General features: G+C 71.9%; 56 protein-coding genes (1 of these 56 only partly in view). 21 read left to right on the top strand and 35 right to left on the bottom strand.

Features of this window, described 5'->3' with window-relative positions:
- Positions 1-106 carry the end of a hypothetical protein gene (locus tag AB0I42_RS29420; RefSeq protein ID WP_357542275.1) on the top strand. The gene continues 146 nt to the left of window position 1, outside the view, so 106 of the gene's 252 nt are visible here — the last part of the coding sequence; its start codon lies off the left edge, out of view; its stop codon occupies positions 104-106.
- A gap of 99 nt (positions 107-205) precedes the next feature.
- Here the strand turns inward: AB0I42_RS29420 and AB0I42_RS29415 are convergent, their stop codons facing one another.
- Positions 206-1561: a PrsW family intramembrane metalloprotease gene (locus AB0I42_RS29415; protein ID WP_357542273.1), complete on the bottom strand. Its 1356-nt coding sequence runs from the start codon at positions 1559-1561 to the stop codon at positions 206-208.
- Positions 1558-2118, bottom strand: a complete 561-nt coding sequence (locus tag AB0I42_RS29410; RefSeq protein ID WP_357542271.1) for a hypothetical protein — start codon at positions 2116-2118, stop codon at positions 1558-1560. The genes AB0I42_RS29415 and AB0I42_RS29410 overlap by 4 nt, the downstream gene beginning before the upstream one ends.
- Before the next feature lie 140 nt (positions 2119-2258).
- On the opposite strand from AB0I42_RS29410, the gene AB0I42_RS29405 reads away from it, so the two are divergent.
- On the top strand, positions 2259-2903 hold the full coding sequence (locus AB0I42_RS29405) for a TetR family transcriptional regulator (RefSeq protein WP_357542269.1): 645 nt from the start codon (positions 2259-2261) through the stop codon (positions 2901-2903).
- A gap of 51 nt (positions 2904-2954) precedes the next feature.
- On the opposite strand, the gene AB0I42_RS29400 is transcribed toward AB0I42_RS29405, so the two are convergent.
- Positions 2955-3734 carry a class I SAM-dependent methyltransferase gene (locus AB0I42_RS29400; RefSeq protein WP_357542267.1) on the bottom strand — a complete coding sequence of 260 codons (780 nt, stop codon included), beginning with the start codon at positions 3732-3734 and terminating at the stop codon, positions 2955-2957.
- Between the two features lie 53 nt (positions 3735-3787).
- Between AB0I42_RS29400 and AB0I42_RS29395 the strand changes: the two genes are divergently transcribed.
- On the top strand, positions 3788-4168 hold the full coding sequence (locus AB0I42_RS29395; RefSeq protein ID WP_357542265.1) for a PPOX class F420-dependent oxidoreductase: 381 nt from the start codon (positions 3788-3790) through the stop codon (positions 4166-4168).
- Between the two features lie 108 nt (positions 4169-4276).
- On the opposite strand, the gene AB0I42_RS29390 is transcribed toward AB0I42_RS29395, so the two are convergent.
- Entirely contained in the window at positions 4277-4486 is a 210-nt protein-coding gene (locus AB0I42_RS29390) for a BldC family transcriptional regulator (RefSeq protein WP_007073996.1), read from the bottom strand.
- A gap of 268 nt (positions 4487-4754) precedes the next feature.
- Positions 4755-5594, bottom strand: coding sequence for a hypothetical protein (locus AB0I42_RS29385; RefSeq protein WP_357542263.1), 840 nt, complete (start codon positions 5592-5594; stop codon positions 4755-4757).
- Positions 5595-5777: 183 nt separating this feature from the next.
- Here AB0I42_RS29385 and AB0I42_RS29380 point away from each other — a divergent pair, with 183 nt between their 5' ends.
- Both AB0I42_RS29380 and AB0I42_RS29375 read left to right on the top strand, forming a co-directional pair.
- A complete protein-coding gene (locus AB0I42_RS29380) occupies positions 5778-6860 on the top strand; it encodes a Glu/Leu/Phe/Val dehydrogenase dimerization domain-containing protein (protein ID WP_357542261.1) in 1083 nt (360 codons plus the stop codon).
- A gap of 234 nt (positions 6861-7094) precedes the next feature.
- Positions 7095-7307 (top strand): DUF3073 domain-containing protein, encoded by a 213-nt coding sequence (locus AB0I42_RS29375; RefSeq protein ID WP_357542259.1) that lies wholly within the window; start codon positions 7095-7097, stop codon positions 7305-7307.
- Between the two features lie 175 nt (positions 7308-7482).
- On the opposite strand, the gene amcA is transcribed toward AB0I42_RS29375, so the two are convergent.
- The 5 genes from amcA to AB0I42_RS29350 all read right to left on the bottom strand — a co-directional run bounded on the left by amcA (position 7483) and on the right by AB0I42_RS29350 (position 12272).
- On the bottom strand, positions 7483-7728 hold the full coding sequence (gene amcA / locus AB0I42_RS29370; RefSeq protein ID WP_357542257.1) for a multiple cyclophane-containing RiPP AmcA: 246 nt from the start codon (positions 7726-7728) through the stop codon (positions 7483-7485).
- The gene (amcB, locus tag AB0I42_RS29365; protein ID WP_357542340.1) at positions 7697-8800 is read right to left on the bottom strand and encodes a cyclophane-forming radical SAM peptide maturase AmcB; all 1104 of its coding nucleotides are present in this window, start codon (positions 8798-8800) and stop codon (positions 7697-7699) included. The genes amcA and amcB overlap by 32 nt, the downstream gene beginning before the upstream one ends.
- A gap of 131 nt (positions 8801-8931) precedes the next feature.
- Positions 8932-10092 carry a phosphoribosylformylglycinamidine cyclo-ligase gene (gene purM, locus AB0I42_RS29360; protein WP_357542255.1) on the bottom strand — a complete coding sequence of 387 codons (1161 nt, stop codon included), beginning with the start codon at positions 10090-10092 and terminating at the stop codon, positions 8932-8934.
- Between the two features lie 110 nt (positions 10093-10202).
- Positions 10203-11783, bottom strand: coding sequence for an amidophosphoribosyltransferase (gene purF, locus AB0I42_RS29355; protein WP_357542253.1), 1581 nt, complete (start codon positions 11781-11783; stop codon positions 10203-10205).
- A gap of 135 nt (positions 11784-11918) precedes the next feature.
- On the bottom strand, positions 11919-12272 hold the full coding sequence (locus AB0I42_RS29350) for a sterol carrier family protein (RefSeq protein WP_357542252.1): 354 nt from the start codon (positions 12270-12272) through the stop codon (positions 11919-11921).
- 127 nt (positions 12273-12399) lie between these two features.
- Between AB0I42_RS29350 and AB0I42_RS29345 the strand changes: the two genes are divergently transcribed.
- Positions 12400-14577, top strand: a complete 2178-nt coding sequence (locus tag AB0I42_RS29345) for a carboxypeptidase regulatory-like domain-containing protein (protein WP_357542250.1) — start codon at positions 12400-12402, stop codon at positions 14575-14577.
- A 13-nt stretch (positions 14578-14590) separates the two neighbouring features.
- On the opposite strand, the gene AB0I42_RS29340 is transcribed toward AB0I42_RS29345, so the two are convergent.
- The 5 genes from AB0I42_RS29340 to AB0I42_RS29320 form a co-directional block, all read right to left on the bottom strand.
- Positions 14591-15340 carry a 2-phosphosulfolactate phosphatase gene (locus AB0I42_RS29340; protein ID WP_357542338.1) on the bottom strand — a complete coding sequence of 250 codons (750 nt, stop codon included), beginning with the start codon at positions 15338-15340 and terminating at the stop codon, positions 14591-14593.
- Position 15341: 1 nt separating this feature from the next.
- Positions 15342-17948: a phosphoribosylformylglycinamidine synthase subunit PurL gene (gene purL / locus AB0I42_RS29335; protein ID WP_357542247.1), complete on the bottom strand. Its 2607-nt coding sequence runs from the start codon at positions 17946-17948 to the stop codon at positions 15342-15344.
- A complete protein-coding gene (gene purQ / locus AB0I42_RS29330; RefSeq protein ID WP_357542245.1) occupies positions 17945-18628 on the bottom strand; it encodes a phosphoribosylformylglycinamidine synthase subunit PurQ in 684 nt (227 codons plus the stop codon). The genes purL and purQ overlap by 4 nt, the downstream gene beginning before the upstream one ends.
- A complete protein-coding gene (gene purS, locus AB0I42_RS29325) occupies positions 18625-18879 on the bottom strand; it encodes a phosphoribosylformylglycinamidine synthase subunit PurS (RefSeq protein ID WP_357542243.1) in 255 nt (84 codons plus the stop codon). The genes purQ and purS overlap by 4 nt, the downstream gene beginning before the upstream one ends.
- 236 nt (positions 18880-19115) lie before the next feature.
- A complete protein-coding gene (locus tag AB0I42_RS29320; protein WP_357542241.1) occupies positions 19116-19730 on the bottom strand; it encodes a TMEM165/GDT1 family protein in 615 nt (204 codons plus the stop codon).
- Between the two features lie 404 nt (positions 19731-20134).
- Here AB0I42_RS29320 and AB0I42_RS29315 point away from each other — a divergent pair, with 404 nt between their 5' ends.
- On the top strand, positions 20135-20818 hold the full coding sequence (locus AB0I42_RS29315; RefSeq protein WP_357542239.1) for a DUF1986 domain-containing protein: 684 nt from the start codon (positions 20135-20137) through the stop codon (positions 20816-20818).
- 128 nt (positions 20819-20946) lie between these two features.
- A complete protein-coding gene (locus AB0I42_RS29310) occupies positions 20947-21372 on the top strand; it encodes a heavy metal-binding domain-containing protein (protein ID WP_357542237.1) in 426 nt (141 codons plus the stop codon).
- 43 nt (positions 21373-21415) lie between these two features.
- On the opposite strand, the gene purB is transcribed toward AB0I42_RS29310, so the two are convergent.
- The 4 genes from purB to AB0I42_RS29290 all read right to left on the bottom strand — a co-directional run bounded on the left by purB (position 21416) and on the right by AB0I42_RS29290 (position 27404).
- On the bottom strand, positions 21416-22846 hold the full coding sequence (gene purB, locus AB0I42_RS29305; RefSeq protein ID WP_357542235.1) for an adenylosuccinate lyase: 1431 nt from the start codon (positions 22844-22846) through the stop codon (positions 21416-21418).
- Positions 22847-22972: 126 nt separating this feature from the next.
- Positions 22973-24679 (bottom strand): sugar ABC transporter permease, encoded by a 1707-nt coding sequence (locus AB0I42_RS29300; protein WP_357542233.1) that lies wholly within the window; start codon positions 24677-24679, stop codon positions 22973-22975.
- Positions 24680-24742: 63 nt separating this feature from the next.
- Positions 24743-26053 (bottom strand): MFS transporter, encoded by a 1311-nt coding sequence (locus AB0I42_RS29295; RefSeq protein WP_357542231.1) that lies wholly within the window; start codon positions 26051-26053, stop codon positions 24743-24745.
- Between the two features lie 58 nt (positions 26054-26111).
- Positions 26112-27404 (bottom strand): acetyl-CoA C-acetyltransferase, encoded by a 1293-nt coding sequence (locus AB0I42_RS29290; protein WP_357542229.1) that lies wholly within the window; start codon positions 27402-27404, stop codon positions 26112-26114.
- A 62-nt stretch (positions 27405-27466) separates the two neighbouring features.
- On the opposite strand from AB0I42_RS29290, the gene AB0I42_RS29285 reads away from it, so the two are divergent.
- From AB0I42_RS29285 to AB0I42_RS29275, 3 genes are all read left to right on the top strand, one after another.
- The gene (locus AB0I42_RS29285; RefSeq protein ID WP_357542227.1) at positions 27467-28819 is read left to right on the top strand and encodes a 3-oxoacyl-ACP reductase; all 1353 of its coding nucleotides are present in this window, start codon (positions 27467-27469) and stop codon (positions 28817-28819) included.
- Positions 28819-29745, top strand: coding sequence for a MaoC/PaaZ C-terminal domain-containing protein (locus tag AB0I42_RS29280; RefSeq protein ID WP_357542225.1), 927 nt, complete (start codon positions 28819-28821; stop codon positions 29743-29745). Before AB0I42_RS29285 ends, AB0I42_RS29280 begins: the two co-directional genes overlap by 1 nt.
- A 95-nt stretch (positions 29746-29840) precedes the next feature.
- The gene (locus tag AB0I42_RS29275; RefSeq protein WP_357542223.1) at positions 29841-30293 is read left to right on the top strand and encodes an SCP2 sterol-binding domain-containing protein; all 453 of its coding nucleotides are present in this window, start codon (positions 29841-29843) and stop codon (positions 30291-30293) included.
- Positions 30294-30342: 49 nt separating this feature from the next.
- On the opposite strand, the gene AB0I42_RS29270 is transcribed toward AB0I42_RS29275, so the two are convergent.
- The 3 genes from AB0I42_RS29270 to AB0I42_RS29260 all read right to left on the bottom strand — a co-directional run bounded on the left by AB0I42_RS29270 (position 30343) and on the right by AB0I42_RS29260 (position 33661).
- The gene (locus AB0I42_RS29270; protein WP_357542221.1) at positions 30343-30966 is read right to left on the bottom strand and encodes a hypothetical protein; all 624 of its coding nucleotides are present in this window, start codon (positions 30964-30966) and stop codon (positions 30343-30345) included.
- Between the two features lie 101 nt (positions 30967-31067).
- Positions 31068-32315, bottom strand: a complete 1248-nt coding sequence (gene purD, locus AB0I42_RS29265; protein ID WP_357542219.1) for a phosphoribosylamine--glycine ligase — start codon at positions 32313-32315, stop codon at positions 31068-31070.
- A 56-nt stretch (positions 32316-32371) separates the two neighbouring features.
- Positions 32372-33661 carry an adenylosuccinate synthase gene (locus AB0I42_RS29260; RefSeq protein WP_357542217.1) on the bottom strand — a complete coding sequence of 430 codons (1290 nt, stop codon included), beginning with the start codon at positions 33659-33661 and terminating at the stop codon, positions 32372-32374.
- Between the two features lie 127 nt (positions 33662-33788).
- Between AB0I42_RS29260 and AB0I42_RS29255 the strand changes: the two genes are divergently transcribed.
- Complete coding sequence (locus AB0I42_RS29255) at positions 33789-34775, top strand: hypothetical protein (RefSeq protein WP_357542215.1); 987 nt, start codon at positions 33789-33791, stop codon at positions 34773-34775.
- Between the two features lie 62 nt (positions 34776-34837).
- Positions 34838-37102 (top strand): chromosome partitioning protein, encoded by a 2265-nt coding sequence (locus tag AB0I42_RS29250; protein ID WP_357542213.1) that lies wholly within the window; start codon positions 34838-34840, stop codon positions 37100-37102.
- A 15-nt stretch (positions 37103-37117) separates the two neighbouring features.
- Here AB0I42_RS29250 and AB0I42_RS29245 read toward each other — a convergent pair whose 3' ends face one another.
- Positions 37118-37546 (bottom strand): DUF3151 domain-containing protein, encoded by a 429-nt coding sequence (locus tag AB0I42_RS29245; protein ID WP_357542211.1) that lies wholly within the window; start codon positions 37544-37546, stop codon positions 37118-37120.
- An 83-nt stretch (positions 37547-37629) separates the two neighbouring features.
- Here AB0I42_RS29245 and AB0I42_RS29240 point away from each other — a divergent pair, with 83 nt between their 5' ends.
- Entirely contained in the window at positions 37630-38820 is a 1191-nt protein-coding gene (locus AB0I42_RS29240) for a hypothetical protein (RefSeq protein WP_357542209.1), read from the top strand.
- Positions 38821-38852: 32 nt separating this feature from the next.
- On the opposite strand, the gene AB0I42_RS29235 is transcribed toward AB0I42_RS29240, so the two are convergent.
- The 3 genes from AB0I42_RS29235 to AB0I42_RS29225 form a co-directional block, all read right to left on the bottom strand.
- Positions 38853-39371 carry a hypothetical protein gene (locus AB0I42_RS29235; RefSeq protein WP_357542207.1) on the bottom strand — a complete coding sequence of 173 codons (519 nt, stop codon included), beginning with the start codon at positions 39369-39371 and terminating at the stop codon, positions 38853-38855.
- Between the two features lie 145 nt (positions 39372-39516).
- On the bottom strand, positions 39517-40542 hold the full coding sequence (gene fbaA, locus AB0I42_RS29230; protein ID WP_357542205.1) for a class II fructose-bisphosphate aldolase: 1026 nt from the start codon (positions 40540-40542) through the stop codon (positions 39517-39519).
- A gap of 130 nt (positions 40543-40672) precedes the next feature.
- Positions 40673-41062, bottom strand: coding sequence for a phage holin family protein (locus tag AB0I42_RS29225; protein WP_357542203.1), 390 nt, complete (start codon positions 41060-41062; stop codon positions 40673-40675).
- 129 nt (positions 41063-41191) lie between these two features.
- On the opposite strand from AB0I42_RS29225, the gene AB0I42_RS29220 reads away from it, so the two are divergent.
- The 7 genes from AB0I42_RS29220 (at position 41192) to AB0I42_RS29190 (ending at position 49305) form a co-directional block, all read left to right on the top strand.
- Entirely contained in the window at positions 41192-41401 is a 210-nt protein-coding gene (locus tag AB0I42_RS29220) for a hypothetical protein (protein WP_357542201.1), read from the top strand.
- A 205-nt stretch (positions 41402-41606) separates the two neighbouring features.
- Positions 41607-42455 carry a type IV toxin-antitoxin system AbiEi family antitoxin domain-containing protein gene (locus AB0I42_RS29215; RefSeq protein WP_357542199.1) on the top strand — a complete coding sequence of 283 codons (849 nt, stop codon included), beginning with the start codon at positions 41607-41609 and terminating at the stop codon, positions 42453-42455.
- 433 nt (positions 42456-42888) lie between these two features.
- Positions 42889-43689 carry an intradiol ring-cleavage dioxygenase gene (locus AB0I42_RS29210; protein ID WP_357542197.1) on the top strand — a complete coding sequence of 267 codons (801 nt, stop codon included), beginning with the start codon at positions 42889-42891 and terminating at the stop codon, positions 43687-43689.
- Positions 43690-43752: 63 nt separating this feature from the next.
- Entirely contained in the window at positions 43753-44331 is a 579-nt protein-coding gene (locus AB0I42_RS29205; protein ID WP_357542195.1) for a YdeI/OmpD-associated family protein, read from the top strand.
- Between the two features lie 58 nt (positions 44332-44389).
- Positions 44390-45844 (top strand): 3' terminal RNA ribose 2'-O-methyltransferase Hen1, encoded by a 1455-nt coding sequence (locus tag AB0I42_RS29200; RefSeq protein WP_357542193.1) that lies wholly within the window; start codon positions 44390-44392, stop codon positions 45842-45844.
- Positions 45845-45914: 70 nt separating this feature from the next.
- Positions 45915-48464 carry a polynucleotide kinase-phosphatase gene (locus AB0I42_RS29195; RefSeq protein ID WP_357542191.1) on the top strand — a complete coding sequence of 850 codons (2550 nt, stop codon included), beginning with the start codon at positions 45915-45917 and terminating at the stop codon, positions 48462-48464.
- Between the two features lie 73 nt (positions 48465-48537).
- Positions 48538-49305 (top strand): VTT domain-containing protein, encoded by a 768-nt coding sequence (locus AB0I42_RS29190; protein WP_357542336.1) that lies wholly within the window; start codon positions 48538-48540, stop codon positions 49303-49305.
- Between the two features lie 261 nt (positions 49306-49566).
- Here the strand turns inward: AB0I42_RS29190 and AB0I42_RS29185 are convergent, their stop codons facing one another.
- From AB0I42_RS29185 to AB0I42_RS29145, 9 genes are all read right to left on the bottom strand, one after another.
- Positions 49567-49944 (bottom strand): metalloregulator ArsR/SmtB family transcription factor, encoded by a 378-nt coding sequence (locus AB0I42_RS29185; RefSeq protein ID WP_212824755.1) that lies wholly within the window; start codon positions 49942-49944, stop codon positions 49567-49569.
- Between the two features lie 57 nt (positions 49945-50001).
- Entirely contained in the window at positions 50002-50541 is a 540-nt protein-coding gene (gene pyrE, locus AB0I42_RS29180; protein WP_357542188.1) for an orotate phosphoribosyltransferase, read from the bottom strand.
- A 127-nt stretch (positions 50542-50668) separates the two neighbouring features.
- The gene (locus AB0I42_RS29175) at positions 50669-51478 is read right to left on the bottom strand and encodes an SDR family oxidoreductase (RefSeq protein ID WP_357542186.1); all 810 of its coding nucleotides are present in this window, start codon (positions 51476-51478) and stop codon (positions 50669-50671) included.
- Positions 51479-51583: 105 nt separating this feature from the next.
- Entirely contained in the window at positions 51584-52291 is a 708-nt protein-coding gene (locus AB0I42_RS29170) for a hypothetical protein (RefSeq protein WP_357542184.1), read from the bottom strand.
- 142 nt (positions 52292-52433) lie between these two features.
- Positions 52434-53981: a polyamine aminopropyltransferase gene (locus AB0I42_RS29165; protein ID WP_357542334.1), complete on the bottom strand. Its 1548-nt coding sequence runs from the start codon at positions 53979-53981 to the stop codon at positions 52434-52436.
- 148 nt (positions 53982-54129) lie between these two features.
- Positions 54130-54555 carry a DUF350 domain-containing protein gene (locus tag AB0I42_RS29160; RefSeq protein WP_357542182.1) on the bottom strand — a complete coding sequence of 142 codons (426 nt, stop codon included), beginning with the start codon at positions 54553-54555 and terminating at the stop codon, positions 54130-54132.
- Positions 54556-54593: 38 nt separating this feature from the next.
- Positions 54594-55019, bottom strand: a complete 426-nt coding sequence (locus AB0I42_RS29155; RefSeq protein ID WP_357542180.1) for a DUF4247 domain-containing protein — start codon at positions 55017-55019, stop codon at positions 54594-54596.
- Positions 55016-55507 (bottom strand): DUF2617 family protein, encoded by a 492-nt coding sequence (locus tag AB0I42_RS29150; protein WP_357542178.1) that lies wholly within the window; start codon positions 55505-55507, stop codon positions 55016-55018. The genes AB0I42_RS29155 and AB0I42_RS29150 overlap by 4 nt, the downstream gene beginning before the upstream one ends.
- Before the next feature lie 3 nt (positions 55508-55510).
- Positions 55511-56164: a DUF4178 domain-containing protein gene (locus tag AB0I42_RS29145; RefSeq protein WP_357542332.1), complete on the bottom strand. Its 654-nt coding sequence runs from the start codon at positions 56162-56164 to the stop codon at positions 55511-55513.
- Positions 56165-56343 lie beyond the last annotated feature (179 nt).

The following is a 56343-nucleotide window of genomic DNA, read 5'->3' as shown; positions in this document are numbered from 1 at the left end:
CGACGGTGACGGCAAGGTCGACATCACCATGGTCGACATCGACGAGGACGGCACGCCCGAGGAGGTGGTCGACGGCGACGGCGGTCATCCCCCGGTGACGGTCTGACGACCGCGACAGGCGTCGCCCGCCGGGCCGGGCGCCAGGCGGGGCCGAACAGGCGGCACCGGCGGGGCCGGGCAGGCGTCAGGCGGGGCCGGGCAGGCGTCAGGCGGCGCCGAGCCAACTGAGGGCCGCCCATGCCACGGCCAGGACGAGCACCGCCAGCCCGACCGCCGCCCCGATCCGCCGGCCGGGCCCCTGGGCCGGTCCGGGTGCCACCGCCTCCGGGTGGCCCAGCTCCCGGAGCTGATCCCGCTGGGTCAGCACCTCTGCGCGCCACCGGTCGACAGCGGCCGGCAGCCCGGCCGGCTCCGGCGCCGGTACGTCGGGCGTCCGGGCCACGGCCGCGCCGGCCCGGCTGAGTTCGACCGCCAGCCGGGCCTGGGCGTGCTGTAGCCGCCGTACGGCCGTGCGGGCCGGATGGCCGGCCCGTTGCTGCGCGTGCCGCCGGGCGTCGGCGCGCAGGTGTCCCAGCGCCAGCGCGCGCAGCTCGCCGGGCGTGGCGATCCGTGGATCGTCGAGCGCGGCGAGCTGCGCCGTGTAGTAGTCGGCCTCGCGGTGCCGGGCCACCCGGACCAGCAGCAGGATCAGGACCAGCGACGGCACGCCCTTGGCGAGCAGCACCAGCAGCAGCCCGAAGCCGCCGGTGCCCGGCCCGTCGGCGAGCAGCGGCGAGTTCCACAGGAAGTGGCAGGCCCACGCGCCGGCCAGGGCGAGTCCGGCCATCGCACAGCGGGCCGGGCGGGAGCGGTCCCGCCGGACGACGGCGTAGCCGATGCCGGCGCCGGCCAGGGCACCGAACAGTGTGTGGCTCCACAGTCCGGCGAGGAAGCCGCGGACGAAGAAGGTGGCCACCACCGGGGTCACCTCGTCGCCGCGGCCGGCGATGACGACCGCGTTCACGGCGTAGATGACGTCTTCGACGACCTGGAAACCGAGCCCGACCAGGGCGCCGTAGACGACCCCGTCGAGAACGCTGTTGACCTGGGTACGGGCCACCAGCACGATCGCGACGACGCCGAGGGTCTTGACCAGTTCCTCGACGGTCGGGCCGGCCACCGCCGCTCCCCAGGCGGCGGTGAACTCGGTGGAGTGCAGCTTGGCCAGCAGGTTGTGCAGGGCGGCGCTGCCGGGGATGGCCGCGCTGGTCGCCACCAGGCCGCCCCACGCGAACGCCGCGACGAGCAGCACCGGCGGTTCGCGTTCGAAGTAGTCCAAGGCTCGTACGCAGATCCAGAACGGTACGGCGTAGAGGGCGAACAGCCCGACGGCGACCGAGGTCGCGACGGGATGTTCGGTGAACGCCGCCCACAGCAGGGTGCCGATCCGGACCAGGCCGGCCAGCAGCAGGACGACCAACAGCCAGAAGGCGGGCAGTGGTACGGCCTGGCGGAGGTCGAAACCGGACGGTGCGGGGTGGACGGACTGGACGGCGCGGGGCGGTGGCGGTCCGAGGGTCACGCAGCCTCCACGACGGTGATCGACCGGGTGCTGGCCTCGACGGCGGCGGCCAGGCCGCCGAACTCGGGATGGCTGCCGGCGACCGTCACCTCGATGGAGAGTCCGCCGGTGAGGAAGACGGCGTAGCGACCGCCCCGGCCGGGCGCCATGTAGCCGCCCTGGATGCCGTGCAGCCCGGCGGCGGTGGAGACACCGAGCTGGGTGCCGGTGATCTGGTAGCCGCGTACTTCGGTGATCTTCCGTTCGAGCCGGGCGGCCGCTGCGGCGAGATCGCCGTCGAAGGGGGTGACGACGATCGCGTAGCGGACCGGGCCGATGAGGAACAGGACGGTGCCGCGTTCCCCGGAGGGCCGGGTCTGCGTGACGTCGACCATGGCACCGGGCGGCGGTACGACGGTGACACCGGCGCCGACCGGATAGGGCACCCCGGCGGCGACCGGACGTATGGCGGGAATGGCGCGGTCGATCGCGGGCAGCCCCACGGTGACGATGCCGAGCGCGCCCAGGATTCCCAGGCTGCCGGCGAGGTTACGCAGTAGCCGCCGCGCCACCTTCATACATTGACGCTAGCGCCTGTCAGCCGCGATCCGGAGGAAAGTGTCCGCCAGGATACGAAGGAAAAGTATCGGCCGGGACACGGACGGCGGCGGCCGGTCCGGATTCAGTTGATCATGATCGGCCGTGCCACCATGTGGATATGACGACGTCTCCCGGCTCCGACCTGCCGCCGAGCCGTCGCGAGCGGCGTAAACAGGAGACCCGTACGGCGTTGGAGGAGGCGGCCCTCGCCCTGTTCGCGGCGAAGGGCTACGAGCAGACCACGGTCGAGGAGATCGCCGAGGCGGCCGGGGTCGCCGTACGCACCTTCTTCCGTTACTTCTCGTCCAAGCAGCACGTGCTCTTCGGCGACGTCGCCCACCAGCGGCTGGCCCGGCTGCGTACCGAACTGGCCGCGACCGCGGTCGACCAGCCGCCGCTGGAGGCCGTCGCGGTGGTGCTCGACGCCCTCGACCTGGACGCCGCCGAGCAACGCCAGATCACCCGGCGGATCCGGCTGATGGACGAGCAGCCGTCGCTGATCGGCATGTACCTCACCCTGATGAACGACCTGCGGCAGGTGGTCGTCGACTTCGTCGCCGAACGCACCGGCCTGCCACCGCACCATCCGTACCCACTGCTGGTGGCGGGGGCGGCCGTCACCTCGTGGGACGTCGCGCTGTGCGCCGGGCTCGCCGAGCCGGAGCCGGCCGACGCCGGACCGGTCGGGCCGGCGTCCAGAATCCGCCGGGCCGCGTTCGCGGCCCTGACCGCCGGCATCCCGGCCACCCCGCCGCCACGCTGACCGCCTGTTGGCCCTCTCGGCCCTGTCAGCACCTGCCGGCCGGCCGCCGGTTCAGTTCCCCAACCGCAGCGTGGCCAGGTAGTACGGGGCGTCGGTGGTGTCGACGTCGACCAGCCGCCACGTGGTGCCGTGCACGATCCCGGCCAACTCGTCGGGGGTGCAGACCAGGTAGTCGAACCAGGGCGTGCTCAACTCCCGGTAGCGCACCCGCAGCCGCAACTGCCCGCCCAGCCGGCCCCGGGCCCGGTTGGCCTCGTGGTAGGAGGTGTGCACCGGGTCGCTGGTGCCGTACGGATTCGTGCCGTGGGCGATCACCTGCGCGCCGGGCCGGGCCATCGCCGCCAGCGCGGCAAGGAACTCCGGTGCCCGTTCGCGCCCTTCCAGCAGGCCCAGGTTGTTGCCGAGCAGCAGGAACGTGTCGTAGCGGCGGCCATCCGAGGCGTGCCGGTCGACGGTGCCGTGCACCAGGCTGCGTACGCCCCGCTTCCGGCACACGGCCAGCGCCCCCGCGGATACGTCGAGGCCGGTGACCGCGACGCCGCGGTCCTGTAACCGCAGGGCGATCCGGCCGGCGCCGACCCCGATGTCGAGCGTCTCGCCGTGGACCCGGTCGACCGCCCGGTGGTCGTACGGCTGCCACTCGTCCGGTCCGGCCAGGTAGTGGGCGGCCGGCGCGCCGTTGATCAGGCCGTCGTCGCGCTCGATGATCTCGATGACGGGGCGGGGCAGCCGCCCGCCGACCAGTGGGCGCGGCCCGATGCCGGTGGCCACCGCCAGCGCGTCCCGGACGACTTCGCCGAACGCGTCGCCGATCGTCGGCTCACCCTTCACCAGCTTGACACTACCGACGGTACGGGCGATCGATGGGACGTACCCTTGCTGTCGTGACCGACCTCGAAAGCCTCGGCGACGAGAAGTACGTCCTGCTGACCACGTTCCGCAAGGACGGCCGGGCGGTGGCGACTCCGGTGTGGGCAGTGCGGGACGGCGACAGCCTCGCCGTCTGGACGGTCGCCGACTCGGGCAAGGTGAAGCGGATCCGGCGCAGCGGCGAGGTCACCGTCGCGGCCTGCGACGCCCGGGGAAAGCCACACGGCCCGCAGGTGCCCGCGCGGGCGAGTCTGATCGACCCGGCCAGCACCGAGCGGGTGCGTGGACTGCTGAAGAAGAAGTACGGGGTCTTCGGCCGGCTGGTCATGCTCGGCAGCCGGATCCGGCGGGGCGCGCACGGCACGGTCGGCATCCGGATCGTGCTGGCCCCCTGAGGGCTGGCGACGCGGGGCCGATCGGTGATCCGACACGGAGAAGGGACGGCACCCGCATCTTCCCCGTGCGGGTTCCGTCCCTTACCGACGATCGATCGACCGAGTTTTTCAGTCGCCCTGGCGTTGCTGGGGGATCTGGCCTTGCAGCAGGGCGCGAACCTCCGACTCGCGGTAGCGACGGTGGCCGCCCAACGTGCGGATTGCGCTGAGCTTGCCCGCCTTCGCCCACCGGGTCACGGTCTTCGGGTCGACACGGAACATCGACGCGACCTCGGCCGGTGTGAGTAGCGGCTCTGGTTCATGCGTACGCGACGCCATCGGTCACTCCTCCACAGGTACCTAAGAACATCGGCCGGGGTCCCGCCGGCCGACGCGTATCCCATGGTCCGGCTAGTCCCCGATGTCCGACATGGGCCGAACGGCCGAAGGTCCCTGGATAGACGGACGAACAATGACCGATTTATCCAAATTTTATATACCAGAAACCGCCTTATTGGGACAGTTGCTCACCGTTGGTAGCGTACCCACTACGAGCGATCCTCGCCTTGGGAGCGCTCTCATCGTGGATCATTGGGGCATTTTCGGACTAGTTGCGGCGCTCCCTGAGCTGGACGTCCCGCCACCGCGCGACCAGGGTCTCGTAAGCCTTCGTGGCCGCCTCGCTGTTGCCCCGGGACAGCCCGGCGAGCCCGGCCGCCACCAGTTGGGGCGAGTCGTCGCCCTCCAGCGCCTCATCGTCGAGCAGGTCGACCAGGCCGCCGTAGTCGAGTTCGACGACCGAACGCGGGTGGAACTCCTCCAGCCACCGGGCACCCTCCTCCACCGCCTGGGTGATCGGCGCGTCGCCCACCGACTTGCGCAACACCGACAGGCCCCGGGACGCCCGCCGCCGGGCCTTCGAGATCTCGGTGCGGTAGCGCAGCGCCCGGCCGCCCGGCCGCAACGTCAGCTCCCGCTCCTCGGCGTCGACGAAGACGAACCACCGCAACGGCACACCCCAGGTGGAGATCTGCTCGTGCACCCGGGGCACCCCGTGCTCCAGCACCCGGGCACCACTGCGCCAGTCGTCGATCACCGCCTTGGCCTGGCCGGCCAGGATCGGCGGGACGAACGCGTCGGCCAACACCGACGGGACGCCGTCCCGGGCACTGAGCGCCGCCTCGGCCACCCGTACCCGCAGGTTCCACGGGCAGACCAGGAGGGTGTCGTCGGTCTCCAGCACGTAAGCCTCTTCGGGCAGGTCGGGCAGCCTGCTCCAGCCGGCACCGAGCGCCTCGATCACCGCCGTACGCTGTCGCACCGGGCCGTCCAGCGGCGCCACCGCCCGCCCCTGTCTGACGTACCGGCGCCAGAAGACCTGGCGCTCCCGATCGAAGGCGGTCAGCGGCTCGTAGACCCGGAGATACGAAGCGAAGAGCGACGGCACGGCGCGATCCTCCCACGAAACGGAACTTCGCTGCTTACAGCACCACCGATCGGTTCGAATGGCCCAGGGCGCCTGGCGGGCCCTCCCGACCGGGCCTAGGCTCGGCGGCACCGGCAACACCCCGCCGGGCACCACCCCGAGGTCCGTGCCCCACAAGGGCACACACCGTCACCAGGAGCAAGCATGGGCGTATTCACCAGCACCGGCGGCCAGGATCCGGCCGGGCACGAGCAGGTCGTCTTCTGCCAGGATCGGCACACCGGTCTCAAGGCGATCATCGGCATCTACTCCACCGCGCTCGGCCCCGCGCTGGGCGGCACACGTTTCTACCCCTATACGAACGAAGACGCGGCACTGAACGACGTGCTCGACCTGTCGCGCGGGATGGCGTACAAGAACGCCCTCGCCGGCCTCGACCTCGGCGGCGGCAAGGCCGTCATCTGGGGCGACCCCGAGCTGGACAAGTCCGAGGCGCTGCTGCGCGCGTACGGCCGGTTCGTTCAGTCCCTCGGCGGCCGCTACTACACCGCCTGCGACGTCGGCACCTATGTCGCCGACATGGACGTGATCGCCCGCGAGACCCGGTTCGTGACCGGCCGCAGTGTCGAACACGGCGGCGCCGGCGACTCGTCGGTCCTCACCGCCTGGGGTGTCTTCCAGGGGATGCGGGCCGCCGCGGAGCACGTGTGGGGCAGCCCGACGCTGGCCGGTCGCCGGGTCGGCGTGGCCGGGCTGGGCAAGGTCGGCAAGCACCTGACCGCCCACCTCCTGGACGACGGCGCGTCGGTCGTGGCGACCGACGTCAGCGAATCCGCCCTGCGCTGGGCGCGCGAGACGTACCCGCAGGTCGACCTGGTCGCGGACACCGCGGCGCTGGTCGCCGCCGACATCGACGTGTACGCCCCCTGCGCGCTCGGCGGTGCGCTCGATGACGACACCGTGGCGACCCTGCGGGCCAGGGTGGTCACCGGTGGCGCGAACAATCAGCTCGCCCACCCGGGGATCGACAAGCTGCTCGCCGACCGGGGCATCCTCTACACCCCGGACTATGTGGTGAACGCGGGCGGAGTGATCCAGGTCGCCGACGAGATCGAGGGGTTCAACTTCGAACGGGCGAAACTGCGGGCGACCCGGATCTTCGACACCACCCGGGAGATCCTCCGGCTGGCCGACGCCGAGGGGGTGCCGCCGGCGGCGGCCGCCGACCGGCTCGCGGAGCGCCGGATGGCCGAGGTGGGCAGGCTGCGTACGATCCACCTGTCCTGACCGTCGTGGGAGCGGCCGGAAGCCCGTCCGGTCATGACTGACTTCCCATGCCGCTCCTTACAGGTCGAAATCAGGCGCACCGTGACCATCTGCGAGGACGCGCGGAGACTCCGGTAGGTAACCCGAGGTGCCGAACCTGGCCATCCCCATGTACCGTAAGAGCCACGAGAGATGCCTGACGTCATCGGGGCCCGCCTTCGGGCTGCCCCGAATTCTGTGCGAGGGGGTCGAGCCATGGGGCGCGGCCGTGCTAAGGCCAAGCAGACGAAGGTGGCCCGGGAGTTGAAGTACCACTCCCCGAACACCGACCTCACTGCACTGCAGCGTGAACTGGCGGGCAGTGGGAAGTCTGACCGCGACTTCGACGACGACTACAAAGAGTATGTCGACGACGATGACGAGGACGACAAGGACGACGACCGTAACTGGTCGCCGCCGGCCCGCTGATCTCCGGTCGCATCTGAGCACGCGGTAACGCCCGCGTGCTCACGTATGTCCGTGGGCACAGCAGGTTTCGTCCAGCCCGGTTTCCGACGTGATCGAGGGCTTGCCACGGTGGGCGTCCCGCCCAGACCGTGACAAGCCCTCGTTCGACTGCACCGGAAGTGTCTGACAAACCAGCTCAGCGCGGCCGGTTGTTCCAGTTGTAGAACGTCGGGATGTTCTCGAAGTGGTTCCACGCACAGACCGCGCTGGACCCCTCGGCAGCACCCGGTGCTGTCACCTCGGCACGGCGGACGCGTGCCTCCTCCGCCTCGCGCAGCAGCGCGGTGAGTCCCGCCCGGGTTCCGTGCACCCGTTCGGTGACCGGGTCGATAACCTCGTCCTCGACGTGATCAGGCTGCCGAACGCTCGTGGTCTCGGGCATGGTCCAACACTCCCTCCAGTAGACGGATCTTGCTGTTGCGGCAGTGGTTGGTCTGCGTACCGTCGAAACGCCCGTGCTCGAAGAAACGGTTGGCAGCGTGGGCGCCTCCGCAGAACCCGAAATAGGGACAACTGGACCGGCAGGCTTCCACCCCGTCGAGAAACTCCCGGATCCAGCCGAGCCGATGCGCCGCGGCCAGGATCTCCGGTAGCGGCGTCGCCAAAACGTTTCCGCTGGTGAAGTCACCGTAGCGAGGGTCGGAGAACCCGGCCAGCTCGGGCGAGAGCAGCACCACCGAGCCGTCGTACCCGACGGTGGGGATCGGGTCCAACTGGCGCGGCAGGACGGCGTCGGCGGTGCCGTCGAGCACCGCGGCCGCGTACCGCAACGACCACTCGACCTCGCGCAGGTGGATCCGCGGATCGCGGCGCCACGCGGCGACCAGCTCGGCCCAGAAGGCACGGACCGCCGCCGCGGGATGATCGTTCGTACGGAGATTCACCCCCTCGGTCTCCTCGATGTTGATGCCGAGCACCTCACAGCCGAGGTCGAGGAAGTAGTCGTACAGTTCGGTCGCCAGCCCCGGCGCGGGCCGGTTGACCACACACAGCGCGGAGAACGGGATGCCGTGCCGGCGCAGCGCCTCGATGCCGCGCCGGATCCGGTCGTACGACGGCCGGCCGCCCCGCGTCACCCGGTCGGCGTTGCGGGCCCGTGGCCCGTCGATACTCACACTGACCCGGATGTCGTTGGCCGCGAAGAACTCGCACCAGGCGTCGTCGATCAGGGTCGCGTTGGTCTGGAGATGGTGTTCGACGTCCGGGGCGAACGGCCGCAGCAGTTCCGTGAAGTGCTCACGGCCGGCCGCGAGCGGCTCCCCGCCGTGCCAGACGACGGAGAACCGGGAATCGCGGGACCAGTCGTTGACCGGGCCGGCGACCGCGGCGGCGACCGCCGGCGACATCTTCCGGTCGTCGGCGCGGAACGGCAGGTAGCAGTAGGCGCAGTCGAGGTTGCACAGGGTGGTCGGCTGCATCACCACGTAGGTCGGAACCGTGGCGATGCCGCGCATCCCCGTGAACACCTGCCGTTGGCCGGTCAAGATCCCTCCTCCCGCCTGAGGCGCACCTCAGGCTAGGTGGAGATGGCCGGCCAGGTGAAGCCCTGGGCAGCTATCCAGCCGGCCATTGATCGATGATCGCCTCAGCCTCGGGTGTGGTGACCGATCATCTGCACGGTCCCGGTGCCCTCGATGATCTCCCCGGCCTGCCATGCGTCGAGTCCACGACCGGCCAGCAGCGCCAGCGCCCGGTCGGCGTCCTCGGCCGACACGATGGCGAACATGCCGATCCCCATGTTGAAGGTCGACTCCATCTCCGGGTCCTCGATGCGCCCCTTGGCCTGCACCAGGTCGAAGATCGGCTGCGGCCGCCAGGTCGACCGGTTGACCACGGCGTCGACGTGCTCGGGCAGGATGCGTACGAGGTTGCCGGGAATGCCGCCACCGGTCACGTGGGCCAGGGCGCGCACCTCGCACTCCTCGATCAGCTTGAGGCAGTCCTGCGCGTAGATCTTGGTCGGGGTGAGAAGCTCCTCGCCCAGCGTGCGCTGCGGGCCGAAGTCGTCGATCACCGTGTCGAGCCGCATCCGCCCGGCCCCGAGCAGCACGTGACGCACCAGCGAGAAGCCGTTGGAGTGCAGGCCGGACGACCGCATGGCGATGACCACGTCGCCGACCTCGACCCGGTCCCGGCCGAGGATCTCGCTCTCCTCCACCACGCCGACCCCGGTCGCCGACACGTCGTACTCGTCGGGACGCAGCACCCCGGGGTGCTCGGCGGTCTCGCCACCGAGCAGGGCGCAGCCCGCGTAACGGCAGCCGTCGGCGATGCCCGCGCCGATCTCGGCCACCTTGTCCGGCACGACCTCGCCGCAGGCGATGTAGTCGAGCAGGAACAGCGGCTCGGCCCCGCAGGCCACCAGGTCGTCGACGACCATCGCGACCAGGTCGATGCCGACGGTGTCGTGGATGTCGAGCTGCTGGGCGATGACCAGCTTGGTGCCGACGCCGTCGGTCGACGACGCCAGGATCGGGTTCTGGTATTTCTGCGTGTTGAGCCGGAAGAGCCCGGCGAACCCGCCGAGATCGCCCATGACCTCGGGGCGCATCGTGCGCTTGACCTTCGACTTCAGCAGCTCGACGGCGCGGTCCCCGGCGTGGATCGAGACCCCCGCGTCCGCGTACGTCACGGTGCGCTTGCGGCCGGTGCGGCCGGTTCCCGCGGTCCAGACCTGCTTGTCGCCGCCGTCGGCGCCACCGTTCGGTCCGCTTTCTACGCCGCCGCGCTCAGTCACGTGCGTCACGGTTCTTCCCCTCAGTGCTTCTCGCGGCGAACCGCGTCGGGTGCCTGTCGAGGATCACTCGACTGTGTGTCTCACCGGCCCGGACGGCAGTTGGCCGGACCGGCTACGTCCTACGGACGCTGCGGTGCCTCAGCGCCGCCGGGCACGGCGACGAGTGGCAGCGTGCCGGGACGATCCGTCCCGGTGTCTTCGGGTTGCGCTCCGGTGCCCGGCCGCGGGCCGGCGTCGCCGGACACCCGCCGGCCCACACCCTCGAGCACGTGCTTGCCGATCAGGTTGCCCGCCGGCAGCTCGATCGGATACTCACCGTCGAAGCAGGCCCGGCACAGCCTGGTCTTCGGCTGCTCGGTCGCCGCGATCAGCCCGGACAGCGAGACGTAGCCGAGCGTGTCGGCCCCGATCGAACGCCGGATGCCGTCGTTGTCGAGTCCGTTGGCCAGCAGCTCGGCGCGCGTGGCGAAGTCGATGCCGTAGAAGCACGGCCAGTTGACCGGCGGCGACGAGATGCGTACGTGCACCTCCAGCGCCCCTGCCTCGCGCAGCATCCGGACGATGGCCCGCTGGGTGTTGCCCCGCACGATCGAGTCGTCGACCACGACCACCCGCTTGCCACGGACGTTCTCGCGGAGCGGGTTGAGCTTCAGCCGGATGCCGAGCTGGCGCAGTGTCTGGGACGGTTGGATGAAGGTGCGCCCGACGTACGGGTTCTTCATCAGACCGGCGCCGTAGGTGATGCCGGAACCCTCGGCGTAGCCGATCGCCGCGGGCGTGCCCGACTCGGGCACCGGAATGACCAGGTCGGCCTCGACCGGGTGCTCCTTGGCCAGCTGACGGCCGATCGCGACCCGGGCGGAGTAGACGTTGCGACCGGCGATCGTGGTGTCCGGCCGGGCGATGTAGACATATTCGAACAGGCAGCCCTTGGGCTCCGGGGCGGCGAACCGGGCCGACCGCAGGCCGTGCTCGTCGATCGCGATCAGCTCACCGGGTTCGACCTCGCGGACCACGCTCGCGCCCACGATGTCGAGCGCCGCGGTCTCGCTGGCGACCACCCAGCCGCGCTCCATCCGGCCGAGCACGAGCGGCCGGACCCCGTACGGGTCACGGGCGGCGTAGAGGGTGTTGTCGTCCATGAAGACGAGGCTGAAAGCCCCGCGCAGGGTCGGCAGCACCTCCAGCGCGGCCGCCTCGACCGACAGGTCGGGCCGGCTGGCCAGCAGCATCGTCATCAGCGCGGTGTCGGTGGTCGAGCCGTCGGAGTCCAGGCCCCGTTGGGCGGCCTCGACGGCGAGCCGGGCGGTGTTGACCAGGTTGCCGTTGTGGGCCAGCGCGATCGTGGTGCCGGCGGCGTTGGACCGGATCGTCGGCTGGGCGTTCTCCCAGGTGGATCCGCCGGTCGTGGAGTAGCGGGTGTGCCCGATCGCAAGGTGCCCGCGCAGGCTCGCCAGCGTGGGCTCGTCGAACACCTGGGCCACCAGGCCGAGATCCTTGTAGACCACGATCCCGGAGCCGTCGCTGACGGCCATGCCGGCCGCCTCCTGGCCGCGGTGCTGCAGCGCATAAAGGCCGAAATAGGTGAGTTTGGCGATCTCCTCACCCGGCGCCCAGACCCCGAATACTCCGCACTCGTCCTGCGGGCCGGGCTTTTGGGGGTCGAGGTCCTGAGTCAACCGGCCGTCGCCTCGGGGCACCTGCCGCTCCCTCTCGAAATTCTGGTGAGCTGTGTCCGGGATACCGTCGCCAGACAGTGTACGCGAGCCAGCAGTGATGACAGACGGCTACGAACCAGCTCCGCTCTGCTACGATGCCTCGCGTCGCCTCGCCGATCAGACCGGGAGGTATCCGGAGATATCAGCTCGATTACCACTGAGCTGCACGCTCCCGTCCGCCGTCGCATCGGACCACGCCAATCGACCGGTGGCCAGCCGGACCCACGTGATCGGGTCGGTCTCGACCACGTTCGGTGGAGTTCCCCGCGTGTGGCGGGGGCCCGCACCGCACTGAACTGCGCCGTAAGGTGGGACCCGCACCTCCACCGATCGGCCCGGTGCGGATCTTGAAAGCTCGGACAGCAGCGCACGGACGGCATCACGGAGCACCGCTTTCTCCAGCGGTCGCCCGGCTTCGATGGCCGCCAGAGCCGCCGCCACCACGGCAGACTTAAAGTGCGCAGAGGACACGACGGGACGATACGACCTTTCGCCGGAGCACATCATGCTGCCCCTGGGTCGCGCTGATCCCGCCAGACAAGGCATAGTGGCCGACGGTGTATTCGTGCGGGGCGAGCCGGACCGGAAGGCGGTGGACGTGACAACACACCGACGAGCCTGGATGCTGCGGGCGGGTGTGGTCGTGGCGCTGGCCACCAGCGCCCTCATCGCCGTACCGGCCTCACCGGCCATGGCCGACCCGCCCGAAGTCGGCGTTTCCCCCGGTTCCGTGAACCTGCAGGCCGGCAGCGACGCCTCCGTCACGGTCCAGATCACGACCCAACTGCCCGAGGACACCACGGTCAGCGTAAGCCTGACCGGTCTACCGAGCGGCGTGAACTGCGCGTCCGGCTGTGGCGAGGTTTCGGTCACCCCGGAGACCCGCAAGAACCACCCCCTGACGCTCAAGGCCGCCGCCAACGCGGCTGCCGCCAACGGCAACGTCACCGTCACCGTTCAGACGTCCTCGAACTCGAACAGCGCGTCGTTCTCGCTGCGGGTCACCGCGGCCGCGCCGCCGCCGCGACCGACGGTCCGGGAGGTCTCGGGCACGGTCACCGACCAGACCACCGGCAACCCGGTCGCCGGCGCGACGGTCGCTATCGCCGACTCGCAGAACAACCGCTACGACACCGTCACCGGCGAGAACGGCCGCTTCCGCTTCGCCGGCACGGCCCAGGACCCGATCGCTCCGGGCAGCATCGAACTCGGTGCCAGCAAGGACAGCGCGATCAAGACCATCACGATCAGCGGCGCGGCCAACCAGTCGGTGACCAACCAACGGCTCGCCCTCGCGCTTCAGCCGTCGGCGTCGCCCAGCGCCAGCCCGTCCGACGAGGCGAGTGCCGAACCGACCCCGAGCGAGGGCGCGGTTAGCGGCGAGCCCACGCCGGGGGCAGCGACCCAGCCGGCCGCCGACGACAGTTCCGGCGGCTTCGGCTCGTGGGCCCTGATCCTCGGTGGTGGCCTGCTCGTCGCACTGGGCGTCGGCGCGATCGTGCTGCTTCTCGTACGACGCAAAGAGGCCGACGACGACGCCGAGGACGGTGCGGCCGGGCGGGGGGGCCGGGCGGCCCGTCCCGCCGCAGCCGCTGCCGCCGGCGGATACGGCGGGATGGACGACGCGACCCGGATCACGCCTCGGGCCGGCGCCGGACCCGACCCGACCATGGTCAGCCGCCCCGCGCTGGGCGACCAGCCGACCATGCTGCAGGCCCGGCCGGTCGTCGACGAGTTCCCCGACCCCTACGGCGCACCGCTGCCGACCGCCCAGGACAAGCAGAGCTGGGGCAACGACTACGACGGCGGCCAGCCCACCCAGGCAGGCTACGGCGGCGCCTACGGCAACGCCCCGGCCTCCGGCGCCGGATACGGCAACGCCCCCGCCTCGGGCGCGGGTTACGGAACCGCCCCGGCCTCCGGAGCGGGCTACGGCAACGCACCGGCCTCCGGCGCCGGGTACGGAACCGCCCCCGCATCGGGTGCCGGATACGGCAACGCCCCCTCTTCCGGCAGCGGCTACGGCTACGGCGACTCCCCCGGCTCGGGTGCCGGTTACGGTGCGGGCGGTGGTCGGGGCGACGGCTACGGCGGGCGCGACTACGGCAGCCCGGCGGACCGGCCCGCGCCGGGCGGCGGCTACGGCGACCGTTACGACGAGCCCACCGGCCGCTACGAGCCCGGTGGCAACACCGGCAACGCGGTCGCGGGCGGCTACGCCCCCGCCGTCGACCCGTACGACTCGGATTCCTCCTCGCACGGGCAGGGCCGTGGCTACGGTGGCCAGGACCAGGGCTACCGGCAACCGTCCGGGCAGCAGTACGGCGGCCGGGGTGGCGGCGACTACGAGCAGCCGACCGGTGGCTACGAGCCCTCGACCGGCGGCTACGAGCGGGGGAACCGCTACGACGCGCCCGCTACCGGCGGCGGCTACGGCCAGCAGGACCACCGTTCCGGCGCGGCTGGCGGATACGAGCAGACCGGTGGATACGACCGCGAAGGCTACGACCAGCGCGGCCAGGATCCCCGGGGCGGCTACGACCAGCGCGGCGGTTATGACCGGGGCGGCTACGACCAGCAGCCCGGTGGCTACGACCAGCGCGGTGGCGGATACGACCGGACGCCGGAACAGCGGGGTGGCTACGACCGGGGCGGCTACGACCAGCCCGGCGACTACCCGTCCGACCGGGGTGGTCAGGGCGACCAGTCCCGGCGGGGCGGCCCGCAGCAGCCCGGCCGGCCGGATCGTGGCTCGCTGGACTGGCTGGACGGCTGAGCCCGGCGCCCCGTCAGGCGGCGGTGAAGACCCCGTTGCGCAGCACCGGCACCACCGACGAGACACCCGTTTCGACGGCGATCTCGACGTCGGCGCCATAGCCGCGGCTCCGCAGTTCGCGCCCTGACACGGAGCCGCGTACGGCCGCCGGCACATCGGGCACGCTGGCCAACGCGGCCAGCGCCACCGCCGCCTCGACCGAGAGCCCGCCCGGCACCGTCGCCAGCGCGTCGAGGACCGCGGCCGCACCGAGCTGGTCCTCGACGCCGGGGCGCAGCGTCAGGTCGGGCCACCGTTCGCCGGCAGCGATCACCCCGACCGGGGCGTCGGTCGAGCCGTACCCGTGCTCGGTGAGCCAGCGCCCGACGGCGGGTGCGTTGCGCAGGCAGCCGGCGACGACCGGGACACCGGTGGTCGCGGCGGCGGCGCAGATGGCCGAGCCGTTCGGTGACGGCAGGACCAGGTCGGGTACGGCAGGAGCACGCCGCAGCGCCGCCGGCGACAGCGACCACGGGTTGACGTCGTCGACCGAGTCCCGCCCGACGGCGACGACCGCGCCGATCCGGGTGGCGTATTCGGCGGCCTGGTCGTTCCAGGGGAACGGGTGCACCCGCATCCCCCGGGAGACCGCTACCTCGACCGACGTCGTGAACGAAAGGACATCGACGACGACCAGGGCCGCGCAGACCCGCCCGAGTTCGGCGGCGCCGGCGAGACCCCAGTCGAAGCGTGCCCCGCTGCCCGGCTGGGCGAATACCACCAGGTCAGGGCGTGTCGGTAGGCCCGGCCGGGGCTGCGGTGCCGGGATCGCCGGTTTCGGCGACTTCGGCGGGTGCGGTGGTGTCGACGGTTCCGGCGACCACGGCCGCGGCGGGCGGCGCCCCGGACACGGCCGGCTCGGCGGGACCGCCGGCCACCGGCGCGGCGGGCGCGGGCGGCTCGGCGGCGACGGGCTCGCCGGTGGCAGGTTCGCCAGCGGCGGGCTCGCCGTCCGTGGTGGCGGGCTCCGGCGTGGCAGCCTCGGTCATGCCGCCGAAGAGCCGGGGCAGGGTCGAGGTGAACGCCGCGCGCAGCTCGTCGAAGCCGATCGAGAACTGGTCCCGGATGTCGATGCCGTCCTGGTTGGGGTCGGTCACGCCGAGCGCCGTCGCCGGTACGCCGTATTCGACGCACAGGCCGGCGAACGCCTTCTCCTGCCCCCGGGGCACCGCGACGAGGGCGCGGCCGGCCGACTCGCTGAAGAGATACACGAACGGCATCGAGCCGGTGCCGAACTCCTCGGGCAGTGCGATCCGGGCGCCGACCCCGTGCCGCAGCGACGACTCGACCAGGGCCTGCGCGAGGCCCCCGTCGGAGAGGTCGTGCGCGGAGCTGAGGTGCCCGACCCGGGCGGCTTCGGCGACGAGGTCGGCGAGCAGCTTCTCCTGGGCCAGGTCGACCCGGGGCGGTACGCCGCCCAGGTGCTCGTGGGCCACCCAGGCCCACTCGGAGCCGGACAGCTCCAGGCGGGTCTCACCCAGCAGGAAGATCACGTCGCCGTCGGTGTGGGCGGGCCGGGAGAAGCCCATCGGCACCCGCTGGGTCACGTCGTCGAGCACCCCGAGCACCCCGACGACCGGGGTGGGGTGGATGGCGACCGATCCGGTCTGGTTGTAGAAGCTGACGTTGCCGCCGGTGACCGGGATGCCGAGCTCGGCGCAGCCGTCGGCCAGTCCGCGTACGGCCTCGGCGAACTGCCACATCACACCCGGGTCCTCGGGCGAGCCGAAGTTGAGGCAGTTGGTGACGGCGATCGGGCGGGCACCGGTGACGGCCACGTTGCGGTAGGACTCGGCGAGTGCGAGCCGGGCGCCCTGGTAGGGGTCGAGGCGGGCGTAGCGGCCGTTGCCGTCGACCGAGAGCGCCACCCCGAGCCCGGACTGCTCGTCGATCCGGATGACGCCGGAGTCTTCGGGCTGGGCGAGCACGGTGTTGCCGAGGACGTAGCGGTCGTACTGCTCGGTCACCCAGGTCTTGTCGCACAGGTTGGGCGACGCGATCATGCGCAGGACGGTCTCCCGCAGCGCGTCGGGGTTGGCCGGGCGCGGCAGCGTCTCGGCGCGGTCGGCCTGGATCAGGATCAGGTCGGACGGCTCGCGCATCGGCCGGGCGTAGACCGGGCCGTCGTCGGCGAGCGAACCCGGCGGTACGTCGACGACGGTGTGCCCGTTCCAGGTGATGACCAGCCGGCCGGGCTGCCCGTCCGGTGCCGCCGGGGTGACCTCGCCGATCGCGGTGGCGAGGACGCCCCACTTGTCGGCGGTCTTGAGCACGGCTTCGAGCTTCTCCGGAGCGACGATGAGCAGCATCCGCTCCTGGGACTCGCTGGCCAGGATCTCCTGCGGCTCCATCGACTGCTCACGCAGCGGAACCCTCTCCAGCCAGACCCGCATGCCGGTGCCGGCGGCGGCGGCGGTCTCGGTGAGCGCGCAGGTCAGGCCGGCGCCGCCGAGGTCCTGGATGCCGACGACGAGTTGGGCGTCGTAGAGCTCCAGGCAGGCTTCGATGAGCAGCTTCTCGGTGAACGGGTCGCCGACCTGCACCGACGGGCGGCGCTTGGCGCTGCCGGCGTCGAAGGTGGCGCTGGCCAGCACGGACACGCCGCCGATGCCGTCCCGGCCGGTCTTGGCGCCCATGAGGACGACGACGTTGCCGGCGCCGGCCGCCGCCTTGTTCTGGAGACGGTCGGCCGGGAGCACGCCCAGGCAGAGCGCGTTGACCAGCGGGTTGCCCTGGTAGCAGGGGTCGAAGACGACCTCGCCGCCGATGTTGGGCAGGCCGAGGCTGTTGCCGTAGCCGCCGACCCCGGCGACGACGCCGGGCAGCACCCGGGCGGTGTCCTCGTGGTCGGCCGCGCCGAACCGCAGCGGGTCCATGACCGCGACCGGGCGGGCGCCCATGGCCAGGATGTCGCGGACGATGCCGCCGACCCCGGTGGCCGCGCCCTGGTAGGGCTCGACGAAGCTCGGGTGGTTGTGCGACTCGACCTTGAAGGTCACGGCGAGGTTGTCGGAGATCCGGATGACGCCGGCGTTCTCCCCGATGCCGGCGAGCAGCCGGTCGCTCGGCGGCGCCTTCTCGCTGAACTGGCGCAGGTGGACCTTGCTCGACTTGTAGGAGCAGTGCTCGCTCCACATGATCGAGTACATGGCCAGCTCGGACTGGGTCGGCCGGCGGCCCAGGATCTGCCGGATCCGGTCGTATTCGTCGTCGCGCAGGCCGAGTTCGCCGTACGGCTGGGGCACCTCGGGGGTGGCCACGGCCACATCGACGGTGTCCGGGTCCTCGGCGGACGGTGCCGCGCCTGGCCGGACGTCTGACTGGGTGGTCATGCAGGTGCTCCCGCGAGGTGCTTGAGGATCGAGGTGAAGAAGCCCAGCCCGTCGAGGGACGGACCGGTCAGCGCCTCGACCGCGTGCTCCGGGTGGGGCATGAGGCCGACCACGTTGCCGGCCGCGTTGCTGATGCCGGCGATGTCACGCAGTGAGCCGTTGGGGTTGCCGCCCACGTAGCGGGCGACGATCCGGCCGGTCGCCTCGAGTTCGTCGAGGGTGCGCTCGTCGGCGACGTAGCAGCCCTCACCGTTCTTGACCGGGATCAGGATCTCCTGCCCCGCGGCGAAGGTGTTGGTCCAGGCGGTGGCCGGCGACTCGATCCGCAGGACCTGGTCGCGGTTGCGGAAGTGCAGGTGCTGGTTGCGGGTCAGGGCGCCGGGCAGCAGGTGGGCCTCGCAGAGGATCTGGAAGCCGTTGCAGATACCGAGCACCGGCAGGCCGCCGGCCGCGGCGGCGACGATGCTCTCCATCACCGGCGCGAAGCGGGCGATGGCGCCGCACCGCAGGTAGTCGCCGTACGAGAAGCCGCCGGGCAGCACCACCGCGTCGACGCCGTGCAGGTCGGGGTCGGCGTGCCAGAGGCGTACGGCCTCGCCACCGGCGAGACGGACGGCACGGGCCGCGTCACCGTCGTCGAGGGAGCCCGGGAAGGTGACGACGCCTACGCGCGCTGTCACGGTCGGACTTCCTCGGTCTCGGCCAGCCGGACCTCGAAGTCCTCGATCACCGGGTTGGCGAGCAGCTTGTCGGCGATCTCACGGGCCCGGTCGAGGTCCGCCTCACCGGCGAACTCGATCTCTATGCGCCGGCCGATGCGCACGGAGGAGACGTCGTCGACCCCGAGGCGAGGTAGGGCGTTTACGACCGCCTGACCCTGGGGATCGAGAATCTCCGGCTTGAGCATGACGTCGACGACGACGCGAGCCACTGGGCACTCCTGACTGTGTACGCAGTTGGGTGCCGACCCCAATGGGGCGAGCGGAGCCAGCCTACCTGGTAGATGGACCGGTCGGCGCACCGCCCGGCGGCGTGCACGGGCCGGCGGAGGTCGCCTGTGGCCTGCGGCGGGGCAGGCACGACGGGACATTGTTCGCACCGGGGCGGACCGGCACCCGGCCGGCCCCGGCGGATCACCGTCCGCCGGGGGCAGCAGCAGGGATTTCGTCAGATCAGCGAGTTGATGGCGGTGATGGCGGTCACCACGGCGAGGATGGCGCACACCCCGGAGGCGACGTAGCTCACCAGCGACAGCCGGATCTTCTTGAGCAGCCAGCGGCCGAGCAGGACGGCGAGTCCGGACACGGTGGCCAGCGCCGCCCAGGAGCCGAAGAAGACCGGGATGGCGGGCTGCCCGCTGGCCACCAGGCCGGCGACGAGCAATTGCGACAGGTCGCCCCATTCGGCGGTGAACAGGACGAGGAAGCTGGCGCCGAAGGCCCGCCAGCCCTGCTTCCCCTCGCCGACCTTGCTCGCGAAGGCCTGCTCCTGTTCGGCGCCCTCGGCGTCGGCCCGCCGTGCCCCGCGCAGTAGCAGCAGTGCGCCGACCGCGAAGAGTCCGGCCGAGACCAGCGCCACCGGCGCCTGCGGCAACTGGGCGAGCAGGCTGCCGGCCGCCACCGCGACCAGGCACTGCACGCCGAAGGCGGCCACCACGCCGAGCCACACCGGCAGCGGCGGATAGCGGGTGGTGAGCACCAGGGTGGCGACGAACGTCTTGTCCGGCAGTTCGACCGGCGCGATGAGCACGAAAGCGGTCAGCGCGACGAGAACGTATTCCAACGGAGGATTCCTTCCCGGCCGGACCGGGAGCGGGATGCCCTCGACCCGGCCATACGGCCTGGGTCGAAGGTCTCGCCCACCGCACCGGATCCGGTGCGGTCCACGTGGCCGGGCGCCGGGCGCCAGTGTGTCGACCGCGTGATTGGGGGCTACTCCCCTTCGCTGCGAGCGAGCCTAGCCCACCGCCGCGCCCCTGCCCACCAGGGCCATAACATCGTGGTATGTCGATTCGACCATTGTGAATCAATGGCGGACGTCCTAGCGTGTCCGTCGGAAGGATCAGACCCCCGAGTTCATTGATCCATTTCGAAACAGCCGTGCGGCGGACGACCGGTCCACCGACGGTGGCTCACCCCGACCCGGCCAACCCCCGCCGGGCAAACCCCCTCGGAAGGAGCCCATCCATGCGCGCTCGTCTCGCCCTGGCCACGCTGGCCACCGCCCTCGTCGGCGTGGTGGCCGCCCCGTCGGTCGCCACGGCCGCCCCCGTCGGCCCGGACCCGATCATCGGCGGCGGCACCGTCTCGTCCGCCCCGTGGGCCGCGGCCGTCTTCAGCAACGGCTCGTTCACCTGCTCCGGCTCGGTCATCGCGGCCAACTGGGTGCTCACCGCCCGGCACTGTGTCAGCGGCACCATGTCGGTGCGGATCGGCAGCGTCAACCGCACCTCGGGCGGCGTGACCCGCAACGTCACCGCCTCCTACGGCCAGTACGACCTCGCGCTGCTGCGCCTGAACAGCCCGGTCACCAGCGGGGCCGTCACGCTGTCCAACAGCTACCCGCCGGTCAACTCCACCAACACCATCTTCGGCTGGGGCATGACCTGCTACAGCGGCTGCTCGGCGTCGACCGTTCTCAAGACCGCGTCGGTCCGGGTGACCAGCACCAGCGTCACCGACGCGTACGGCGGCCGGGCGATCCGCAGCACGCGGATCAACGGCAACGCCTGGCGCGGTGACTCGGGCGGCCCGCAGTTCTACAACGGCGCCCAGGTCGGTGTCGCCTCGACCGCCGACGGCGTCAACATCCAGAACTACGGCAGCGTCGCGTACAACCGCGCCTGGATCACCTCGGTGGCCGGCGTCTGACGACCTGTCCCGCGTGCGGCGCGGATGCTCGGATGACCCGGGCGTCCGCGCCGCGCCGTTTCGCAGACTGCGGTCAGCTGAACAGAACCTCGCTATTGGGATACATCCGACATGCCTAGCATCGCAGCATGATGGTGGTTACCACGGATTCATTACCCGGTTACGAGGTACGACACGTCATCGGACAGGTGATCGTCTCGGTGCCGCGTACCCGCAACCCGTTCTCGGAAGGCGTGAAGACCCTTCGTGGCAACTTCCTCCACCCCAAGGCGTCGGACCACCTCCAGCGCTGGCGGGTCAGTGCGCTGACGAAACTCGGCGCCTCGGCCGAACTCATGGGCGCCAACGCCGTACTCGCGATGCGGTTCGAACACCGCGAGGTCGGCCTGATGTGGATGGAGATGTGCGCGTACGGCACCGCCGTCGTCGTCGCCCGTCTACCGCACGACTCCGGCCCGGTCGACCGCTGGGAACGGGAGGGGCGTGGACCGGACGTGGACGACGACGAGGAGGACACCGCGCCGATCGAGGGGCTGCCGGTCCGCGAGGGCTGACCCTCCGGCGGACCCGACCGGGCCCGCCGGACGGCCGGCCGGGTCAGAGGATCGGTGCCGGGTCGTACGCCGCCGCGTCGGGGTGCGCGGCGACCACCGTCGCGACCCGGTCCGCGACCGCCCGCACCTGGGCGGCGGCCGCCCCGACGAAAGCACCCCGGTCGGCCACCAGCGCGTCGATCTCGGCCCGGCCGAGCCCGAGCCGGCCGTCCGCGGCGAGCCGGTCGAAGAGATCGTTCTCGGCGATCCCCTTCTCCCGCATCGCCAGCGCCACCGCCACCGCGTGCTCCTTGATCACCTCGTGGGCGACCTCCCGACCCACCCCGCGACGTACGGCCGCCACCAGGATCCTGGTCGTGGCCAGGAACGGCAGGTAGCGGTCGAGTTCCCGGGCGATCACCGCCGGGTAGGCCCCGAACTCGTCGAGCACGGTCAGGAAGGTCTGGAAGAGCCCGTCGGCGGCGAAGAACGCGTCGGGCAGGGCCACCCGGCGGACCACCGAGCAGGAGACGTCGCCCTCGTTCCACTGGTCGCCGGCCAGCTCGCCGACCATCGACAGGTAGCCGCGCAGGATCACGGCGAAGCCGTTGACCCGCTCGCTGGAGCGGGTGTTCATCTTGTGCGGCATGGCGCTGGACCCGACCTGGCCGGGCTTGAAGCCCTCGGTCGCCAGCTCCTGACCGACCATCAGCCGGATGGTGAGGGCCAGCGACGACGGCGCCGCGGCCGTCTGCGCGAGCGCGGCGACCACGTCGAAGTCGAGCGACCGCGGATAGACCTGGCCGACGCTGTCGAGCACCCGGCTGAACCCGAGGTGCGCGGCGACCCGGCGCTCCAGCTCGGCCACCCGCCCCGCGTCGCCGTCGAAGAGGTCGAGCTGGTCGGCGGCGGTGCCGACCGGCCCCTTGATGCCACGCAACGGGTATCGCCCGATCAGGTCTTCGATCCGCTCGTAGGCGATCAGGAGTTCCTCGGCCGCGGACGCGAACCGCTTGCCGAGCGTGGTGGCCTGGGCGGCGACGTTGTGCGAGCGCCCGGCGAGCACCAGGTCGGAATGCTCGACCGCGAGCCGGGCCAGCCGGGCCAGGGTGGCGACGACGCGGTCGCGTACGAGTTCCAGCGAAGCCCGGATCTGGAGCTGCTCGACGTTCTCGGTCAGGTCGCGGGAGGTCATTCCCTTGTGGACGTGCTCGTGCCCGGCCAGCGCACTGAACTCCTCGATCCGCGCCTTCACGTCGTGCCGGGTCAGCCGCTCGCGGGCCGCGATCGACTCGAGGTCAACGTCGTCGACGGCCGCCTCGTACGCCTCGACCACCCCGTCGGGCAGCTCGATGCCGAGGTCCCGCTGCGCCCGGAGTACGGCCAGCCAGAGCCGCCGCTCCATCCGGATCTTCTCCTCGGGCGACCAGAGTCGAACGAGTTCGGGAGAGGCATAGCGGCCGGCGAGAACGTTGGGCACCTGCGGTTTCGTCACGTACCGCAGTCTTTCACGGCCCCGGTCCCGCTCAGCCGCTCCTACCGAGCCTCCCGCGATCTTGCACTTGTCTCCCCCATTTGCCGGGAATGGAGGGCGACAACCGCAAGATCGCGGGGGTGGGGCTCAGCGACGGCCGACGCGGATGGCCAGGCGGTCCAGGTAGGTGATCTGCGCCGCGACCAGGACGAGAAGGAACAGCAGCATCATCGGCAACGGCAGCACCAGTGCCAGTGCGGCGTCGTCGGTGGCGATCCGCCGGTACAGCGCCTGCTGGGCGACCAGGCCGGCGGTCCAGCTGCCGGGCCCCTGACCGATCAGCCACGGCCAGAGCAGCTGCTGCGCGCTGATCAGCCACGACACCACCACGGCGAGCGGAAGCAACGGCAGCGCCGGAAGCAGGACCGTACGGGCGAACCCGCCGCCCGCCCGCCAGCGCGGCTCCAGGCCACGGAACAGCAACGTGAACGCGACCAGCGCGGGAATCGAGACCCAGCCGGGCGGGATCAGCCCGATCAGGGAGTCGATCTGGTCGAGATCGCGGGCGCGCAGGTAGTTGGCGATGGCCAGCGGACCGGTGCCGACGAAGAGCCACGGAGCGAAGAGCAGCAGCAGGATCTCGCTCCACCGGCCGAGCGGGCGGAGACCGCCGATCGCGAAGCCGCCGACGGCGGCCAGGGTGACCGAGACCACCGCGCCGATCAGCGGCGGGAACCAGGTGTTGACGAAGATCCCGCCGCTGGTGGCACCCATCGGCAACTCGCCGTCGCTGAAGGCGGCCCGCAGCCACGGGAACAGGACGGCGTAGGCGGTCACCGCCAGGAAGCCGACCAACGCGACCACCAGCAGGACCAGGAAGAACGGGCGACCGGCACGCTCCGGTGGGATTCCGGACGGCGCCGGCGGGATTCCAGGGGACGCGGGCCGGTCGCGCCAGCCGTCCCACTCGATCCTCGCCCGGGTGATCAGCAACAGCCCGACGGTGGTCAGGCCCAGCACGCCGAGCACCGCGAGCAGGATGGTGGAGATCGCCGAACCTGGCCCCAGCTCCATCCGGATCAGGCTGTTCTGCATCGCGTCGAGCACCGGCGTCACCGTGCTGCGGGCCGGCCCGCCGCCGGTGAGCAGCGCCGGCACGGTGTAGGTCTGCAGGGCCGCCGCGACGACGCCGAGGGCGAGCACGGCGCCGGTGACCAGCATCGCCGGCCCCGGGCGACCACCGGCCCGCCGGCCGCGCAACGCACTCAGGAAGAACGTCGCGGCGACGCCGACGACCAGCCCGAACGACGTGATGCCGACGATCCAGATCAGGGTGAGCCAAGGGCTCTCGCTCAGCGCCCGCGGGTCGGACCGGTGCATCATCCAGAACACCAGGACGGCCACCGGGGCGTATCCGGCCAGGGGCAGGGCGAGCAGGCCCCGGGTGACCAGGCGGGCGGCCCGACCGGCGCGGTCGGCGACGACAGCCAGCAGCGGTGCGACCAGGAGTGCACACAGCAGCGGCACCAGCCCGAGCGCCAGCGCGAAGCTGAACGCCCCGAGGAACCCCATCTCGAGGATCCGCTCGTAGTTGGCGCCGCCGACCTGCTCGACGGTGCCGATCAGCGGATCCCGCTGGAAGCTCTTGACCAGTGTGGACACCGACGGCAGGACGTAGGACCACAGCAGGGCGAGGAGCGCGGGCAGCAGCAGGAGCAGCCCGACGACGGTACGGACGGGTCGGCTCGGACCGGCGGCCCGGCCCGGATCGGCGGCCCGGTTCAGATCGGCGGCCCGGCCCGGATCGGCGGACAGATGTGCCGGTGGGGCCGGGAACGGCTGCTCAGACGTCATGCGTCGACACCTCGACAGTCATGCCGCTGGATGCTAGCAACGCCCATCCAGTCGATGCCCTGGTCAGGACTTCGTCAGCAGGTCACCCGGGTCGGCCGCGGCGGCCGGGGCACCGGCCACCGGAGCGGCGGTCACCGGGACGGCGGGTGGGTCCAGGCGGTGTTCGAGCCGGCGTACGTCGCGGCTGGCCAGCATGCCGAGCACCGCGATCAGGACCAGCACGGCGGCCCCGAGCATGGTGACCCGGGTGCCGAGGGCCTCGGCCAGCGGACCGACCGCGACCTGACCGATCGGGATGGCCAGGAAGGAGCCGAGCATGTCGTAGGAGTAGACCCGGGCGAGTTTGTCGCCGGGCACGTGCTCCTGCATCGTCGTCTCCCAGGCGATGCCGAACTGCTCCATGGCGAGCCCGGTCAGGAACGCCGCGCCCACCAGCACGATCAGATACGGCGCCAGCGCCAGGCCGCCGAGCAGCAGGGCCGGGGCGGCCATGCAGGCCACCCCGAAGAACAGGAAACGGCGGATCCGCAGCCGCAGGGCGACCAGCGCACCGACGATCATGCCGACGGTCTGCGTGGCCAGCACCAGGCCCCACCCGGCCCGGCCGAAGCTGTCGTCGGCGATGACCGGCCCGAGCACGTTGACCCCACCGACGTAGGCGGCGTTGAGCAGGCAGAAGCCGAGCACCACCGCCCAGAGCCAGGTCCGCGAACTGAACTCGGTCCAGCCCTCACGCAGTTCGCGGAAGACGTTCGGGGCCGACCCGGTCCGCTCGGCGGCGCTGGCCCTGGGCACCCGGACCATCACGAAGAGCCCGGCCGCGACGGCGAAGGCGGCGGCGTCGACGGCCAGTCCCCACCCGGGACCGATGGCGGCGACGAGCAGACCGCCGAGCGAGGCGCCGAAGATGGCCGCGCTGGCGAACCCGAGCCGGTTGATCGCGTTGGCCTGCTGTCGGGACTCCTTCGGCACGATCTGGCCGATCACCGCGGCGGTGGCCGGCTGGGCCAGCGCGGCGGTGATCCCGTTGACCGCGGAGAGGCCGAGCAGCAGCGGGATCGTCGCGGTGCCGGTGAGCACGGCCGCCGCGATGGCGGCCTGGGTCCCGGCCGCGAGCAGGTTGGCGCCGACCATCACCAGGTGCCGGGGCAACCGGTCGGCGATCACCCCGCCGATCAGCAGGAACAGGACGTTGGCCAGGGACCGCGCGCCGACGACGAGCCCGAGGTCGCGGGCCGAACCGGTCAGGTCGAGCACGGCGAAGGCGAGCGCGATCGGGGCGACGGCGTTGCCGAGCACGCTGACCGTGCGGCCGGCGACCAGGTAGCGGAACGCCCGGTTGCGCAGCGGGGCGAACGTCTGTGACCAGTTCACGTGGACAGACCCTAGGGTTCGGCCGGACGCCGGGCGACCCCGTTCCCGTCGATCAAGGTCAGCGTTCGAGGATGGCGACCACTCCCTGGCCGCCGGCCGCGCAGATGGAGATCAGGCCGCGTCCGGAACCCTTCTCGGCGAGCAGCTTGGCCAGCGTGGCGACGATCCGGCCGCCGGTCGCGGCGAACGGGTGTCCGGCGGCCAGCGACGAACCGTTGACGTTGAGCCGATCCCGGTCGATCGCGCCGAGCGGGGCGTCGAGCCCGAGCCGGTCCTTGCAGAACTCCGGCGACTCCCAGGCGGCCAGGGTGGCCAGCACCTGCGACGCGAACGCCTCGTGGATCTCGTAGTAGTCGAAGTCCCGCAACGTCAGCCCGGCCCGGGCCAGCAGTCGCGGTACGGCGTACGCCGGGGCCATCAGCAGCCCCTCGTCGCCGTGCACGAAGTCGACGGCGGCCACCTCGGACGGTCCGAGATAGGCGAGCACCGGCAGCTTGTGCGCGGCGGCCCACTCCTCGGAGGCGAGCAGGACCGTCGACGCGCCGTCGGTCAGCGGCGACGAGTTGCCGGCGGTCATGGTGGCCCGGTCGGCGTCCGGCCCCCGGGTGCCGAAGACCGGCCTGAGCTTGCCGAGCTTCTCCAGCGAGGTGTCCGGCCGCAGGTTCTGGTCGCGGGTCAGCCCCTGGTAGGGCGTGACGAGATCGTCGAAGAAGCCCTTGTCGTACGCTGCCGCGAGCCGCTGGTGCGACTCCAGCGCGAGGGCGTCCTGCTCTGCCCGGCCGATGTCCCACCTGACGGCGGTGATCGTCGCGTGCTCGCCCATCGACAGTCCGGTGCGCGGCTCGGCGTTGCGCGGCAACTCGGGCCGGAACGGCTGGTGCGGGCGCAGCCGGCTGGCGGCCCGCAGCCGGGCGCCGAGGGTCCGCGCCGAGTTGATCTCCAGCAGGGTGCGCCGCATCTCCTCGTTGAGCTGCAAGGGGGCGTCGGAGGTGGTGTCGACGCCGCCGGCCACACCGACCTCGATCTGCCCGAGGGCGATCTTGTTGGCGACCAGGATCGCGGCCTCCAGTCCGGTGCCGCACGCCTGCTGGATGTCGTACGCCGGGGTGCGCGGGTCGAGCTTCGAGCCGAGCACCACCTCGCGGGTGAGGTTGAAGTCGCGGGCGTGCTTGAGCACCGCACCGGCGACGACCTCCCCGAGCCGCTGGCCGGCGAGCCCGAACCGGGCCACCAACCCGTCCAGGGCGGCGGTGAGCATGTCCTGGTTGGTGGCGGTCGCGTAGCGCCCGTTGGACCGGGCGAAGGGGATGCGGTTGCCACCGATCACCGCGACCCGCCGGATGGTCTGCACGATCCCGCCTCCTGCACGTTCTGGACTTGCCGCCAACCTACCCGCCAGTACGCTCTATTCGCATGAGCGACAGGTACGCGAGCTTCGCCAACTCGGGCCCCGGCAAGGCGCTGGTCAAGCGGCTCGGCCTGCCCGACCCGCCCCGGTTGCGCCGCTACCGCCCCGGCGATCCGCTGGTCACCGGACCGGTGGTGCTCGACGCCGCGCCGGGCGGGCGGCTGCGCGAACCGGTCGCCAAGCTGCTCACCGCCGCCGGTGTCGACGTACGCGACCCGGGCACGACCGCGCAGCCGGGCGGCCGTACGGACGCCGCCCTGGTCTACGACGCCACCGGCATCACCGACTCGACCGGCCTGCGCCGGCTCTACGACTTCTTCCACCCGCACGCCCGGGCGTTGAAGGGCTCGGGGCGGGTGATCGTGTTCGGCACCCCGCCGGACCTGTGTGCCACCCCGCGCGAGGCCACCGCCCAGCGCGCCCTGGAGGGCCTGACCCGCAGCATCGGCAAGGAGTTCGGCCGGGGCAGCACGGCCCAGCTCGTCTACGTCGCCCCCGGCGCCGAGACGGCGGTGGAGAGCACCGTCCGGTTCCTGCTCTCCGGGCGTTCCGCGTACGTCTCCGGCCAGGTGGTCCGGATCGGCACCGGTGGCGCCGGGACGGTGCCGGCCGACTGGGAACGGCCGCTGGACGGCAAGGTCGCCCTGGTCACCGGCGCGGCGCGGGGCATCGGTGCGGCCATCGCCCGGGTGCTGGCCCGCGACGGTGCCCATGTCGTGGCGCTCGACGTACCGGCGGCCGGTGACGCGCTCGCCGACGTCGCGAACTCGATCGGCGGCACCGCGTTGCAGCTCGACCTGACCGCCGCCGACGCGCCCGCCCGGCTCGCCGACCACCTCGCCGCCCGGCACGGCCGGGTCGACGTCGTCGTGCACAACGCCGGCATCACCCGGGACAAGACGCTCGGCCGGATGGACGCCGCCCGCTGGGACGCCGTACTCGACGTCAACCTGTCCAGTCAGGAGCGCATCAACGACGTACTGCTGGAACGTGATCTGCTGCCCGAGGGTGGCCGGCTGATCGGGGTGGCGTCGATCGCCGGGATCGCCGGCAACCGGGGGCAGACCAACTACGCGACCTCGAAGGCCGGGGTGATCGGGCTGGTCGAGTCGATGGCGCCGGTCCTGGCCGAGCGGGGCGTGACCGTCAACGCCGTCGCTCCCGGCTTCATCGAGACGAAGATGACCGCGAAGATGCCGCTGGCGCTGCGCGAGGCCGGGCGGCGGATGAACAGCATGGCCCAGGGCGGCCTGCCGGTCGACGTGGCCGAGACGATCGCCTGGTACGCCTCGCCGGGCTCGGGCGGGGTGACCGGCAACGTGGTCCGGGTCTGCGGCCAGAGCCTGCTGGGGGCGTGATGAGCGAGGACCCGACGACCGACCCCGCCGACGGCACCCCCGGTACGAAGGACGGCGCGCCCCGGCCCGCCGGCACGCTGGTGCTGACCAGTCCACCCGCCGTCGGCGCGCTCTACCGGCAGGCGGCGATCGGGCTGGTGCCCGGCCTCGGTGGCCGGCGCGGCGGCGACAGCCTGCCCGGGCTGGAGTTGCGGCTGCGCGGGGTCACCGTCGACCGCGGCCACCTGGCCGCGTACGACCGGGTGTGCGGGTTCCGGCTCACCGACACGCTGCCGGCCACCTATCCGCACGTCCTCGCCTTTCCCCTGGCGATGCGGCTGATGTCGGCGCCGGACTTCCCGTTTCCGCTGGTCGGGCTCGTGCACGTGGCCAACCGGGTCACCGTCGAACGCCCGGTCGACGCGAACGAGCCACTCGACCTGTCGGTCCGGGCCGCCGACCTGCGGCCGCATCCACGGGGCCGGCAGTTCGACGTGCTCGCCACCGCGTCGGTCGCCGGCGAGGTGGTGTGGCGCGGCGTGTCGACGTACCTGCGGCGGGAGCGCACCACCGGCGACCGGGACGGGCGCGACCCGGGTGACCGTCCCGCGCCGCCGGCCGCTTCCGGCCGCTTCCGGGTCGAGCCCCGGGTGGGTACGGAGTACGCGCGGGTGTCCGGCGACCACAACCCGATCCACACGTCCCGGATCGGGGCGCGGCTGTTCGGTTTCGCCCGCCCGATCGCGCACGGCATGTGGAGCAAGGCCCGCTGCCTGGCCGCGTTGGAGGGCCGGCTGCCGGACGCCTACACCGTGGAGGCGGCCTTCAAGCTGCCGATCCTGCTGCCGGCGACGGTCGCCTTCAGCGCCAGTCCGGCCTGGAGTTTCGCCCTGCACGACGCGCGGTCGGGCCGGCCGCACCTGACCGGTACCGTCACTCCCGAATAACCGGCCGTCGGCGGGCATGGCCGGCTTGCCGCCGTCCCTGCTCCTGCATAAGGTTACTTGTCAGTAAGTTTCTCGACCGGCGGAAGGTATCAGCGATGACCGACTTCGACCCGGCCACGTTCGCCTCGGTAGAGCCCCAGGAGTTCGCCAGGCTCGTCAAGGCCACCCCGGACGCGCAGATCGCGCAGGTGATGCAGAGCGACGTACGTGGCAAGGTCCTCGACGAGGTGTTCAACCGGATGCCTTCGCTCTTCCGCGCCGACAAGGGCGCCAACACCAACACGGTGCTGCACTGGGCCATCACCGGCGCCCCGGACGGCGGCTCCGACACGTACGAGGTCGTGATCGAGAACGGTACCTGCACCACCGCGAAGCCGCCGCAGCGCGAGCCGAAGCTGACCCTGACCGTCGGCCCGGTCGAGTTCCTGAAGATCATCTCGGGCAGCGCCAACCCGGTCATGCTCTTCATGACCGGCAAGGTGAAGGCGAAGGGCGACATGGCGCTGGCCGCCAGCATCCCGAACCTCTTCGACATCCCGAAGGCGTAGCCGGGCGCAGCGGTCGGGTCGGCGCCGGTGGCGCCGACCCGGTCGTCGTTCAGCTCTGCGGCACCCGCAACGAGACGTTGATGGTCTTCGACCGCTGCGGGCCGTCGCCGATCGTGTGGATCGTGTAGGTGTGCGTCTCGGTGTTGCCCTTGTCCGCGCACGAGAACGAGAACTCCTGCGAACCCTCGTTGCCGTGGTAGGTGCCGTAGCTGCCCACCATGCCGGGGTTGTCGGCCGACAGCGCGACCGCCGTCGCGCCGGTGGTCTTCCACCCGACGATCAGCGACCGGCCCGGGTCGGTGCCGCTCGGACAGGTCGGCTTCTGGACGACCTTGAAATAGACGATCGACGTGCCGCCGGCCGGCGGCTTCGTCGGGTGCCCGCCGCCCTGGGTCGGGTGGCCGCCCCCCGGAGCGCCCTTGGTCGGCAGGCCGCCGGGCAACCCGCCGGGTAGCCCGGCCGGCGTGGCGCTGACCACGGGCGAGGCTTCACCGGTCGGCTGGGCCGGGGCGGTCGACTCGACCGGCGCGGCGCTTGGAGTGCCGCCCGGCGCCGGAGTCACCTGCACACTGCAGCCGGTGGCCAGCAGGGCGAGCGCACCCCCGGCGAAGACGAGTGCGGCCCGGCCGGTGACGGACCCGGTCACCCGGCGGGTCGTGGTGGACAGCTTCATGATTCGCTCCTAGCGGGAATCACCCCGGCCGCACGACCGGTGATGTGTTCCACGCTAGGAACGCAGCGACATCCGCGAATCCCGCTTTCGTGCCGGCAGCGTCAGCCGGGCAGCGTCACCCGGCCCTCGGCGGCGGCGAGCGCGATGTCGCCGCGGTGGTGCGAGCCGTCCAGCCGTACGCCGTCGACCAGGGCGTACGCGGTCTCCCGGGCGGCGGCCAGGTCGGCGCCGGTCGCCGTGGCGCAGAGCACCCGGCCGCCGGCCGACAGCAGTGCGCCGTCGTCGGCCCGGCGGGTGCCGGCGTGGATGATGCCCGGCCGGTCGGCACCGGTGATCACGTCTCCGGTGCGCGGCGCCGCCGGGTAGCCGTCCGACGCGACGACCACGGTCACCCCGGCGCCGGGGCGCCAGCGCAGCGGCGGGTGCCCGGCCAGCGTGCCGGTCGCCGCCGCGTGCAGCAGGCCGGCCAGCGGCGTCTCCAGCAGGGCGAGGACCACCTGCGTCTCCGGGTCGCCGAAGCGGGCGTTGAACTCGATCACCCGGGGACCGTCGGCGGTGATCGCCAGGCCGACGTAGAGCAGGCCGGCGAACGGGTTCCCGGCCCGGCGCAGCTCCGCCAGCGTCGGGTGCACCACCTGGGCCATCACCTCATCGACGAGGCCAGGGGGCGCCCACGGCAGCGGCGCGTACGCCCCCATCCCCCCGGTGTTCGGCCCGGTGTCACCGTCGCCGACCCGCTTGAAGTCCTGGGCCGGCAGCAACGGCACCGCCGCCTCGCCGTCGGTGACCACGAAGAGCGAGACCTCGGGGCCGGACAGGTACTCCTCGATCACCACTCGGCCGCACTCGGCGGCGTGCCGCAGCGCGGCCTCCCGGTCGTCGGTGACCACGACCCCCTTGCCGGCGGCAAGGCCGTCGTCCTTCACCACGTACGGGGCACCGAAGTCGTCGAGCGCCCGAGCCGCCGCGTCCGGGTCGGTGCAGGTGTGGGCGCGGGCGGTCGGCACCCCGGCCGCCGCCATGATCTCCTTCGCGTACGTCTTCGAGCCCTCCAGCCGCGCGGCGGCGGCGGACGGGCCGAACACGGCGACCCCCTTGGCGCGTACGGCGTCGGCGACCCCGGCCACCAGCGGCGCCTCCGGGCCGATCACCACCAGGTCGGCGTTGGTCTCGACGGCGAGCGCCGCGACCGCGTCGGGATCGGTCGGGGTGACCGTCCGCAACTCGGCGACCTCGGCGATACCCGGGTTGCCGGGTGCGGCGATCAGGTGGTCGACGGACGGGTCGGCGGCGAGCCCGAGCGCGAGGGCGTGCTCACGCCCGCCACCACCGATGAGAAGTACGCGCACTGTTTTCCTTGGGGGAAGAGTGGGATTTCCTTGGGGGAAGAGTGGGAACGGAGGCCCTACGGCAGCAGCGGGTGGCGGACGACGTTCTCTTCACGGCCGGGGCCGACCCCGACCACGGACACCTTCGTGCCGCAGAGTTCCTCGATCCGGGCGATGTAGCGGCGGGCGTTCTCCGGCAGGTCCGCCTCGGTGCGGGCCTTGGAAATGTCCTCCCACCAGCCGTCGTGCTCCTCGTAGACGGGCACGGCGTGGTGGAAGTCGGTCTGCGTCATCGGCATGTCGTCGAACCGCTCGCCGTTGATCTCGTAGCCGACGCAGATCGGCACCTTCTCCAGGCCGGTCAGCACGTCGAGCTTGGTCACCACCAGGTCGGTGATGCCGTTGAGGCGGGTGGCGTAGCGGGCCACCACCGCGTCGAACCAGCCGCACCGGCGCTCGCGACCGGTGGTGGTGCCGTACTCGGCACCGATCTTGCGCAGGTGTACGCCGTTGTCGTCGAACAGTTCGGTCGGGAACGGCCCCGACCCGACCCGCGTGGTGTACGCCTTCGTCACGCCGATGACCTTGGAGATGGCGGTCGGCGGAATCCCGGCGCCGACACACGCCCCGCCGGCGGTCGGGTTGGACGACGTCACGAAGGGATAGGTGCCGTGGTCCATGTCGAGCATGGTCGCCTGGGCGCCCTCCATCAGCACGGTCTCGCCCCGGTCGAGGGCGTCCCAGAGCATCGTGCGGGTCTCCGCGATGTACGGCCGCAGCCGCTCGGCGTACTCCAGGTATTCCTCGGCGACCGCGTCGGCCTCCAGGCCCTTGCGGTTGTAGACCTTGAACAGGATCTGGTTCTTCTCCCGCAGCACCAGGTCCAGCTTCTTGCGCAGGATGCCCGGGTCGAGCAGGTCCTGCAGCCGGATGCCCATCCGGGCGACCTTGTCGCCGTACGCCGGGCCGATGCCCCGGCCGGTGGTGCCGATCCGCGACGAGCCGAGGTAGCGCTCGACCACCCGGTCCATCGCCCGGTGGTGCGGCATGATCAGGTGCGCGTCGCCGGAGATCCGCAGTCGGGACACGTCGACGCCGCGCTCGGCGAGGCCGTCGATCTCGGCGAGCAGCACTTTCGGGTCGACCACGACACCGTTGCCGATGACGATCATCGCGTTGGGTGACAGTGCCCCGGAGGGCATCAGGTGCAGGGCGTACTTCTGGCCGTCGGGGGTGATCACCGTGTGGCCGGCGTTGTTGCCGCCCGAGTAGCGCACCACGTAGTCGACCCGCTCGCCCAGCAGGTCGGTAACCTTGCCCTTGCCCTCGTCGCCCCACTGAGCGCCGATGAGCACGATCGCTGGCATCTAAATCCCGCCTCCGAAGGGCTCGGGTGCCAGGTGGCGACCGCGTGGCGAGCCCGAGGTGTCAGGCTAACAAGAAGTTACGGTACGGCCGGCAAAGGGCTGTATCTCGAGGCAGGAGGCCATCGGCGTGTACGACGTGGTGTTGCTCACGCTCGGCTCCGCCGACGACGGCGGGGCGGGTTGCGGCACCGGCGGCGGCTGTTGCGGCGGCGCGTCCGGACCGGCCGGCGACGAGTGCGCCGAGACACCCCGCGTACCGGTGCTGAACTGCGCGGACGCGCTCACCTCGGCCGGCGCCCGGGTGACGACGGTGACCGCGCACTCCGACGCCGAGATCGACTCGGTTTTGGCCCGGCTCGACGGCCCGGCCCGGCCGGACGGCCTCGACTGGCCCGACGAGGACGCGAAGACCCGGCTGGTGGTGGCTACGGCCAGCGACGGGCAGTTACGCGCCGTGATACGCCGGATGGTCCGGCGGTACGCCCCACCGCCCAGTCGCCGGCCCGCCGATCTCGCCGCCAACCGCACCCTGCCGGACCTGCCGGCGATCGGCATCCTGCCGCTCGACCCGGCCCGGGGCGCCGACCAGCGCGACCTGGCGGCCCAGCTCGGCCTGCCCCGCGACCCGGCGGCGGTCGCCGCGGCCGTGCTCGGCGACCGGGTCCGCCGCCTCGACCTGCTCCGCAACGACGGCGGTTCGGTCACTCTCGACGGTGCCCTGCTCGGTGGGGCCGACGAGGCCGGCCGGCCGCTGGCCTGGCGGGGCCGGGTCGAGGTCGACGACACGGTGCTCAGCAACGGCGACGAACCGTTGCTCGCCTGCGCGATCGGCAACGCCGGCGGCTACGCCGCACTGTCCGACGTGACCCTGCTGGCCCACGCCGACCCGGCCGACGGCCTGGTCGAGGTCGCGGTGGCGGTCCCGGTGACCGTCCGGTCACGGTGGCGCAGATCACGGGTACGCCTCGAGGTACGCCGCGCCCGGGGGCGGGCGACCGCGGTCGTTCCGCGCGACGGTGAGGTGCCGTACCTCGACGACGGGGTGGCCGGCGAACTGGGCCGGAAGCGGTCCTGGTGGACCGAGCCGGGTGCCTGGGCCGTCTACCCCGGTTGATGTCGGCGGCGGGTGCGATCTGGCCGGCTTACCTATCCTCGTAGGGACGAGGGGAGGCCGCCGTGGCGAACGATCATGCAGACCGGCTGTACGTGCCGGGCGCGAGCGAGCCGAGGTGGACCGGTCCGGAGCCTCCGCCGGGGCCCGCCGGGACCGGCCCGACCTGGTCCGAGGAGCCGTACTGGCCGCCGGAGGAGCCCGACGGGGAGGTACCGGAGAGCGGGCCGGTGCACGGCCGCCCGCACGCGGTGGCGTCGCGGACCCAGCTGGTCCCGATCCTCGGCGACCGGCGCGACCAGGCGCCCCGGCCGGCCGGAAGCCCCGAGCCGCCCGAAGGCCCGGGGGCGTCCTCCCTCGACCAGCCGGTCCCGCTCGACGGTCCGCCCGGACCGGATGCCGGCCTGACGCAGCCACCGGGTCCGGCGCCCACCGCACAGCCCGAACCGGGCCCCGCCCCGACGGGGCAGCCCGATCCGGCGGCCCGGCCCGAGCCACCGGCGCGCCCCGAGCCACCGGCGCGGCCGGCCTGGGCCGCCGCCCCGGCGTGGGGTGCGCCGCCGCCACCGGATCAGCAGCCGACCCCGGTGCCACCGCAACCCCCGGTGCCGGCGCAGCCCGGGCCGCCGCCGGGGCCACGCCCGGTCTCGCCCTGGTCGTACGGGCCGACAGCCCAACCCGGCGCGCCGACCTGGCAGGAGCGACCCGGCCCAGCGCCGGGTCCGGCAGCGCCCAGCGCGATGCCCTCCGGCCCGATGACTTCCGGTGTGACGCCCTCCGGTCCCGAGCTCTCCGGCCCGGCGCCTTCCGGCCCGGCCGCGCCCGGGGTGGACGCGCCCCCGCACAAGGCGACCGGAATCCACCAGATGCCGCTCCGCGACGTGCCCCCGGCGGTCGACCCCGACGAGCCCGACCGTCCCGAGCCTCGTCCCGCCGGCCCGCCGCCGGACGGCATCTACCCCGCCCCGACCAGCGTCCCTCCCGGTGCCGGGCACCATTCCGGCAGCGCGGGCCATCCCGATGCCGGGGGCCATCCCGGTGTCGTGGGCCATCCCGGTGTCGTGGGCCATTCCGGGGTTCCCCGTTCGGCACCGCCGGCCGCGGAACACGGCGGGCAGCCCGGCCCGGGCGCACCCACCGGGCCGGCCGCCCCACCGCCCACCGGACCCGCTGCCCCGCCGTACGGCCATCCGGGTTCCGTCTACACCCCCGGCGTGCCGCCGGGCCGGCCCGGCCCCGCGCTGCCACCGCCCGGTCACCCGGCCGCCGGCCACCCCGCCCCCGGTCACCCCGCGCCCGGTCAGCCCGCACCCGGTCACCCGGCGCCCGTTCAGCCCGCACCCGGTGCGCCGGGCGGGCCGTATGGCGGGCCCCCGAGTCCCGGCCGGCCGCCAACGGTCATCCCGACCGCCGAGGAGTTCGCCCGGCGGCGGGCGGTCCGGCCACCCGACCCGGTCGCCACGATGGGGGTCCGGGCGGCGGTCAACAAGACCACGCTCGGGCTGGTCAAGATGCGCCCCGGCCGCTACGAGCAGGAGATCAAGCACGACATCGAGATGGTCCGCCGCAACTTCGGCGGGCTGCGTCAGGTCACCGTGGTCAACCCCAAGGGCGGTGCCGGCAAGACGGTGGCGATCCTGCTGCTCGCGATGACGTTCGGCCAGAAGCGCGGCGGATACGTGCTGGCCTGGGACAACAACGAGACGCAGGGCACCCTCGGCATGCGGGCACAGCAGGACTTCCACTCGCGTACGGTCCGTGACCTGCTGCGCGACCTCGACCAGTTCCGGGGCACGCACGGCCGGGTCGGCGACCTGTCGCAGTACGTCCGCGCGCAGGGCGAGGGCATGTTCGACGTGCTCGCCTCGGACGAGTCGGCGACCGCGGGCGAGATGCTGACCCGGATGGCGTTCGGCGACATCCGCGAGGTGGTCAGCCGGTTCTACAAGTTGATCTTCGTGGACACCGGCAACAACGTACGGGCGGAGAACTGGCAGGCCGCCATCGACGCCACCGACCAGCTCGTGGTGACCATGTCGGCCCGCAACGACTCGGCCGAACCGGCCGCCCGGATGCTCGACCACCTGGAGCAGACCGGCCGGCAGCGGCTGGTCCGCCAGGCGATCACCGTCGTGTCGATGCCACCGTCACGCAAGGAGATCGACCTGCCGGCGATCGAGCGCCACTTCTCGGCGCGTACCCGGGCGGTGCTGTTGGCGCCGTACGAGCGGCTCATCGACAGTGGCGAGCCGGTCCGTTACGGGCAGTTGTCGACGGCCACCCGCGACGCCTGGTTGAAGATCGCCGCGGCGGTGGCCGTCGGGTTGTGACGGGCTGGCGGCGGCTCAGGAACTCGCGAGCGCGTCGCCGGCCGCCGGGTCGCAGTCGCGCAGGAACTGGGCGCACCGGGCCGCCTCGTCGGATTCGCCGATCTGGCCGGCGGCCTTCGACAGCACGTGCAGGCTGCGCAGGAAGCCGCGGTTGGGCGAGTGCGACCACGGCACGGGGCCGTGGCCCTTCCAGCCGCTGCGGCGCAATTGGTCGAGGCCCCGGTGGTAGCCGGTACGGGCGTAGGCGTACGCCGCGACGACCTGGTCGGCGTCGAACGCCCGGGCGCCGAGCGCGGCCCAGGCCCCGCTGTGGGTCGGGAAACGTGCGGCGACCGAGGCGTACGCCTCGTCGGTCTCCTCCTTCTCGGCGGCGGCGAGCGCCGCCTCGGCGTCGTCGTCGGCGGGCAGCAGGGTCGGCGGCGGCTCGGGCAAAAGGTTCTGCATGAACCCATTCAACCCGCCGCACCGGACCGGGCCGATCCAGGGGCGGGGTACGCGTCCGTCCCCGGTTGCCGGCACCGGGCAGGATGACGGGCGTGTCCACCCCACCGCCGATCGACGTCCTGCTCCCCCACGACAACTCGCCCGACGAGATCGAGTCGCGGGCCGAACTCGACCTGCACCTGCGGGCCGGCAGCCTCGCCGGCCTGACCGTCCAGGGGCTGCGGCTCGACGAGGAGCCGGTCCCCGACCTGGCCACGGTCGACCTGACCGACACCCTGTTCATCGGGTGCCGCTTCGCGTCCCGCGCCGTCGAGGCGGAGGTGGTGCTGCGCGGCGCCCACGTGGTCCCGCCGTTCCGGGCCCTGCCGTACGCGATCCACCCGTCCCGGCTCTACACCCCGCCGGACCTGGCCGCCGGCTTCGGCGCCGCCGGGTTCGCCGGCATGTACGACACCGCCGTCTACGAGCACTTCCGGGCGCACGGCGGGGCGCTGCCGGAGATCCGTGAGGCGCTGGCCCAGCGGCTGCACGACCACGCCATCGACAACGCCCTCGCCCACGTGACCGACGCCTGGCTGGCGACCCACGGCCCGGCCTCGGTGGTCGGGGTGATGGGTGGGCACGCGGTGCCCCGGGGTACGGCGACGTACCGGCTCGCCGCCGCGATCGGCTGGCGGCTGGCCCGCGCCGACCGGCTGGTCGTCACCGGTGGCGGCCCGGGGGTGATGGAGGCGGCGAACCTGGGCGCCTACCTCGCCACCCGGACGGCCGACGAACTGACCACCGCGATCGACCTGCTGGCCGGCGCACCGGACTTCCACGACCACGACCCGTACACGGCCGCGGCACTCGACGTACGTGAACGGTTCGGGCCGGCCGATCCGGACGACTGGGCCCGGTGCGGCGGGCTCGCCATCCCGACCTGGCTCTACGGTCACGAGCCGGCCAACCTGTTCGCCGGCCAGATCGCGAAGTACTTCTCCAACGCCATCCGCGAGGACACCATCCTGCGGCTGGCCCGGGGCGGGATCGTCTTCGCCGCCGGGCGGGCCGGCACCGTGCAGGAGGTCTTCCAGGCGGCGACGAAGACCTTCTACCGCACCGACGGCGACAGCGGGCCGTACGTCTTCCTCGACCGGGCGTTCTGGACCGAGACCCTGCCGGTCGAGGCGTTGCTGCGACCGCTGCTGGCGCTGTCACCCGACGGCGACCTGTCCAAGACCGTCCACCTGGCCGACGATGTCGACGACGTCGTACGGCTGCTGACAGCCTGACCGGCGGGTCGCCCCGGTGCCCGCGGTCCGCTTCAGGCGACCGAGACCCGGCGCCAGAAGCCGATCGGCAGGGCCACCTCGGGCGAGTCGGTCAGTCCGTTCTCGTCGAGTGCGTTGTGGACGGCCAGCCGGGCGCCGTCGAAGAGGAACTCGACGGCGTGCAGCACCCGGGGCCGCCAGGGCGACGGCATGATCCGTTCGATCACGTTCACCGCCAGCAGCCGGCGGCCCCGGGCACCGCGCAGCGCCTCGTGTCCGTCGGCCCGCCAGTCCAGGGTGACGCCGGGCCAGTCGAGCGGCATCGACATGTCGATCTGGTTCCAGGTGATCGCGCACTCGTCGAACTTGCGGTGGGTCACCTCGACGTTGACGTCGCCGAAGCCGAGGATCACCGGTCCGCCGGCGAACCAGGTCCGCTGGTCGACGTCCCACATCAGCCACGCCCCGACGAGCGGCCGCCCGACGAGCCGGCTGAACCGGGCCCGGTGGGCGGCGGCGAGGGTACGGGCACTGTGGGTCCACTGCGGCTCGTAGCCCTCGATGCCGAGCACGACCGACCTCCACCGTCCGGGGCAGGCCGGCGTGGGGCGTACGCCAACCTCCGAATCGGACAATTCTAGGCGGTAACCCGGGGTGACGGCGGATATGGCGACGGGCGCCACGAATTCGTGACGCCCGTCCGGTGACGCTGGAAGATCACTTGCTCAGCGAGGTGCCCGTCGAACGCAGGTGCTCGCACGCCTCGACGACCCGCTGCGCCAGGCCGGCCTCGGCCTCCTTGCCCCAGACCCGGGGGTCGTACATCTTCTTGTTGCCGACCTCGCCGTCCACCTTGAGCACGCCGTCGTAGTTGCGGTACATGTGGTCCGCGACCGGGCGGGTGAAGGCGTACTGGGTGTCGGTGTCGATGTTCATCTTGACCACGCCGTAGTCGAGCGCCTCGCGGATCTCCGACAGCAGCGAGCCGGATCCGCCGTGGAAGACCAGGCTGAGCGGCTTCTCCTTGCCGTACTTGGCGCCGACCGCGTCCTGGATCTCCTTGAGGATCTCCGGGCGGAGCTTGACGTTGCCGGGCTTGTAGACGCCGTGCACGTTGCCGAACGTCAGGGCCGCCATGTAGCGGCCCTTCTCGCCCAGCCCGAGCCGGTCGACCATCGCCATGCCGTCACTGACCGTGGTGTAGAGCTTGTTGTCGATGGCGCCGACGACGCCGTCCTCCTCGCCCCCGACGACGCCGACCTCGATCTCCAGCACGATCTTGGCGGCGGCGGCCTCGGCGAGCAGTTCCTCGGCGATCTGGAGGTTCTCCTCCAGCAGCACCGCCGAGCCGTCCCACATGTGCGACTGGAACAGCGGCTCGCCGCCCTTGGCGACCCGCTCCTTCGAGATGGCGAGCAGCGGGCGGACGAACCCGTCGAGCTTGTTCTTCGGGCAGTGGTCGGTGTGCAGCGCGATGTTCACCGAGTACTTCTTCGCCACCTCGTGCGCGTACGCCGCGAACGCCACCGAGCCGGTGACCATGTCCTTCACGGTCGGGCCGGACAGGTATTCGGCGCCACCGGTCGACACCTGGATGATGCCGTCGCTGCCCGCGTCGGCGAAGCCGCGCAGGGCCGCGTTGAGGGTCTGCGAGGACGTCACGTTGATCGCGGGGTAGGCGAACGCGCCGGCCTTGGCGCGGTCGAGCATCTCGGCGTAGACCTCGGGGGAAGCGATGGGCATGACAAATGCTCCTTACTGACCGCTCACGGCCACGGGCCGCAGTGTCCTGGGTGTGTGCGCCGGACCGCGCTGTCCTCCGCCGGCAGTATCCCGTAGTTGCTTCGCGGGCCGAGAATCGGCCCCGGCCACCTCAGGCCCTGGTGCCCTCCCACCGGTCGGGCACCGCGAGGCTGATCGCCCAGCCGACGATGGCCATCACGATCGCGCCCCAGAACGCCGGCCAGAAGCCGTCCACGTGGAACGGAAGGTTGAGCGCGCTGGCGAGCCAGTCGGTCAGCAGGAACAACAGGGCGTTGACGACAAGGGCGATCAGACCGAGGGTCAGGATGTAGAAGATGCAGCCGACCACCTTGACGATCGGCTTGATCACCGCGTTGACGATGCCGAAGATCAACGCGACCGCCAACAGTGTCAGCACGTTACGGCCGGCCGACCCGCCGGTCACGTCGATCCCTGGCACCACGAGTGTGGTCACCCACAGCGCGACGGCGTTGACCACCAATCGGATCAGAATCCCCACGGTCCCATCGTGTCACCGCAGGACCAGTCGTGACACGGAAATGGATGACTCGTTTAGCGACGGCGCCCGGCGGGCACGGATGTCAACCCGTACGGTGAGTTCAGCACCGCGAACCGCGAGGAGGCGGCGATGACCAGGCCAGACGAGGACTTCGCACCCGGCGACCACCTTGCTCCCGACGAGCGCGACCCGGAAACGCCGCAGGCCGACGCCGTCGAGCAGGCGACCGTCGCCGATCCGGCCGAGGACGAACCCGAGATGCACCGCGGCCTGGAAGTCACCGAATGGGACGCGGCCGAACAGTCCCGCATAGTCAACCTCGACGAGGACTACCGCTAGCCCCCTTGGGGGTTTCCCGTTGATCAAGGACTAGTCGTGGGCAGGAACGGACGAAAGACCCACGATTACTCCTCGATCAACGCGTAGGGCAGGGTGGGCGTGCCCGGCGGCGGCGGACCGCCGGTTATCCACAGGGCACCCCGTTGTCCACAGGTTCTGGGTACGGGGTGGCGGGCCGGGTCCGGCGATCGCCACGCTCTCGGGCATGACGACCTGGCGGTACGCCGATCTGCTCGCGCGCGGCCTCAGCCCGAACCAGATCCAGGACCGGGTACGCGCCGGCGCCCTGCACCGGATCTCGCGGGGGACATACGTGTCCGGCGGCCCGCCGTCCTTCACCGACCGCCTGCACGCGGTTCGGCAGGTGCTGCCACCCGACACCGTCTTCGGGTTCCACACCGCCGCCCGGTTGTACGGCTTCGGTGTCGTGCCGACCGACCGGATCCACGTCGTCAGCCCGACCGGTCGTCCGATCCCCCAGATCAACGGCGTCGTCGGCCACCAGGCCGTGTTGCCCCTGATCCCGGTCGAGCTGGCCGGACTGCCCTGCGCGGCACCCGAACGAGTGGTCGTCGACCTGGCCCGGACCTGTTCCCGGATCGACGCACTCGCCGTGGTCGACGCCGCGTTACGGGCGCAGGCCAGCACCCCGTCCGCCCTCGCCACCGAGGTGACGCGGCACGACGGTCTGCGCGGCGTACGGCAGGCCCGTGAGGTCGTACCGCTCGGTGATCCACGCCCGGAGTGCCGGCAGGAGAGCCAACTCCGGATGATTCTTCTCGACGGCGGCCTCCCGGCACCCGAACCGCAACTGTGGGTCTTCGACGCCTGGGACGATCCACGGTTCCGGCTCGACCTCGGCTATCGGCGCCAGCGGGTCGGAGCCGAATACGACGGGCGGTCGCACACCGACCGGGAACGGATGCGGCTGGACCGGCGGCGGCACAACTGGCTGGCCGAGCACGGCTGGAGCATGCGCTACTTCACCGACGTCGACATCTACCGGCAGCCCGCACAGGTCGTGGCCACGATGCGAGCCGCACTCGCCGGATAGCACCGGGGCGCTGTTGACGCGGTCCACCTGAGCTGGAAGCCGCGAATCGCTCCCGACTGTCGACGTGGCCAGCATGCCGGCCCGGCCCCGCTTCGCGCTCCCCGCCCGCCCCGGCCTGCCTCGCCTCACGCTCCCCCGCCCCCGCCCGCCCAGTCCCGTTCCGTCCTGCCGCGCCTCCGTCGCGTTGATCAAGGAGAACTCATGCCACCAGACGCGATCGAGGACCAACCGTGCCCGAGATACCCCTTTCGCGAAGCAACTTCTCCTTGATCAACGCGACGGGGCGTGGCGGGCGGGACGGGGCGGGGCGGCGCGGGCGGGGCGGAGGAACGCGGGTGGTGGAGAGCGGGCGTACAGGAGGGGCACAGGGGTGGCACAGGAGTCGGGCGGAGGCTTCTCGGGCAGGAGGTAGGACGAGACGAGGAGCATTCTCATGACGTACCGGATCGACCGTCGGCGGGCGCTCGCCGGCATCGGCACCGTCGGGCTGGGCACGCTGCTCACCGCCTGCGGTGGCGGCCGGACCGCCGGCCCGACCACGAGCGCGGAAGTGACCACCAGCGCCGGCACGACCGCCACGGTCCAGCCGCAGACGGGCGCCGACCCGGCCCTGGCGGACCTCTTCGACGACGCGGCGAGTTGTGTCGTGACACCGGAGCAGACCGAGGGGCCGTACTACTTCGATCCGAAGGTGATCCGCAGCGACATCCGCGAGGACCGGCCGGGGATGCGGTTGCGGCTGGCCGTACGCGTGCGGGAGGTCGGTGACTGTGCGCCCGTACCGAACGCGGCGGTCGACATCTGGCACTGCGACGCGGGCGGGCTCTACTCCGGCTTCGAGTCGGCGTCGACCGGCAGCGGCGGTCCGCCCGGCCGTGGTGGCACCGGCCGCACCGACGACGAGATCTACCTGCGTGGCGCGCAGGTCACCAACGCGGACGGCATCGTGGAGTTCGTGACGGTCTATCCGGGCTGGTACCGGGGCCGGACGGTGCACATCCACACCAAGGTGCACCTGGACACCAGCACGACCCTGACCACCCAGTTCTACTTCGACGAGGCGGTCAGCGCGCAGGTGTACGCGACGGAGCCGTACTCGTCGCACGCCGGACGAGACACCACCAACGAGCGGGACGGGGTGATGCGCTCCGGTGGTGACCCGCCACCGATGCTGACGTTGTCGAGGGACGGCGACGGCTACCTGGGGTTGATCACCATCGGGGTCGACCGGTGAGACGGCCGCGGACACGTCGGGAAAGTACAAGACCCGGACCGCCCGGCGGACGATAGTGGCGGGATGACCGATCCTGATGTCCTGGTCGTCCCCGACGTCGCGGCGTGGCGGGCCTGGCTCGACGCCAACGAGGACAGTTCCGACGGTGTCTGGCTGCTGCTGGCCCGCAAAGGTGTCACCGATCCCACATCGCTGAGCTACGCGCAGGCACTCGACGAGGCCCTGTGCAGCGGCTGGATCGACGGGCAGGCCAAGCGGGTCGACGAGCGCACCTACCGGCAACGCTTCACGCCCCGCCGCCAACGCAGCCTGTGGTCGGCCCGCAACGTGCAGAACGTGGCCCGGCTGACCGCCGAACAGCGGATACGGCCGCGCGGGGTCGCCGAGGTCGAGCGGGCCAGGGCGGACGGCCGGTGGGAGCGGGCCTACCAGGGGCCGGCCGGTATCGAGATGCCGCCGGATCTGGCGAAGGCACTGGACGACAGCCCGGCCGCCGCGGCGAAGTTCGCGACGCTGAACGGCCAGAACCGGTACGCGGTCCTGCACCGGGTCACCACCGCCGCGACCGACGCGACCAGGCAACGCCGGATCGCCAACCTGGTCGGGATGCTGGCGCGCGGGGAGACGCCGTACCCGCAGTAGACCCGGCACCGAAAAACCGGGGCGCCGGGCAGGGCCTCCGGCTGCCATCATCGCCGGTGTGCTGATCACCGTGTCCACCACCCACCAGCCGGCGACAGATCTGGGCTATCTGCTGGTCAAGCATCCCGACCGGGCACATTCGTTCGAGATGCCGACCGGCACCGCGCACGTGCTGTTTCCGGAGGCGACGCCGCAGCGCTGCACGGCCGCGCTGCTGCTCGACGTCGATCCGCTGCGGCTGTCGGGTGCGAAGGGCAGGGGCGGCAAGGGTCAGCCGGGGGCGATGCCGGACGACTTCACCCTCGGCCGGTATGTCAACGACCGGTCCTACGCCGCGTCGAGCCTGCTCGCCGCCGCCCTGGCCAAGGTGTTCCGGTCGGCGCTGCGGGGCAGTTCGAAGGACCGCCCGGAGTTGGCGGCGACCGCGATCCCGCTGGAGGTACGGGTGCCGGTGCTGCGTTGCCGGGGCGGGGCGGAACTGGCCGGCCGGCTGTTCGCCCCGTTGGGCTGGACGGTCACCGCGACCGCGATCCCGCTCGACGAGCGGTATCCGCAGTGGGGCGACAGCCGCTACGTCGACCTGACCCTGGCCGGCACCGTACGGCTGTCCGACGCCCTCAACCACCTGTACGTGCTGCTGCCGGTGCTCGACGACGCCAAGCACTACTGGGTGGCTCCCGACGAGATCGACAAGCTGTTGCGGGCCGGCACCGGCTGGCTCGCCGACCACCCGGAGCACGGGTTGATCACCCGGCGCTACCTGGCACACCGCCGCGCGCTGGCCGGGCAGGCGCTGGCCCGGCTGGCCGAGCAGCGGCTGGTCGAGGACGCACCGGACCCGGACACGGTGGAACCGGACGCCGACGAGACGGTCCGCCGGCCGCTGGCGGTGCGGCGCCGGGCCGCGGTGCTGGCGGCGCTGGCCGAGGTCGGCGCCACCCGGGTGCTCGATCTCGGCTGCGGCGGCGGCGCGCTGCTCGGCGACCTGGCCCGGGACCGCCGGTTCACCGAGATCGTCGGCGTCGACGTGTCGGCCCGGCTGCTGGAGGTGGTCGAGCGGCGGCTGCGGCTCGACCGGCTGCCGGATCGGCAGCGTGGCCGGATCAAGCTGTGGCAGTCGGCGTTGACGTACCGGGACGACCGGTTGCGGGGGTTCGACGCGGCCGTACTGATGGAGGTCATCGAGCACGTCGACCCGCCGCGGCTGCCGGCGCTGGCGGACGCGGTCTTCGGCCACGCCCGGCCGGGGACGGTGGTGGTGACGACTCCGAACGTCGAATACAACGTGCGCTACGAGGGGCTGGCGCCGGGCGCGACGCGGCATCCCGACCACCGGTTCGAGTGGACCCGGGCCGAGTTCACCCGGTGGGCGACCGAGGTCGCCGACCGGTACGGCTACACGGTCGCGTTCTCCGGCGTCGGCGACGACGATCCGCAGGTCGGCACCCCGACCCAGCTCGCCCTGTTCACCCGGGCCGAGACCACCCGACCGACGGAAGGACAGGCCCAGTGAGCGAGCGCAGCGAGCGAACCATCGGGCTCAGCCAAGAACATGGTGGCGCCGAGCGAAGCGAGGTGACGACGTGAGCGAGCGCAACGAGCTGGAGATCCCCGAGCTGGCGCTGGTGGCGCTCGTCGGGTTGTCCGGGTCCGGCAAGTCGACGTTCGCCCGGCGGCACTTCGCGGCGACCCAGGTGCTGTCGTCGGACACGTTCCGGGCGATGGTCGCCGACGACGAGAACGACCAGTCCGCCTCGTCGGACGCGTTCGACGTGCTGCACTACGTGGCCGGCAAGCGGCTGCGGGCCGGCCGGCTCACCGTGGTCGACGCGACGAACCTCCAGCCGCACGCCCGGGCCGGGCTGGTGAAGGTGGCCCGCGAACACGACGTGCTGCCGGTGGCGATCGTGCTCGACGTGCCGGAGCAGGTGTGCTGGGAGCGTACGCGTGACCGGCCGGAACGTGACTTCGGCCGGCACGTGCTCAGCCGGATGCAGCGGGACCTGAAGCGCTCGCTCGGCCAGCTGGGCCGGGAGGGGTTCCGCAAGGTGCACGTGCTGCGCGGCGTCGACGAGGTCGAGGCCGCGCGGGTCCGGTACGAGCGGCTCTACAACGACCGTCGCGAGGTGACCGGTCCGTTCGACATCGTCGGTGACGTGCACGGCTGCCGGGCCGAACTGGAGGCGCTGCTGGAGAAGCTGGGCTGGGTGCTGCGCCGCGACGGGCAGGGGCGGCCGGTCGACGCGACCCACCCGGCGGGGCGTACCGCGGTCTTCGTCGGCGACCTGGTCGACCGCGGCCCGGACTCGCCCGGGGTGCTGCGCCTGGTGATGGGCATGGTCGCGGCCGGCAACGCGATCTGCGTACCGGGCAACCACGAGGAGAAGCTGCGTCGCAAGCTGCGCGGCCAGCAGGTACGGGTGACGCACGGGCTGGCCGAGACGCTGGAGCAGCTCGACGCCGAGGACCCCGCGTTCGTCGCCGAGGCGAAGGAGTTCATCGAGGGCCTGGTCAGCCACTACGTGCTCGACGGCGGCAGGCTGGTGGTCGCGCACGCCGGGCTCAAGGAGGAATACCACGGGCGGGCTTCCGGCCGGGTGCGGGCGTTCGCGCTGTGGGGCGAGACGACCGGCGAGACCGACGAGTACGGCGCACCGGTGCGCTATCCGTGGGCGCGTGACTACCGGGGGTCGGCGACGGTCGTGTACGGCCACACCCCGACCCCGACACCCGAGTGGGTCAACAACACCATCTGTGTCGACACCGGTTGTGTCTTCGGCGGCCAGTTGACGGCGCTGCGCTATCCGGAGCGGGACCTGGTCTCGGTGTCGGCGGAGCGGGAACACTATCCGCCGATCCGCCCGCTGGTTCCGGTCGAGCCGGTACGCGACCCGGGCGTGCTCGACCTCGCCGACGTGGCCGGGCGACGGCACCACGACTACGGATACGGCACCACGACGATCGCGGCGGAGAACGCCGCCGCCGCGTTGGAGGTGATGAGCCGGTTCGCGGTCGACCCGCGCTGGCTGCCGTGGCTGCCGCCGACGATGGCACCGTCGTCGACCTCGACGGTCGACGGTTTCCTGGAGCATCCGGCGCAGGCGTTCGGCGACTACCGGGCGGCCGGTGTCGACCGGGTGGTGTGCGAGGAGAAGCACATGGGGTCGCGGTGCGTCGTACTCGTCGTCCGAGAAGACGGGGGCGGGGTGAGCGCCGGCTTCGGCGAGGGCGGCGGAGTCGTCTACACCCGTACCGGCCGGCCGTTCTTTGCCGACCCGGCACTGAACGAGGCGCTGCTGGCCCGGGTCCGGGCGGCGGTGACGTCGGCCGGGCTGTGGGACGAACTGGCCACCGACTGGCTGCTGCTGGACTGCGAACTGCTGCCGTGGTCGGCGAAGGCGACCGGCCTGATCCGCGAGCAGTACGCCAGCGTCGGTGCGGCCGGACGGGCGGCGCTGCCGGCCGTACTGGACGTGCTCGCCGGGGCGGCGGCGCGCGGGCTCGCCGTCGACGAGTTGCGGGAGCGGACCATCGGCCGGGCCGCCGACCTGGCCCGTTACACCGACGCCTACCGGGCGTACGTCCGGCCGACGGACGGGCTGACCGGGGTGACGCTGGCGCCGTTCGCGGTGCTGGCCGGGGCGGGTACGGCGTACACCGACCGGGACCACGGCTGGCATCTGGCGCTGGCCGACCGGCTGTGTGCCGCCGATCCGCAGACGTTCACGCCGACCCGGCGTACGGTCGTCGACCTGGCCGACGACGCGCAGGTCACGGCGGCGACCGACTGGTGGTCGGAGCTGACCGCCGCCGGTGGCGAGGGCATGGTCGTCAAGCCGTACGCCGAGCCGGCCGCACTGGACGGCAGGGGGCGGCTGTTGCAGCCGGGGCTGAAGTGCCGGGGGCGCGACTATCTGCGGATCATCTATGGCCCGGAGTACACGGCACCGGAGCGGTTGGCCGCGTTGCGGCAGCGGTCGCTGGGCCGTAAGCGCGGGCTGGCGCTACGCGAGCACGGGCTGGGGCTGGCGGCTCTGGACCGCCTGGCCGAGGCGGCGCCGCTGTGGCGCCGGCACGAATTGGTGTTCGCGATCCTGGCCTGCGAGTCGGAGCCGGTGGACCCCCGGCTGTGACGGTAGCCACCCGACTCTCAGGCAGCACGCCTAGACTGCTGTCGTCGCCGCCCGCCCGGGAAGGGCCGGGCCAATCGGATGGCAAGACTCGGAGGACTCTCTCGTGCCGCCAACCACGCCACTCGCCCTCGGCCCGGAATGGCTTGACCCGGAGTGGTTGATCCAGACGTTCGGGCTGATCGGCATCCTGGTCATCGTCTTCGCCGAGTCCGGCCTGCTGATCGGCTTCTTCCTGCCGGGAGACTCGCTGCTGTTCACCACCGGTCTGCTGGTGGCGGACGGGCAGTACCTGCCGTACCCGCTGTGGCTGGTGTGTCTGCTGATCACGCTCTCGGCGATCGCCGGTGACCAGGTCGGCTACATGTTCGGCCGCAAGGTGGGGCCGGCGCTGTTCCGGCGTCCGAACTCGCGGCTGTTCAAGCAGGAGAACCTGCTGAAGGCGCACGAGTTCTTCGAGAAGTACGGTCCCCGCTCGATCGTGCTGGCCCGCTTCGTGCCGATCGTCCGGACGTTCACGCCGATCGTGGCCGGCGTCAGCAAGATGAACTACCGCACGTTCGTCATCTACAACATCGTCGGCGGCATCCTGTGGGGCACCGGCGTGACGGTGCTCGGCTACTTCCTCGGCCAGATCCCGTTCGTGAAGGCCAACATCGAGTTCATCCTGATCCTGATCGTCTTCCTGTCGGTGCTGCCGATCATCATCGAGTTCGGCCGGGCGTGGCTGGCGGGACGCCGGCAGCCGAAGCCGGCGGACCAGGCGGCGCTGGCCGAGGCGGAGCGGGACGCGATCGCCCACGCCGCCCAGGAGACGGCGCGCGAGCGATACGAGCGCGACTGAACACGGCTACCGACACAAAACGGCTGCGGGCGGGGGGATTCCTCGCCCGCAGCCGTGTTTGGCCCACCGGTGCCGAAGCAGTTCATCAGGCGGCGACCGGGGCCAGGGACACGTCAGCCCGGCCTCGCACGGCGTCCGCCAGGGTGGCGGGGTCTGTGCGCAGCCGGGCAAAACCGGTGACTTGCGGGAAGTCACCGGCCGGCGGAACCGTCTGGCGTCACCTCACTGCGGAGGGACGCCAGACGAGGACCACTGTCTGATTCAGCGAGCCTTCTTGGTGGCCCGCTTACGCGGCGGAGTCAGCAGGTCCGCGATCGTAGCGATCGCGGTCGGCACCAGCCGGTAGTAAGCCCACACACCGCGCTTCTCCCGCTCCAGCAAGCCGGCTTCGGTGAGGATGCGCAAGTGGTGGCTCACGGTCGGCTGCGAGAGGCCGAGCGGTGCGGTCAGGTCGCAGACGCAGGCTTCGCCCTCCGGCGCCGACTGAATGAGGCTGAGCAGCCGCAGTCGGGCAGGATCGGCGAGCGCCTTGAGGACTCCCGCGAGTCGCTCGGCGTCGGCACGTTCGATCGGCTCGCCGGCCAGCGGCGAGATCTGAGGCATTGTCATTTCAGCCAACGCAGTTCCCACGTAATCCATCCTTCCACCAAGAGCATTGACCTGCCTGCATATCGGCCGGTCCGAATCGGCAAACTTTTAGGCCACAAGGCCAAGGTCAGCCAACGAATAGGCCGCTCGGTACGGCAGACCAGCGGCCCGCACCGCTTCGCCCGCACCGCGATCGACGATCACTGCCACGCCGACCACCTCTGCCCCGGCCTCTTGCAGAGCCTCGACCGCGGTCAGCACACTGCTACCCGTGGTCGAGGTGTCTTCAACCGCCAGCACCCGACGGCCTTTCACGTCGGGTCCTTCGACCCGGCGTTGCAATCCGTGTGCCTTGCCGGTCTTGCGCACCACGAAGGCGTCGAGTCGCCGCTGCCTCGCCGAAGCGGCGTGCAGCATCGAAAGAGCCACCGGGTCCGCACCCAACGTCAGACCGCCAACCGCATCGAACTGCCAGTCCGCAGTGAGGTCTAGCAGCACACTACCCACCAGGGGGGCCGCCGCGTGGTGCAACGTGACTCGTCGCAGATCGACGTACCAATCCGCTTCACGCCCCGATGACAGCACCACCCGTCCGTGCACCACGGCAAGTTCAGTGATGAATTTACGCAGGTCGTCGTGGTCCCCCATGGCGCACAAGGGTACTGCTCAACTCTGTGAAGCAAACTGTCGGCCCGGGCACCGGGGCAAAGATTGACTCGTTAGATGAGTCTGCAGGTGGGCCAGTCGGCTGGCTGGTGACTCTGGACGGTTGCGATCATCGCTCCGCGCGGCCAATCCGACCGCGAGTGTCGCGCGTCACTGAGTTGATCAGTCCACGCGGGGCGTGACGCAGCGCGAACGTAGCGCTCTTGTAGCGCCAGTCCGGCACGCTCACCAGACGCCCCCGGCCGAGATCCCGCAGCGCGGCGTCGACCACGTTCTCGGCCCGCAACCAGAGCCAACCGGGCAGCCCCGACATGTCTATGCCGGCCCGGTCGTGGAACTCGGTACGGGTGTATCCGGGGCACAGCGCCATCACCCGTACGTTGAACCGGCGCACCGACATGGCTATCGACTCGCTGAAATTGGTCACCCACGCCTTGCTGGCCGAGTACGTCGATCCCGGCATGACCGGACCGAACCCAGCGACCGAAGAGACATTTATCACTGCCCCGTGCCGCCGTTCGGTCATGCCGGCCACGGCGGCGAGCGTCAGCCGCATGACCGCGTGCACGTTCAGCCGCAGCAGGCGGGTCTCCTCGGCGACGCTGGACCGCAGGAACGGCTTGTGCAGGCTGATCCCGGCGTTGTTGACGAGCAGGTCGACCGGCTCGTCGACGGACCGCAGCCGGTCCTCCACGAGCGCGCAGCCGTCGTCGGTGGACAGGTCGGCCGGCAGCGCGGTGGCGCGTATCCGGTGCCGGTCGGACAGGTCGGCGGCGGACACCGCCAGACGCTGCCCGTCCCGGGCGACCAGCACGAGGTCGTAGCCGTCGGCGGCGAGGCGTTCGGCGAAGGCCGCTCCGATCCCGGCGGTGGCGCCGGTGATCAGTGCGGTGCGACGGTGCTCCCTGGGTGCTGCCATCGTTCCTGTCCTCACTGGGCTCGGGTCGGGTTCGGGCCGGCCGGGGTCGCAAACACGCGATCCCCGAACGGCTGAGCCGAACGGGGATCGCGGGTGGTCGTCGGGTCAGCGGGGCGGCGGGTTGCTCCCGGGCGCGGGCGGGTAGCCGGGATCCGACCCGGGCGCCTGCGGATAGCCCGGCTCGGCGCCCGGCGACTGCGGGTAGCCGGGGTAGGACCCCCCGGGCAGCGGCGGTTCGCCGCCGCCGTGGCCGGCCCGGCGGAAGTACTCGTTGGAGGCCGGAAGGGCCAGCAGGATCAGGGCCGCGAGCAGGGCCAGCAGGGCGATGACGCTCAGCGTCATGGACACCGGGTTGTACCAGCCCGGCAGGGCCTCCATCGTCCGTTCCTGGATCTCGGCGGGATCCGGCAGGTCACCGGTCGTCGGCGCCCCGAAACTGCTGGTGGCGGACGAACCGATCAGGCCGAAGCCGAGGCAGCAGACACCGAGGCCACCGACCACCCAGGTGATGATCCGGGCGACGTTCTTGCCTTTGAGGTTGAGGACGGCGAGGACGGCGAGCCCGATGGCGAGCAGGATGTTGACGACGAGGGTGGCGATGACGCCGACCACGACGAAGCTCTCCGTGCCCTCGAGTTCCGTACCGGCGTACGACTCGCTGTATACGTCGCTGATCGGACCGATCGTGACCAGCGACAGAAGCCCGGTGATCGCCAGAATGGCGGCCACCGCGTAGAGCAGATATCCGGAGATGGTGACCGTGCTCGGGCGCGCGGCTGGGCCCGGCTGGCCGGGATTCGTCGGAATCGACACGTTTCTCCCTTCCTAGATCCAGAAACCACCGTAGCGGTACCCTGCACCGTTGTTTCACCAAACCCGCGCGCGTCGTGCGACGGAAGAATCGCCTGGTCGACAAAAGTCGTAAAACAACCAGCCGCCCAGCTCCGGAAAGCGGTCAGTAGCCGCGCCACTCCGCCCGGGCGTACTCCAGGACCCTCGGTTGCAACAGCGTCGAGGCCGGTACGTCGAGCCGGGCCCGGTCCGGCGGGAAGTTCGCGGCCAGCGCCAGCGTGTTGGCGTCGAGGAACCGCAGCGGCGGTGCCCCCGCCGGCAACTCCAGTGGCGGCGCCACCGGGCCGGGCGCGGCGAGCAGGAAACCCCAGTCGCCGAACGACGGCACGTCCACGTGGTACGGCGTCACAGCGAGGCCGGCCGCCCGGATCGACGCCTCGATGCACCAGTACGACCGCGGCGCGAAGTACGGCGATCCGGCCTGCACCACGATGCGGGCACCCGGGGCGAGCACCTGCCGCACCAGCGCGTAGAACTCGACGGAGTACAGCTTCGCGGTCGCCGTCTCGTCCGGGTCGGGCAGATCGACGATCACCGCGTCGAACCGATCCGCCGCCGTACGCAGCCAGCCGAAGGCGTCGGTGTGCAGCAGGCGTACCCGGGGGTCGGCGAACGCGTCGCCGTTCAGCGCCCGCAACGCGGGCTCGGCACGGGCCAGCGCCACCACCGCCGGGTCCAGCTCGACCACGGTCACCGCCGACACGTCGGGATAGCGCAGCACCTCGCGTACGGCGAGCCCGTCGCCGGCCCCCAGCACCAGCACCGAACCGCGCGCGCCGGCGAGCGCCGGATGCACCAGCGCCTCGTGGTAGCGGTATTCGTCGAGCGAGCTGAACTGCAGGTCGCCGTTGAGGAACAGGCGCAGGTCGGGCTGGCCGCCACGGGCCACCGACCGGGTCAGCACGATCTCCTGGTAGCGGCTGCGCTCGGCGTGCACCACCGGGTCCCGGTAGAGCTGCTGGCGGGCGGTCACCTCGAAGTCCTCGGCGACGACGTAGGCGTACCCGAGACAGAGGGTGACCGCGACGGCCCCGGCGGTCAGCCCCGCCTTGGCCCGGGGCCCCAGGTCGCGCCGGAAGACGGTGAAGACCAGGGCGAGGCCGGCGACCGCGTTGACCGCCCCGACGACCAGCGCACCCCGCAACTGGCCGAAGACCGGGATCAGCAGGAACGGAAAGGCCAGCCCGCCGAGCAGCGCGCCGACGTAGTCGGCGGCGAACAGGTCGGCGACCGCGCTGCCGGCCGACTGCTCCCGGATGCGTTGCAGGAGAACCATCAGCAGCGGGATCTCGGCACCGATCAGCAGGCCGAGTACGAACGCGGTCGCGACGAGCGCGGGTCCATAGAGGTCCAGCCAGGCGAAGGCGGCGTAGAGCAGCAGCACCGACAACCCGCCGAGCAGGGCGAGCAGCAGTTCGACGGCGGCGAAGGCGGCGGCGGCGCGGGACTGCAGCGGTTTGGCGGCGAGTGCCCCGACCCCCATCGCGAAGACCATGACGCCCAGGACGATGGACGCCTGCCCGACCGTGTCACCGATCAGGTAGCTGCCGAGCGCCACCAGCGCCAGCTCGTAGACCAGGCCGCAGGCGGCGCAGACGAAGACGGCCGCCAGCACGGCGGCGCGGGCGAGCCGCCACCGGTGCCCGGCCACGCCGACCGCACCACCGTCCCTACCGGCCTGGTCCGTCCGGTCCGCGCCGGTGTCGGTGTCGGTGTCCGTACCGGCCTGGTCCGCGCCGGTCGTGGCGGCGGGGTCCGCCGACGCGCTCACCGCGCGATGGGCGGCGACGCCGCCGGTGTCACAGGATCGCCGCCGCGATCACGCCGCCGGTGACCAGGTGCACGACCGCGTTGACCCAGACGGCCGGGTGCGGCTGCACGTCGACCAGCAGCTCGCCGAGCTTGCCCGGGGTGACCGCGTCCAGCAGCAGGAACGACACCGCCATGATGACCAGGCCGAGCAGGCCGTACGCCCCGGCGCTGATCAGGCCGTCGACGGGGTCGTCGGCGCTGGCCGTGATCGCGGCGATGACGATGATGCCGACGGCGGCCAGATTGGACGCCAGCAGCAGGGCGGCGTTGCGGTTGCGCTCGGTCCAGATGAGGTCCCGCAGCCGGCCCGGCGTGGCGACGTCGACGAGGACGTAGCCGATCGCCATCAGCACGACACCGACCCCGCCGTAGGCGAGTACGACCAGCAGGTCGGTGAACAGGTCTTCCAACATCTCTGCGGCTCCCGGGGGCAGGCGGTGGACGGAGGGGCTTACTTGCCGGCGCCGGGGCCGCCACCCCGGACGTTCGTGTCGCGTCCCCAGACCCACGCGGTGCCGACCGTGCTGTGGTAACGCGGATGGGCGGTCGACATCCGTTCCAGCAGGATCAGCGACCCGGCGGCCAGCGGCAGGATCACCACCGAGTCGTCGTCGTAGCGCAGGTAGACGCCGCTGTCGTCGACGTAGCGGTCGTCGGGGTTCCAGGAGCCGGTGATCTCGTCGGCGACCCGGGCGGGGCTCTGGTCGGACCGGTAGGCGGTCGCGTCCCGGCCGATGTCGTCGGCCACCGAGCGGGAGTAGCGGTCCTCGACCCAGGCACGGGCGGAGAACGTGCCGAAGACGATCGCGGCCCCGGCCACCAGCGCGCCGACCAGCGCCATCGACACCCCGACCACGAGCCAGCCACGCCTGTTCACCGCACCGTCACCACCGTCTCGGTCTCCACCAGCTCACCGCTCTGCGGGTACGCGTGCCACGTGTGCCAGCCGAGCGTCGGCCCGGCGGAGAAGGCGTGCAGGGCGGTGACCGCGTCGGCGCCGCCCGGAAACACCCCGACCAGCGCGTACGGGTCGTCGGCGAGCCGCCCGCGCAGCAGCCCGATCCGCTCCGACATCCCGGCCCGGTCGAGCCGGTGCACGCGGGAGGTGAACGAATAGCCGGCCGCCTCGTCGGCCACCGCCGCGGGCAGCGCCGGAGCGCGGCCGGGCAGGCAGGCCACCGTCTCGGTCAGCGGGCCGGCCGGGGTGTCGACGACCACCTGGTGCGAGGCGCCGAGCAGGCGCAGCCGCAGGCCGAGATGGGCGAGGTCGAGCACGTGCAGGGCGGGCTGCTCGGGCAGGCCGAGGGCGAAGCTCAGGTCGGTGGCGGTGGTGTCGGCGTATGGGGTGGCGAGGGTGACCAGCACGGTTCACCCGGCCTTCGTGGGCGGTCCGGCCTGTGGATAGACCAGCACCTCGGCGCGGTGCAGCTTCTCGCCCCGGGAAACCTCCCACTTCATGCTGTCGCCGTACGACTCGAACGACAGCAGGGCCCCGTCGGGGGAGGTGTAGTCGTGGTAGCGGACGCCGCCGGTCGGCTGGAGCCCGGTCGTGCCGGTGGCGGTGTAGCGGGCCAGCCCGGACTCGTCGGACACGTAGCGCCGGCCCTCGAAGTCGATGGTCGGCAGGCCCGGGGTGACGGTCGCGGACGGCACCACGGTCCACAGCACGAGTTCGAGGTCGGGGTCCTCCTCGACGGAGAGCCACAACTTGGCCCCGCTGGCGTCGTCGATCAGGTGCTCGGTCCAGCTCCAGCCGCCCTCGTCGAAGCGCAGCGAGCCTCGGACCCCGTACGACGTGCCGCGGATCTCGACGATGTCGCCGGGCCTGAGGCGGCGCGGGTCGCCGCGTAGCGCGTCGGCGTCGTCGTCGTGGGACCGGAACGGGTCGGTGCCGCGGACCGGACCGGGCGGTGGGGCGGCCTTCCGTTTGGCGGACTGCACGGCCCACAGGGCGACGACGACGCCGGCGACGCCGAGCAGGCAGCCGAGTCCCGCCACGAGCCACGCCGTCGACCCGTTCAACACACCCGCCTCCTTAGGCCACCCAGTGGTGGGCAACGACGGTAACAAGTGTCCGCAGGTGCCGCACGCTGGCGGTGATCCATGAGGGCCCGGGAAACGTCGGGGGGGGGGGGGGCCGGGGCGGGGGCGCCGGGCCGGCGGCGGCGGGCGGGGGGCTGCCCCCCCCGGCGGGCGGGCGG

Origin of the sequence: Polymorphospora sp. NPDC050346, assembly GCF_040655695.1 — a bacterium.
In the GTDB taxonomy this organism is placed as follows: Bacteria; Actinomycetota; Actinomycetes; order Mycobacteriales; family Micromonosporaceae; genus Polymorphospora; species Polymorphospora lycopeni.
This window is presented reverse-complemented; position numbering and strand designations above follow the sequence as displayed.

What these genes read in the sequence shown, in the direction of transcription:
- AB0I42_RS29410 (WP_357542271.1), bottom strand. Translation starts at nt 2,118, where the DNA reads ATGAAGGTGGCGCGGCGGCTACTGCGTAACCTCGCCGGCAGCCTGGGA.
- AB0I42_RS29405 (WP_357542269.1), top strand. Translation starts at nt 2,259, where the DNA reads ATGACGACGTCTCCCGGCTCCGACCTGCCGCCGAGCCGTCGCGAGCGG.
- AB0I42_RS29390 (WP_007073996.1), bottom strand. Translation starts at nt 4,486, where the DNA reads ATGGCGTCGCGTACGCATGAACCAGAGCCGCTACTCACACCGGCCGAG.
- AB0I42_RS29380 (WP_357542261.1), top strand. Translation starts at nt 5,778, where the DNA reads ATGGGCGTATTCACCAGCACCGGCGGCCAGGATCCGGCCGGGCACGAG.
- AB0I42_RS29375 (WP_357542259.1), top strand. Translation starts at nt 7,095, where the DNA reads ATGGGGCGCGGCCGTGCTAAGGCCAAGCAGACGAAGGTGGCCCGGGAG.
- amcA (WP_357542257.1), bottom strand. Translation starts at nt 7,728, where the DNA reads ATGCCCGAGACCACGAGCGTTCGGCAGCCTGATCACGTCGAGGACGAG.
- amcB (WP_357542340.1), bottom strand. Translation starts at nt 8,800, where the DNA reads ATGCGCGGCATCGCCACGGTTCCGACCTACGTGGTGATGCAGCCGACC.
- purL (WP_357542247.1), bottom strand. Translation starts at nt 17,948, where the DNA reads ATGACCACCCAGTCAGACGTCCGGCCAGGCGCGGCACCGTCCGCCGAG.
- AB0I42_RS29315 (WP_357542239.1), top strand. Translation starts at nt 20,135, where the DNA reads ATGCGCGCTCGTCTCGCCCTGGCCACGCTGGCCACCGCCCTCGTCGGC.
- AB0I42_RS29310 (WP_357542237.1), top strand. Translation starts at nt 20,947, where the DNA reads ATGATGGTGGTTACCACGGATTCATTACCCGGTTACGAGGTACGACAC.
- AB0I42_RS29300 (WP_357542233.1), bottom strand. Translation starts at nt 24,679, where the DNA reads ATGACGTCTGAGCAGCCGTTCCCGGCCCCACCGGCACATCTGTCCGCC.
- AB0I42_RS29285 (WP_357542227.1), top strand. Translation starts at nt 27,467, where the DNA reads ATGAGCGACAGGTACGCGAGCTTCGCCAACTCGGGCCCCGGCAAGGCG.
- AB0I42_RS29280 (WP_357542225.1), top strand. Translation starts at nt 28,819, where the DNA reads ATGAGCGAGGACCCGACGACCGACCCCGCCGACGGCACCCCCGGTACG.
- AB0I42_RS29275 (WP_357542223.1), top strand. Translation starts at nt 29,841, where the DNA reads ATGACCGACTTCGACCCGGCCACGTTCGCCTCGGTAGAGCCCCAGGAG.
- AB0I42_RS29270 (WP_357542221.1), bottom strand. Translation starts at nt 30,966, where the DNA reads ATGAAGCTGTCCACCACGACCCGCCGGGTGACCGGGTCCGTCACCGGC.
- AB0I42_RS29260 (WP_357542217.1), bottom strand. Translation starts at nt 33,661, where the DNA reads ATGCCAGCGATCGTGCTCATCGGCGCTCAGTGGGGCGACGAGGGCAAG.
- AB0I42_RS29245 (WP_357542211.1), bottom strand. Translation starts at nt 37,546, where the DNA reads ATGCAGAACCTTTTGCCCGAGCCGCCGCCGACCCTGCTGCCCGCCGAC.
- AB0I42_RS29240 (WP_357542209.1), top strand. Translation starts at nt 37,630, where the DNA reads ATGACGGGCGTGTCCACCCCACCGCCGATCGACGTCCTGCTCCCCCAC.
- fbaA (WP_357542205.1), bottom strand. Translation starts at nt 40,542, where the DNA reads ATGCCCATCGCTTCCCCCGAGGTCTACGCCGAGATGCTCGACCGCGCC.
- AB0I42_RS29220 (WP_357542201.1), top strand. Translation starts at nt 41,192, where the DNA reads ATGACCAGGCCAGACGAGGACTTCGCACCCGGCGACCACCTTGCTCCC.
- AB0I42_RS29215 (WP_357542199.1), top strand. Translation starts at nt 41,607, where the DNA reads ATGACGACCTGGCGGTACGCCGATCTGCTCGCGCGCGGCCTCAGCCCG.
- AB0I42_RS29210 (WP_357542197.1), top strand. Translation starts at nt 42,889, where the DNA reads ATGACGTACCGGATCGACCGTCGGCGGGCGCTCGCCGGCATCGGCACC.
- AB0I42_RS29205 (WP_357542195.1), top strand. Translation starts at nt 43,753, where the DNA reads ATGACCGATCCTGATGTCCTGGTCGTCCCCGACGTCGCGGCGTGGCGG.
- AB0I42_RS29185 (WP_212824755.1), bottom strand. Translation starts at nt 49,944, where the DNA reads ATGGATTACGTGGGAACTGCGTTGGCTGAAATGACAATGCCTCAGATC.
- pyrE (WP_357542188.1), bottom strand. Translation starts at nt 50,541, where the DNA reads ATGGGGGACCACGACGACCTGCGTAAATTCATCACTGAACTTGCCGTG.
- AB0I42_RS29175 (WP_357542186.1), bottom strand. Translation starts at nt 51,478, where the DNA reads ATGGCAGCACCCAGGGAGCACCGTCGCACCGCACTGATCACCGGCGCC.
- AB0I42_RS29160 (WP_357542182.1), bottom strand. Translation starts at nt 54,555, where the DNA reads ATGTTGGAAGACCTGTTCACCGACCTGCTGGTCGTACTCGCCTACGGC.